Origin of the sequence: Microcoleus sp. B6-A1, from assembly GCF_036705085.1 — a bacterium.
Classification (GTDB): Bacteria; Cyanobacteriota; Cyanobacteriia; order Cyanobacteriales; family Microcoleaceae; genus Microcoleus.
In genome coordinates this window covers 1-57,671 of record NZ_JAUBTU010000041.1, presented here as the reverse complement: position 1 = coordinate 57,671, position 57,671 = coordinate 1, and the positions used below count along the sequence as shown (strand labels likewise).

Annotated in this window: 52 protein-coding genes, 1 tRNA gene and 3 pseudogenes; 26 read left to right on the top strand and 30 right to left on the bottom strand. The window is 45.8% G+C overall.

What is annotated here, in order from left to right:
* Nucleotides 1-146: 146 nt before the first annotated feature.
* The 4 genes from QUB11_RS16970 to QUB11_RS16955 all read right to left on the bottom strand — a co-directional run bounded on the left by QUB11_RS16970 (nt 147) and on the right by QUB11_RS16955 (nt 2,072).
* A complete protein-coding gene (locus tag QUB11_RS16970; RefSeq protein ID WP_333204747.1) occupies nt 147-659 on the bottom strand; it encodes a hypothetical protein in 513 nt (170 codons plus the stop codon).
* Between the two features lie 116 nt (nt 660-775).
* Entirely contained in the window at nt 776-1,219 is a 444-nt protein-coding gene (locus tag QUB11_RS16965; RefSeq protein ID WP_333204749.1) for a hypothetical protein, read from the bottom strand.
* 77 nt (nt 1,220-1,296) lie between these two features.
* Nucleotides 1,297-1,479: a CsbD family protein gene (locus QUB11_RS16960; protein ID WP_333204751.1), complete on the bottom strand. Its 183-nt coding sequence runs from the start codon at nt 1,477-1,479 to the stop codon at nt 1,297-1,299.
* A 386-nt stretch (nt 1,480-1,865) separates the two neighbouring features.
* Nucleotides 1,866-2,072 carry a hypothetical protein gene (locus tag QUB11_RS16955; protein ID WP_333204753.1) on the bottom strand — a complete coding sequence of 69 codons (207 nt, stop codon included), beginning with the start codon at nt 2,070-2,072 and terminating at the stop codon, nt 1,866-1,868.
* A gap of 551 nt (nt 2,073-2,623) precedes the next feature.
* Between QUB11_RS16955 and urtA the strand changes: the two genes are divergently transcribed.
* Nucleotides 2,624-5,551, top strand: coding sequence for an urea ABC transporter substrate-binding protein (urtA, locus tag QUB11_RS16950; protein ID WP_333204756.1), 2,928 nt, complete (start codon nt 2,624-2,626; stop codon nt 5,549-5,551).
* Nucleotides 5,552-5,649: 98 nt separating this feature from the next.
* On the opposite strand, the gene QUB11_RS16945 is transcribed toward urtA, so the two are convergent.
* Entirely contained in the window at nt 5,650-6,126 is a 477-nt protein-coding gene (locus QUB11_RS16945; protein ID WP_333204758.1) for a hypothetical protein, read from the bottom strand.
* A 180-nt stretch (nt 6,127-6,306) separates the two neighbouring features.
* Here QUB11_RS16945 and uvrB point away from each other — a divergent pair, with 180 nt between their 5' ends.
* Genes uvrB through QUB11_RS16925 form a run of 4 tightly spaced genes read left to right on the top strand, consistent with a single transcriptional unit; the run spans nt 6,307 to nt 9,245 of the window.
* The gene (uvrB, locus tag QUB11_RS16940) at nt 6,307-8,319 is read left to right on the top strand and encodes an excinuclease ABC subunit UvrB (protein ID WP_333204760.1); all 2,013 of its coding nucleotides are present in this window, start codon (nt 6,307-6,309) and stop codon (nt 8,317-8,319) included.
* A 16-nt stretch (nt 8,320-8,335) separates the two neighbouring features.
* Nucleotides 8,336-8,569, top strand: coding sequence for a DUF433 domain-containing protein (locus QUB11_RS16935; RefSeq protein ID WP_424405108.1), 234 nt, complete (start codon nt 8,336-8,338; stop codon nt 8,567-8,569).
* On the top strand, nt 8,566-8,928 hold the full coding sequence (locus tag QUB11_RS16930) for a DUF5615 family PIN-like protein (RefSeq protein WP_333141537.1): 363 nt from the start codon (nt 8,566-8,568) through the stop codon (nt 8,926-8,928). The genes QUB11_RS16935 and QUB11_RS16930 overlap by 4 nt, the downstream gene beginning before the upstream one ends.
* Before the next feature lie 56 nt (nt 8,929-8,984).
* Complete coding sequence (locus tag QUB11_RS16925; RefSeq protein ID WP_333056517.1) at nt 8,985-9,245, top strand: DUF4926 domain-containing protein; 261 nt, start codon at nt 8,985-8,987, stop codon at nt 9,243-9,245.
* Between the two features lie 208 nt (nt 9,246-9,453).
* Here QUB11_RS16925 and QUB11_RS16920 read toward each other — a convergent pair whose 3' ends face one another.
* The 3 genes from QUB11_RS16920 to QUB11_RS16910 form a co-directional block, all read right to left on the bottom strand.
* A complete protein-coding gene (locus QUB11_RS16920; protein ID WP_333056516.1) occupies nt 9,454-9,822 on the bottom strand; it encodes a type II toxin-antitoxin system PemK/MazF family toxin in 369 nt (122 codons plus the stop codon).
* Nucleotides 9,823-9,830: 8 nt separating this feature from the next.
* Nucleotides 9,831-10,232, bottom strand: coding sequence for a hypothetical protein (locus tag QUB11_RS16915; protein WP_333056515.1), 402 nt, complete (start codon nt 10,230-10,232; stop codon nt 9,831-9,833).
* Between the two features lie 103 nt (nt 10,233-10,335).
* Nucleotides 10,336-10,650 (bottom strand): hypothetical protein, encoded by a 315-nt coding sequence (locus QUB11_RS16910; protein ID WP_333204763.1) that lies wholly within the window; start codon nt 10,648-10,650, stop codon nt 10,336-10,338.
* Between the two features lie 709 nt (nt 10,651-11,359).
* Between QUB11_RS16910 and QUB11_RS16905 the strand changes: the two genes are divergently transcribed.
* Nucleotides 11,360-11,557 (top strand): hypothetical protein, encoded by a 198-nt coding sequence (locus QUB11_RS16905; RefSeq protein WP_333204765.1) that lies wholly within the window; start codon nt 11,360-11,362, stop codon nt 11,555-11,557.
* A gap of 69 nt (nt 11,558-11,626) precedes the next feature.
* Here the strand turns inward: QUB11_RS16905 and QUB11_RS16900 are convergent, their stop codons facing one another.
* Nucleotides 11,627-11,839: a hypothetical protein gene (locus QUB11_RS16900; RefSeq protein ID WP_333204767.1), complete on the bottom strand. Its 213-nt coding sequence runs from the start codon at nt 11,837-11,839 to the stop codon at nt 11,627-11,629.
* A 181-nt stretch (nt 11,840-12,020) separates the two neighbouring features.
* Nucleotides 12,021-13,058, bottom strand: coding sequence for an NADP(H)-dependent aldo-keto reductase (locus QUB11_RS16895; RefSeq protein WP_333204769.1), 1,038 nt, complete (start codon nt 13,056-13,058; stop codon nt 12,021-12,023).
* Between the two features lie 187 nt (nt 13,059-13,245).
* Between QUB11_RS16895 and QUB11_RS16890 the strand changes: the two genes are divergently transcribed.
* From QUB11_RS16890 to QUB11_RS16870, 5 genes are all read left to right on the top strand, one after another.
* Nucleotides 13,246-14,385, top strand: coding sequence for a DegT/DnrJ/EryC1/StrS family aminotransferase (locus tag QUB11_RS16890; RefSeq protein WP_333391205.1), 1,140 nt, complete (start codon nt 13,246-13,248; stop codon nt 14,383-14,385).
* Nucleotides 14,386-14,674: 289 nt separating this feature from the next.
* Nucleotides 14,675-15,550 (top strand): cyanoexosortase B, encoded by an 876-nt coding sequence (gene crtB / locus QUB11_RS16885; protein WP_333056500.1) that lies wholly within the window; start codon nt 14,675-14,677, stop codon nt 15,548-15,550.
* The gene (locus tag QUB11_RS16880) at nt 15,550-16,266 is read left to right on the top strand and encodes a cyanoexosortase B system-associated protein (protein ID WP_333056499.1); all 717 of its coding nucleotides are present in this window, start codon (nt 15,550-15,552) and stop codon (nt 16,264-16,266) included. The genes crtB and QUB11_RS16880 overlap by 1 nt, the downstream gene beginning before the upstream one ends.
* 131 nt (nt 16,267-16,397) lie before the next feature.
* Nucleotides 16,398-17,975 (top strand): polysaccharide biosynthesis/export family protein, encoded by a 1,578-nt coding sequence (locus tag QUB11_RS16875; protein WP_333391203.1) that lies wholly within the window; start codon nt 16,398-16,400, stop codon nt 17,973-17,975.
* A 305-nt stretch (nt 17,976-18,280) separates the two neighbouring features.
* Nucleotides 18,281-20,566: a lipopolysaccharide biosynthesis gene (locus tag QUB11_RS16870; RefSeq protein WP_333391201.1), complete on the top strand. Its 2,286-nt coding sequence runs from the start codon at nt 18,281-18,283 to the stop codon at nt 20,564-20,566.
* A gap of 257 nt (nt 20,567-20,823) precedes the next feature.
* Here QUB11_RS16870 and QUB11_RS16865 read toward each other — a convergent pair whose 3' ends face one another.
* Entirely contained in the window at nt 20,824-21,102 is a 279-nt protein-coding gene (locus QUB11_RS16865) for a hypothetical protein (protein ID WP_333204781.1), read from the bottom strand.
* A gap of 445 nt (nt 21,103-21,547) precedes the next feature.
* Here QUB11_RS16865 and lpdA point away from each other — a divergent pair, with 445 nt between their 5' ends.
* Together lpdA and QUB11_RS16855 are read left to right on the top strand one after the other, a co-directional pair.
* Entirely contained in the window at nt 21,548-22,984 is a 1,437-nt protein-coding gene (lpdA, locus tag QUB11_RS16860; RefSeq protein ID WP_333204783.1) for a dihydrolipoyl dehydrogenase, read from the top strand.
* A 149-nt stretch (nt 22,985-23,133) separates the two neighbouring features.
* Complete coding sequence (locus tag QUB11_RS16855) at nt 23,134-23,322, top strand: hypothetical protein (RefSeq protein WP_333204785.1); 189 nt, start codon at nt 23,134-23,136, stop codon at nt 23,320-23,322.
* Nucleotides 23,323-23,364: 42 nt separating this feature from the next.
* On the opposite strand, the gene QUB11_RS16850 is transcribed toward QUB11_RS16855, so the two are convergent.
* The 4 genes from QUB11_RS16850 to QUB11_RS16835 all read right to left on the bottom strand — a co-directional run bounded on the left by QUB11_RS16850 (nt 23,365) and on the right by QUB11_RS16835 (nt 25,924).
* Nucleotides 23,365-23,766: a hypothetical protein gene (locus QUB11_RS16850; RefSeq protein WP_333204787.1), complete on the bottom strand. Its 402-nt coding sequence runs from the start codon at nt 23,764-23,766 to the stop codon at nt 23,365-23,367.
* Nucleotides 23,767-23,889: 123 nt separating this feature from the next.
* Nucleotides 23,890-24,987: a hypothetical protein gene (locus QUB11_RS16845; RefSeq protein WP_333204789.1), complete on the bottom strand. Its 1,098-nt coding sequence runs from the start codon at nt 24,985-24,987 to the stop codon at nt 23,890-23,892.
* 162 nt (nt 24,988-25,149) lie between these two features.
* Entirely contained in the window at nt 25,150-25,548 is a 399-nt protein-coding gene (locus QUB11_RS16840; protein WP_333204791.1) for a hypothetical protein, read from the bottom strand.
* Between the two features lie 148 nt (nt 25,549-25,696).
* On the bottom strand, nt 25,697-25,924 hold the full coding sequence (locus tag QUB11_RS16835) for a hypothetical protein (protein WP_333204793.1): 228 nt from the start codon (nt 25,922-25,924) through the stop codon (nt 25,697-25,699).
* A 215-nt stretch (nt 25,925-26,139) separates the two neighbouring features.
* On the opposite strand from QUB11_RS16835, the gene QUB11_RS16830 reads away from it, so the two are divergent.
* Both QUB11_RS16830 and QUB11_RS16825 read left to right on the top strand, forming a co-directional pair.
* A complete protein-coding gene (locus QUB11_RS16830) occupies nt 26,140-27,603 on the top strand; it encodes an NB-ARC domain-containing protein (RefSeq protein ID WP_333204795.1) in 1,464 nt (487 codons plus the stop codon).
* Nucleotides 27,604-27,631: 28 nt separating this feature from the next.
* A complete protein-coding gene (locus QUB11_RS16825; protein WP_333204796.1) occupies nt 27,632-27,901 on the top strand; it encodes a type II toxin-antitoxin system prevent-host-death family antitoxin in 270 nt (89 codons plus the stop codon).
* A gap of 218 nt (nt 27,902-28,119) precedes the next feature.
* Here QUB11_RS16825 and QUB11_RS16820 read toward each other — a convergent pair whose 3' ends face one another.
* Both QUB11_RS16820 and QUB11_RS16815 read right to left on the bottom strand, forming a co-directional pair.
* Nucleotides 28,120-28,479, bottom strand: a complete 360-nt coding sequence (locus QUB11_RS16820; protein ID WP_333204798.1) for a DUF5615 family PIN-like protein — start codon at nt 28,477-28,479, stop codon at nt 28,120-28,122.
* Entirely contained in the window at nt 28,476-28,811 is a 336-nt protein-coding gene (locus QUB11_RS16815; protein WP_333090952.1) for a DUF433 domain-containing protein, read from the bottom strand. The genes QUB11_RS16820 and QUB11_RS16815 overlap by 4 nt, the downstream gene beginning before the upstream one ends.
* 106 nt (nt 28,812-28,917) lie before the next feature.
* Between QUB11_RS16815 and trpC the strand changes: the two genes are divergently transcribed.
* The 3 genes from trpC to QUB11_RS16800 all read left to right on the top strand — a co-directional run bounded on the left by trpC (nt 28,918) and on the right by QUB11_RS16800 (nt 31,653).
* On the top strand, nt 28,918-29,817 hold the full coding sequence (trpC, locus tag QUB11_RS16810; protein ID WP_333204801.1) for an indole-3-glycerol phosphate synthase TrpC: 900 nt from the start codon (nt 28,918-28,920) through the stop codon (nt 29,815-29,817).
* Nucleotides 29,818-30,166: 349 nt separating this feature from the next.
* The gene (locus QUB11_RS16805) at nt 30,167-30,412 is read left to right on the top strand and encodes a DUF5340 domain-containing protein (RefSeq protein ID WP_333055069.1); all 246 of its coding nucleotides are present in this window, start codon (nt 30,167-30,169) and stop codon (nt 30,410-30,412) included.
* 83 nt (nt 30,413-30,495) lie between these two features.
* On the top strand, nt 30,496-31,653 hold the full coding sequence (locus tag QUB11_RS16800) for an alanine--glyoxylate aminotransferase family protein (RefSeq protein WP_333204803.1): 1,158 nt from the start codon (nt 30,496-30,498) through the stop codon (nt 31,651-31,653).
* A 59-nt stretch (nt 31,654-31,712) separates the two neighbouring features.
* Here QUB11_RS16800 and QUB11_RS16795 read toward each other — a convergent pair whose 3' ends face one another.
* From QUB11_RS16795 to nblR, 4 genes are all read right to left on the bottom strand, one after another.
* Nucleotides 31,713-31,928, bottom strand: coding sequence for a DUF2949 domain-containing protein (locus QUB11_RS16795; protein WP_333204805.1), 216 nt, complete (start codon nt 31,926-31,928; stop codon nt 31,713-31,715).
* Nucleotides 31,929-32,040: 112 nt separating this feature from the next.
* A complete protein-coding gene (locus QUB11_RS16790) occupies nt 32,041-32,256 on the bottom strand; it encodes a hypothetical protein (protein ID WP_333204807.1) in 216 nt (71 codons plus the stop codon).
* A 497-nt stretch (nt 32,257-32,753) separates the two neighbouring features.
* Nucleotides 32,754-33,269 (bottom strand): DUF192 domain-containing protein, encoded by a 516-nt coding sequence (locus tag QUB11_RS16785; protein WP_333204809.1) that lies wholly within the window; start codon nt 33,267-33,269, stop codon nt 32,754-32,756.
* A gap of 131 nt (nt 33,270-33,400) precedes the next feature.
* A complete protein-coding gene (nblR, locus tag QUB11_RS16780; protein WP_333141600.1) occupies nt 33,401-34,096 on the bottom strand; it encodes a response regulator transcription factor NblR in 696 nt (231 codons plus the stop codon).
* A 258-nt stretch (nt 34,097-34,354) separates the two neighbouring features.
* Here nblR and rbsK point away from each other — a divergent pair, with 258 nt between their 5' ends.
* A complete protein-coding gene (rbsK, locus tag QUB11_RS16775; protein ID WP_333204811.1) occupies nt 34,355-35,269 on the top strand; it encodes a ribokinase in 915 nt (304 codons plus the stop codon).
* Nucleotides 35,270-35,467: 198 nt separating this feature from the next.
* On the opposite strand, the gene QUB11_RS16770 is transcribed toward rbsK, so the two are convergent.
* A complete protein-coding gene (locus QUB11_RS16770; RefSeq protein ID WP_333204813.1) occupies nt 35,468-36,742 on the bottom strand; it encodes a ribulose bisphosphate carboxylase small subunit in 1,275 nt (424 codons plus the stop codon).
* Nucleotides 36,743-36,870: 128 nt separating this feature from the next.
* Here QUB11_RS16770 and QUB11_RS16765 point away from each other — a divergent pair, with 128 nt between their 5' ends.
* The 3 genes from QUB11_RS16765 to QUB11_RS16755 all read left to right on the top strand — a co-directional run bounded on the left by QUB11_RS16765 (nt 36,871) and on the right by QUB11_RS16755 (nt 43,773).
* Nucleotides 36,871-38,142: an aspartate aminotransferase family protein gene (locus tag QUB11_RS16765; RefSeq protein ID WP_333204815.1), complete on the top strand. Its 1,272-nt coding sequence runs from the start codon at nt 36,871-36,873 to the stop codon at nt 38,140-38,142.
* Nucleotides 38,143-38,843: 701 nt separating this feature from the next.
* Nucleotides 38,844-40,052 carry an RNA-guided endonuclease TnpB family protein gene (locus QUB11_RS16760; RefSeq protein ID WP_333204817.1) on the top strand — a complete coding sequence of 403 codons (1,209 nt, stop codon included), beginning with the start codon at nt 38,844-38,846 and terminating at the stop codon, nt 40,050-40,052.
* A 40-nt stretch (nt 40,053-40,092) separates the two neighbouring features.
* The gene (locus tag QUB11_RS16755; protein ID WP_333204819.1) at nt 40,093-43,773 is read left to right on the top strand and encodes a CHAT domain-containing tetratricopeptide repeat protein; all 3,681 of its coding nucleotides are present in this window, start codon (nt 40,093-40,095) and stop codon (nt 43,771-43,773) included.
* A gap of 230 nt (nt 43,774-44,003) precedes the next feature.
* Here QUB11_RS16755 and QUB11_RS16750 read toward each other — a convergent pair whose 3' ends face one another.
* A complete protein-coding gene (locus QUB11_RS16750) occupies nt 44,004-44,438 on the bottom strand; it encodes a CAAD domain-containing protein (protein ID WP_333204838.1) in 435 nt (144 codons plus the stop codon).
* Between the two features lie 387 nt (nt 44,439-44,825).
* Nucleotides 44,826-46,268 (bottom strand): annotated as a pseudogene (gene gltX / locus QUB11_RS16745) (glutamate--tRNA ligase); the annotation flags it as partial.
* Nucleotides 46,269-47,084: 816 nt separating this feature from the next.
* Between gltX and QUB11_RS16740 the strand changes: the two are divergent.
* The gene (locus QUB11_RS16740; protein ID WP_333257145.1) at nt 47,085-47,633 is read left to right on the top strand and encodes a DUF393 domain-containing protein; all 549 of its coding nucleotides are present in this window, start codon (nt 47,085-47,087) and stop codon (nt 47,631-47,633) included.
* Nucleotides 47,634-48,000: 367 nt separating this feature from the next.
* Here the strand turns inward: QUB11_RS16740 and QUB11_RS16735 are convergent, their stop codons facing one another.
* The 4 genes from QUB11_RS16735 to QUB11_RS16720 all read right to left on the bottom strand — a co-directional run bounded on the left by QUB11_RS16735 (nt 48,001) and on the right by QUB11_RS16720 (nt 51,905).
* Nucleotides 48,001-48,663, bottom strand: coding sequence for a Uma2 family endonuclease (locus tag QUB11_RS16735; RefSeq protein WP_333204825.1), 663 nt, complete (start codon nt 48,661-48,663; stop codon nt 48,001-48,003).
* A 78-nt stretch (nt 48,664-48,741) separates the two neighbouring features.
* Nucleotides 48,742-48,815: transfer RNA gene (locus QUB11_RS16730), tRNA-Asp, on the bottom strand.
* A 56-nt stretch (nt 48,816-48,871) separates the two neighbouring features.
* On the bottom strand, nt 48,872-49,999 hold the full coding sequence (locus QUB11_RS16725) for an esterase-like activity of phytase family protein (RefSeq protein WP_333257142.1): 1,128 nt from the start codon (nt 49,997-49,999) through the stop codon (nt 48,872-48,874).
* A gap of 88 nt (nt 50,000-50,087) precedes the next feature.
* Complete coding sequence (locus QUB11_RS16720; protein WP_333204828.1) at nt 50,088-51,905, bottom strand: TM0106 family RecB-like putative nuclease; 1,818 nt, start codon at nt 51,903-51,905, stop codon at nt 50,088-50,090.
* A gap of 160 nt (nt 51,906-52,065) precedes the next feature.
* On the opposite strand from QUB11_RS16720, the gene QUB11_RS16715 reads away from it, so the two are divergent.
* Both QUB11_RS16715 and QUB11_RS16710 read left to right on the top strand, forming a co-directional pair.
* The gene (locus QUB11_RS16715; RefSeq protein WP_333204830.1) at nt 52,066-53,427 is read left to right on the top strand and encodes an aminotransferase class V-fold PLP-dependent enzyme; all 1,362 of its coding nucleotides are present in this window, start codon (nt 52,066-52,068) and stop codon (nt 53,425-53,427) included.
* 54 nt (nt 53,428-53,481) lie between these two features.
* A pseudogene (locus QUB11_RS16710) lies at nt 53,482-53,616 on the top strand (nucleotidyltransferase domain-containing protein); the annotation flags it as partial.
* 82 nt (nt 53,617-53,698) lie between these two features.
* On the opposite strand, the gene QUB11_RS16705 reads toward QUB11_RS16710, so the two are convergent.
* A complete protein-coding gene (locus QUB11_RS16705) occupies nt 53,699-54,304 on the bottom strand; it encodes a transposase (RefSeq protein WP_333204834.1) in 606 nt (201 codons plus the stop codon).
* A gap of 551 nt (nt 54,305-54,855) precedes the next feature.
* Entirely contained in the window at nt 54,856-56,058 is a 1,203-nt protein-coding gene (locus tag QUB11_RS16700) for a glycosyltransferase (protein WP_333204836.1), read from the bottom strand.
* Nucleotides 56,059-56,427: 369 nt separating this feature from the next.
* Between QUB11_RS16700 and QUB11_RS16695 the strand changes: the two are divergent.
* Nucleotides 56,428-57,604, top strand: a pseudogene (locus tag QUB11_RS16695) (IS5 family transposase); the annotation flags it as partial.
* Between the last annotated feature and the right edge of the window lie 67 nt (nt 57,605-57,671).

Below are 57,671 nucleotides of genomic sequence, written 5' to 3'. Positions count from 1 at the left end.
CAGAACACGGCAGTGCCGTTTCCCTACACCAGATTAATTGTAGGGAAAAGGCACTGCCGTGTCCTCGCTTGTCATTCCGGCGCAGCCGGAATTGATATAATTGTAATCAAAAAGATTTGCAGTCAATAGTGCAAGTGTTTGCTCGATTATTTGCGGTTGTTGAGCCATTTAGCCGCAACAATTCCCAAAATACCCGCAACGACTGGATTGCCCAAAAACTTCATCAAACTCGGCTGTTCGGCCAGCACTTCTCGGAAGATATCCGGGTGATTGTGATAGGTGAACGAGGCCAGCTTGGTAACATCGTCAGCATTCATGCGGCTGGCGTGGTGGGTAGAAAGTCCTAGCTGCTTTTCCAATTGGCGATCGTCCAATCCTCTCTTGCCCAAATGCTTGAAGAATTCGCGGGCCACGTCGTCGCGTTCATTGGGCTTAATTTGGGCGATCGCCTTTTGCAATTCCGGTTCCAACTGAGCCGGCGGGAGAGAGTCGTGATTCAGGGAACGCCCGAATAATTGTTTGCGCTGAGCCGGCGAAGTTCTCTGAGCAAAATCGTCAAAATTTTCGTAATCTTCACCCGTTGTCTCCGGCATCATTTCTCGATTTCCCTGGGCCAAATCCTTCATGATTTGACTCTTGTAATTATCGCTGCTACTCATGGTAAATCCCTTCCAATCTACAAAACATTTCCGTCTCTACTTGAGATTGTTTCGGCTTCAAAAAACTGCGGAATATTAAACCGTCGCGCGGCTATAATTTAAGCTTTCTAACCAGGTCAAGACTTGTATTCAATTTGATTTGATTGCTGGTCGTACTTAGCAGTCAAAATCAGTTTTTTGTCAGGAGCATAAACCAAAACACTTACATCCTGATTGGGGAAATTGCGGTGAAAACCTTGTGCTAGAGATTTCGCCAAATCTTTCACTTCAGTCGGGCGGACTTGCGGGGTAATTACAACTCCCAATTTGTTATTGTCGCGGACGTAAGCATCCTGAACCAAGCCCTTAGCCGTTTTTGTTACCCATTGACCAAAATCTTGACCTGCGGCGGTATTGCCACGTTCTAGCTGCGCGTAATAACCCTGACTGCCACCAATTGCTACAGGTACATCAGTCGGTTTTTGGGCTGAAACGCTGGGCGAGCAGGCAGTAGTAACTGCCAGCATTAATACCAAAAGTACGCCCGCAATTATTTTGCGACTCTGCTGCAATAAACTCACCTTTTTTCCTCCGTTCAGAAAACATTTGGGATAATTGAAAGAGTCAGGTTGCTCGACCCTCTCAATTAGTATTAGGCTTAGTCTAGTTTCTTTTTGAGCTCATCTTTTACATCTTCGATCGCGTGACCAGCTTCAGCTTTTGCCTGCTTGGCTTTGCCTTCTGCTTTATCCTTCGGATCGCCAGTAACATTGCCTAGGGCTTCTTGAGCTTTGCCTGCGATGTTGTCGCCAGTTGCATTTGCTCTATCTTTAGTGCTCATTGGTTTCTCCCTATCTGTATCTAATTTGACGTTTTTTACTTAATGAACTCATCATAGGTAACTAGGAGCTGCGTTGCACTCTACCTCTAGGAAGAAAGAATAAATAACAAATGGAATAGGGAATATGGAATATGGCATAGGGAACAGTTATTTGCAGTCTTGAACTAACTGCGACTTTCATACTTAATTATTGTTTTTTTACCGTTTCTGCTGGCTGCAATCAAGTATTTTTGTAAAAAACTGCTGGAGGGTCGCCCGTGCGTCCAAGACTATTTTTTCAAACCCAAATAATTTATAATTTAAAAATTATATTTAATTCGGCCTTAAAAAGGCGGGTGTGGGCAAGACCGCATCTTACCCACACCCGAACAAATTCCGTATTAGTTTTAATCTACCTTGTGATGACATTCTTCATCTATTTTCTGCTGAAGTTCTTCTTTCAACTGTTCCACAGCGCGCATAGTTTGAGCATTTTCTTGTTTTTGCTGACCGAGGGCTTTTTCTGTTTCCTCGCCGAGCAATGTTTCCTTTGATTTTGGTAGCGTTACTTGATTTTCGCTGCCAGTATGGGTCGCATTTTCTTCAATATTCATTAGTTTTTCCCCTATTGTTTGCAAAAATTATTTTTAACAAGGGTACTTAGAAGTTAACCTTATATCTATCTTAAGGGTAATCACGAAGACTTCCCTCTGCCTGAAGGGAGATAGGGACGGGTGAAGAGTTTTGAGTTTTATAGTTAAGATAAATCACGGAGACTTCCCTCTGCCAGAAAGGAGATAGGGGAAGGGGAATAGTGCGTGAGATTGCTTGGTGAGTCGCAAGGCGCGGGGCAGTGAATGAGTTGGGGAAAGGGGAGGAGGGGGGAGAATTTTTCTGCGGCGCGCGGGATGGCGTTAAGTGTCGAATGTTGTTGTATGAGGCTCTTTGGACATCGGTAAAAGATGAAGAGAGAAATGGGAGGCAGTTTTGTGCAGACTTAAGTCTATGCTGAGAGTTTGACCGTTAAAATCAACAGGGTGTACCGATTCCCCCGTTTGGTGGCGATCGGGTTAAATAATCTGCTAAACAAGAGTTAGCCTCAAGGCTAACTTCCAGCAGGATCGAACTAAAATTTCTGTTATTAGTAAAAATTATCTAAAACCCTATGGGAGCAAGGAGCAGTAACCCCCTCGAAGCAGCCGGCCCGACTCGTGAGCCGATCAAAATAGGCGTGTTGCATTCGCTGACGGGCACGATGTCCATCAGCGAAATTTCTGTTAAAGATGCGACGCTGTTGGCTGTTGAGGAAATTAATGCGGCGGGAGGGGTGCTTGGACGCCCCTTGGAAGCGGTTATAGAAGATGGAGCCAGCGATTTGCAAATTTTTGCTCAAAAAGCTAAGCAATTGCTCCTAGAAGCGCAGGTGGCGGTGGTATTTGGCTGTTGGACTTCGGCGAGCCGCAAGGCTGTACAGCCGGCTTTCGAGCACGGCAGCGGGTTGCTGTTCTATCCGGTGCAGTATGAAGGGCTAGAACAGTGTCGGAATATTTTCTACACTGGTGCTGCCCCCAACCAACAGATTGTGCCTGGGGTGAATTACTTGCTCGCACAGGGGAAGCGGAAAATTTTCCTGTTAGGTTCGGATTATATCTTTCCCCGCACGGCAAATCGGATTGTGAAAGCTCAACTGGCGGCACTGGGGGGAGAGTTGGCGGGGGAAGTTTATCTGCCGCTGGGTTCGAGGGAAGTGGGCGAGGCGATCGCACATATCTTAGCAGTGAAACCAGATGCGATTCTCAACACTCTCAACGGCGACACCAATGTGGCTTTTTTCCAAAAGTTGCGGGAAGCTGGCGTGAAACCCGAGGATTTGCCGGTGATGTCGGTTAGCGTAGCAGAAGAGGAAGTGCGGGCGATCGGGCCGTCCAATATTGCTGGACATTTGGTGGTTTGGAACTATTTTCAAACGGTGGATACACCGGAAAATCGGAAATTTGTCAAGGCTTATAAAGCCCGATACGGGGAAAATCGAGTCACCGATGACCCGATCGAAGCGGCTTATTTGGGTGTTTACCTCTGGAAGCAAGCAGTAGAAAAAGCTGGTTCGACAGATGTGGTTAAAGTCAGGGCGGCTGCTAAAAATATTGAGTTGGCAGCGCCTTCGGGCAAGGTAAAAATAGATGCCCAAACGCAGCATACCTGGAAAACTGTGCGGATTGGCCAGGTGAGGGTGGACGGTCAAATTGAGGAGATTTGGAATTCCGGCGCACCGGTTGCGCCAGATCCTTTTCTCAAAGCCTATCCTTGGGCGGCGGCATTTGCTCCGAGGCAGATTTCTTTGGGAACTCGGGCTTCTTTGAGCGGGCTGTTTGTCATCTTGGTACTGATAACTTGGATGGCGGTGGGAGTCGGGTGGATGGGTTCTGTGGAGATGAAGAACTATTTGCTGACAATAGAGGCTGCCTCACATCCGGCAGCGGCGGTTTCTGAGGCAGCAATGGCGGTGCTGGTGCAGCAAACTCTCTTGGTGGCGAGCCGCACTCAGCACTGGCTGATGGGGGCTTTGGTTTTGAGTTTGATCGGGGGGATAGTGGCTTTTGTGTCGGTGTCGGCAATTATTCGGAATCTGGGCTTGCTGCGGGAAACTGCCGAACAGATGGCCAGCGGTGATTTGACGGCTCGATCGCCTGTTGTTTCTAATGACGCGATCGGGGTGCTATCTTCTACTCTCAATACAATGGCTCAGCAAATTAGCAGTTTGCTCAACGGTTTGGAGGTGCGGCAGCGGCAGCTAGAGGAACGATCGGAGGAATTGGAAGTCGCTAAGAATGCTGCGGAAGCTGCCAACCGGGCGAAAAGCACTTTTTTAGCAAATATGACTCACGAGTTGCGGACGCCTTTGAATGCGATTATCGGCTACAGCGAGCTGCTGCAAGAAGAAGCTCAGGAACTCGGCGAAGAAGAGTTTGTGATGGATTTGGCAAGCATTAATATGGCAGGCAAGCAGTTGCTCAACATTATTAGTGACATCTTGGATATTTCTAAAATTGAAGCAGGAAAGATGACTCTTTTCTTGGAGACTTTTGAGGTGTTGGATTTGATCGAGCAGGTTGTCACTACTGTCCAACCGACGCTAGGGAAAAATGGCAATACTTTGATCGTCAATTGCGATCGCAATATTGGCACGATCTACTCCGATTCGTCGAAGCTGCGGCAAGCGCTGTTGAATTTGGTGAGTAATGCTGCTAAGTTTACGGATCAAGGCAAAATTAGGATTAATGTTTGGAAAGAAGAAGGGAAGGTTTTGCCGCGTGGCAATTCCGAAGAACTCTCGACAGATCCTTCTCGGTGTCAACAGCCTTCGATCGTGTTTCAAGTCACCGATACCGGCATCGGCATGACGGAGGATCAGGTGTCGAGGCTATTCGGAGCTTTCGCTCAAGCGGACGATTCTACTACCCGCAAATACGGCGGCACCGGTTTGGGGCTGACAATTAGCCGGAAATTTTGCCAGATGATGGGCGGAGACATTACGGTTGAGAGCGAGTTTGATTGCGGTTCTAGTTTTACGATCCGGTTGCCGATTGCGGTTAAAAGCCCGAAAGAAGCGCAGGAAGATCGAGAAATCGCAGAAATGCAGCCGAAGTATGGCGAGGAGTTAGAAACGAGTGTAGCGGCGACTGAAGAGAAGCAAAAAGCAGTGCGATCGCAACCGCTGGATTTGCCCGATGCTGCTACTGTGCTGGTGATTGACGACGATCCAGACGCGCGGGATTTGATGACTCGCTGCTTGTCGAAACAGGGATTTCGGGTGCGATCGTCGGCTAGCGGTCAAGGGGGGCTTTTGTTGGCTAAGGAGTTGCTGCCCGACGCGATTATTCTGGACGTGATGATGCCAAGTATGGACGGCTGGGCGGTGCTGTCGGCATTGAAAGCCGATCGAGATTTGGTTGATATTCCAGTGATTATGATAACTTTTTTGGACGACCAAAATCAGGGTTTGGAATTGGGAGCGGCGGAGTATGTGAGGAAGCCTGTGGATTACAAGCGCTTTGCTGCTTTATTGAGCAAATATCAGGGTATCGAGAAGTAGTTAGTTGACTGTTAGCAGTGGTTATTAGTTATTAGTTATTAGTTATTAGTTATTGGTAGCAGATGACAACTAACAACTAACAACTAACAACTGACTAATTAATCTAAGAAGCCCATTAATGCCGAGCTATCGTCAATTTCGTTTGAGGCAATTGGTCGATTTCCTCCCATTGTGGAGTAAACTTCATCAATGTGAAGAGTGCTGATGCCAATAGGGCGGGCACCGGACATACTGAACATTTCACTGACTTGCATGGCGCTGGAACCGATCGGGCGATTGCCGATGGTAGCAACCACTTCAAAGTCGCTGGATTCGACTGGGCGATTGCCTACAATGCCGTAGGTTTCGCTGAGGTGCAGGGTGCTAATGCCGATCGGGCGATTCCCCGACATCGAGACGGTCTCGCTGATGGTAAAATCGTCTGGGCCGACAGGGCGGTTGTCATGCATGAGTTGCGGCCGATAAAGTTGAATTCCTGTTGCTTTGGCATCCGTGGGTTCTGTCGGTTGGCTTTTGGAACTGCCTTTACCGCGACGGGCGATCGCATTGCCTTTATTTTTGGGGGTGAGACTCATAATTATTTTCCTCGCTTATTGCTGTTGACTGCTGGGTTCGGACAACTGCTTTGGTGGGCTTTCTGCTTTCTATTTCGGCCGATGATTAAAATAATATTACAAAGTTTAACTATTTTCTGAACGAAATTGCAGAATCTCTGCATTTTTGTTAAGATTTATGGGTAATAGCTACATTTTCCTATGGTAACTGCGGCAGCATCTTTTCAATTGCAAGCGCCCTTCCAGCCCACAGGCGACCAACCGCTAGCGATCAAGCAACTTGTCAAAGGCATCGAAGCGGGCGATCGATTTCAAACCTTACTCGGTGCCACAGGTACGGGTAAAACCTTCTCCATTGCCTCGGTGATTGAAAAAGTCGGCAGACCCACCTTAGTCCTAGCACACAACAAAACCCTAGCAGCTCAACTGTGCAACGAACTGCGAAATTTTTTCCCGAACAATGCAGTCGAATACTTTGTCAGTTATTACGACTACTACCAACCTGAAGCATACATCGCAGTCACCGATACTTTTATTGAGAAGACGGCAGCAATTAACGACGAGATCGATATGTTGCGACACTCAGCCACGCGATCGCTCTTTGAACGTCGTGACGTAATTGTAGTTGCTTCAATTAGCTGCATCTACGGTTTAGGAATGCCCGCAGAATACCTGAAAGCGGCTATTCCTTTGCGAGTAGGAATGGAAGTCAACCAGCGGCAAGTTTTGCGCGATTTAGTCAACGTTCAATACAGCCGCAACGATATAGATTTAGGCAGAGGCAAATTTCGCGTTAAAGGCGATGTTTTGGAAATCGGCCCTGCTTACGAAGATAGAATTATTCGCGTTGAATTCTTCGGCGACGAAATCGATGCCATTCGCTACGTTGACCCCGTAACAGGTAAAATCCTGCAAAGTTCAACGGCTTTAAATATCTATCCAGCGCGCCACTTTGTCACGGCGGAAGATAAATTAGAGGCAGCTTGCCAAGGAATAGAACTCGAATTAGAAGACCGACTGGCAGAATTTGAAAAAGAGGGTAAACTATTAGAAGCTCAGCGGTTGGAACAGCGCACTCGCTACGATTTGGAAATGCTGCGCGAGGTAGGTTACTGCAACGGAGTCGAGAATTATTCGAGGCATTTAGCAGGGAGAAATGCCGGGGAACCGCCGGAATGTTTGATTGATTATTTCCCGAAAGATTGGATGTTGGTGATAGATGAATCTCACGTCACAGTGCCGCAAATTCGGGGGATGTACAACGGCGACCAAGCACGGAAAAAAGTATTGATAGAACACGGTTTTCGCTTGCCCAGCGCTGCCGATAACCGCCCTTTAAAAGCAGAGGAATTCTGGGCAAAAGAGAATCAGTGCATCTTTGTTTCTGCTACGCCTGGGGATTGGGAAATGGAGATATCGGAAGGCAGAGTAGCAGAGCAAGTAATTCGCCCTACCGGAGTAATAGATCCGACTATTTTCGTGCGCCCGACGGAAGGACAAATTGATGATTTGTTGGGGGAAATTAAGGAGAGAGTAAGTCGGGACGAGCGAGTTTTGGTGACGACTTTAACGAAGCGGATGGCGGAAGATTTAACCGAATATTTGCAGGAAAGGGGAATTAGAGTGCGGTATTTGCACTCGGAAATTCAGTCGATTCAACGCATCGAAATTATCCAAGATTTGCAGGATGGTAAGTTTGATGTATTGATTGGTGTTAACTTGCTGCGGGAAGGTTTGGATTTGCCGGAAGTTTCGCTGGTGGTAATTTTGGATGCGGATAAAGAGGGGTTTTTGCGATCGGGACGTTCGTTGATTCAAACGATTGGAAGGGCGGCGCGGCACGTTCAGGGACAGGCTATTCTGTACGCGGATAATTTGACGGATAGTATGGTTAAGGCGATCGATGAAACGGATCGACGCCGGGGGATTCAGCTAGCGTACAATAAGATGCACGGGATTACGCCGCAGCCGATCGCGAAAAAGCGATCGAGTAATGCGATTTTGGCATTTTTGGATGTGTCGCGCAAGCTGAATTCTCAGCAGTTGGAGGAGGTTTACGAACAGGTAAACGAGTTATCTTTGGATGAGATTCCTCAGTTAATCGGGCGGTTGGAAGCGCAGATGAAGGCGGCGGCTAAGAAGTTGGAGTTTGAGGAGGCGGGTAAATTGCGCGATCGGATTAAGCATTTGCGGGATAAGCTATTGGGACATTAAGGAAGAGTGGGAGGATATGATGTTCGATCGCATTACCTTCGATCCAAAAATTATGGGAGGAAGAGCTTGCATTCGAGGAATGCGAATTACTGTTTCTTTGGTAGTGAGTTTAGTAGCAAATGGGATGAGTGTAGAGGAAATTTTGGCAGCTTATCCTTATTTGGAAGCTGAGGATATTAAAGCTAGTCTCCAGTATGCGGCATTTTTGACGAACGAGCAAATTCGTCCATTTAGCGGGACTCCAGCATGAAATTCTTGGCAGACATGGGTGTGTCTCCTGTAACGGTGCTTGCACTGCGCCAGCAGGGATATAATGCTGTACACTTAAATGAGCAAGGATTGGAGCGTTTGCCCGATTCTGAGATCCTGGAAAAAGCACGCCAAGAGCAACGAATTGTTTTAACTTTTGACCTGGATTTTGGCGAGCTTTTGGCTATCAGTTCTCAATCTCTTCCAAGTGTAATTATTTTTAGACTGCAAACCACTATTCCAGTGTTTGTTAGTGCTAGATTGCTGGCTGTTTTGTCAGAGTGCGGTGAAGATTTGGAAACAGGTGCGATTGTGACAGTGGAAGATAATCGTTATCGAGTACGGCGACTTCCTATTTAGAGTAGGAAAGTGCGATCGTATTCAGCATTTGTGCAATAAACGGTTGGGAGACAGCAATGAGCAAGTTTAAATTATTCGATGCAGTTAATTTAACCGAAGCAGTCGCCCTCGCTGATGGCGAGATTGCACCGCGAGAAACAGCCGGAGCAATTGTTGAGGTTTTCAAGAATGGTGAAGCTTATTTAGTAGAATTGTTTGGCGGATGGGTGAAAGCGGAAGTTGGCGGGGATTTTGTTCCTGAAACTCAGGATGAACCGGGCGCATTTATAGAAACGATTGGTGTTGAAACAGTTTATCCGCATCAGTTGCAATTATAAGACTTACGCATGAGGTTCAGAAACCGGGTTTTTTACGAAAATACTTCGCTGTAGCCCACAGATTCGCTAAAAACCCGGTTTCTTTGGGCCCAGCAAGTTTGCCGAATTTTTGCAGGAAAAACAGCAAAAAGTGCGTGAAGCGAAGCTATCCCGTAGGGAATCGTATTAAGCATCTGCGCGATAAACGTTTAGGTAATGAAGGGATAATTCAAAAGCCAAACATCGCTTTTAGTCCATTTGCGATCGGCTGATACTCTTCTGCGGTTAAACTGCCAAGATAGCGCAATACTCGCCGGATATCTACAGCGCGTACTTGATCCAGCAATACTATCGAGTCGGCCGTTAGATTTCCCATTCCTGCCTGAAGACTTGGGTATAAAATTGGATTTTGTGTAGTCCAATCTCCTGATTGTCTGGTAATCGGCACAACAATCACAAGCTCAAAACGGATCGTACCTGTGTTGCTTGACCTCCCCACTACTACAGCAGGGCGTATTCCTTGCTGTTCGTGCAGTGCAGGCGTTTGAGGAGGGAAATCAACCAGTAAAATATCGCGGATGGTGAATCTATTAGCCACGCTTATTGCTATACCCTTTCGTCTTCAAGAATAACAGCACCTACTCCCGGTATATAGCGCACGGGTTGACCAAGTTTCATCGGGTCTACATCTCCCCAATCATAGGGAGGAATTTCATTATCGACGAGGTAAAGTTGACGCCAAGACGATTTTGCCAATGCTTCCTCGGAAATGTCAGGAAAAAATATTAGCACTTCTGCGATGCTAACTGGAAAACCATTGAGTTTGCTCAAGCCATCTATAATGGCGGCGAGGACGGATAAGTCTAAATGGTTGAGCTTTTCTGCTTTTTCGATCAGTTGGTATACGGTTTCAGGATTGAGTGTTTCGCCCACAGCTTCGACTAAGTTTTCGGGGGTGAAACCTCGACATTTCAAGTATTCGGCTAGTTGTAAGCGAATTGTACTCATGGGTTTAGTTGAGAAAGATTCTAGGGTGAAGTGCGATCGCCTTTTTCCATTATCCTATTTTATGAATGGGAAGGGCGATCGAGGTTTCTATGAGATTCCTAGTCTATCCGTAACATATTCGCGATCGTGACATTGCGCAGTTTGATGAACCATCGTTTTCGCAGTAATTTGGCTGACAATCAAGTTTGCGATTCAAGTCATCTATTACCTGTTGCTGGTCTTTAATAGTTTCATCCTGTGCTTCCTTTTCCTCAAGCACACTGCGGTGCGACTCCGCCAAAGCGCGGTGCGACTCCGCCAAAGCGCAGTACAACTTCGCCAAAGCGCGGTTCGATTCCGCCAAAACAGAGAGGGTTTTCTGAGTCCGCCGAAGGTTGGTGTACAACGACTCGCATTGTGAAGTATAATTGTGGGACATATATTTCCATAGTTAGGTGAACTTGTGGTGGTCTGAAGTTGAGATGTCAACCACCGGGAGTTGTCTAGCTAAAGCAAGGCCTCTGTCTGAATCGTTACTTCAGGCGGGGCTTTTCCGTATCACACAGGATTCGGTATTGCCAAAAATCCAAGACTTTAGAGCAAAGATTTTCAAATTTCAAAGTTCAGGAGTCAAGGATTCAGTATTACGACAAATACAAGACATTAAAGGGTTATCGTTCTTACACTTGGGGTGAGGACTATTTCTTCTGTCTTGCACTCTCCCACTCTACACTAATAAACTTACATTGGCAACCCCAAAATAGGAAAATTTAGGATAATATTTAAAGGTTATAATCTCTCAATATATCCCGGTTGGCCAAGATAATATGAGAGATTAGAATGTGTATATGTGACTATCAAAAGCTTGATAATTAAATAATTCAGCCTAGCTGACTATTGTGAAAAAGGCTCAGAGCGATATTTGAAATATCCAATATTATAATTAATGTACTTACCCGGATACTTAGGTATTAATGGCTTAGCATTTAACTAATCCCGATCTTTTAACCACTGTCCTCGATCTTTGTCATAACTGACCAAACATTCCCAGGGATAGCAGCAATTGGCTGGGGCTTGGGGCGAAGGCGATCCAATCGGGAAAATTCCCAGCAATGGGATTTTTGACTTGAAAAATTGTTGAGTTTGGGATGCTATGGCCTCGATCGCCCCTCTCTCCCATTTCCTCTGCGTCAAGAACGATCGCCCAAAACATCCTCTTTCATTGTGGTACGGGCGAGACGCCCGTACATGATTTGTGGTACGGGCGTCTCGCCCGTACATCATCTGCGGTTGAAATATTCATTGACAACAAAAAGTGCGATCGCCAATCCCAGCGCTGGGATTAGATTTTAAACAAGGTTAAAATATTCATTAACCACAAAAAGGTCGATCGCCCAAAACACCACCAAAACCAACTACTTACTCAATACCACAGCATCCGTACTGCTAGCAAAAGCCGGACGAATAAATTCCTCCTTCTCTTCCAGCGTGATGTAACCTTTATCTACAGCTAGCTGCATCACTTCCTCAAGAAAACCTCTCAGCACATCTAATACTTGAGTGCGATCGCATTCAAAAACCTTTTCCCAACCAGAAGTTTCAAACTTCCTCAAATAGGAGTTACGCATGAGAACTCAGAAACCGGGTTTTTTGCGAGAAAACTTCGTTAGAGCCCGCAGATGCAGTAAAAAACCCGGTTTCTTTGGCGGAGTGCGTAAGTTCTGTTTATGTAATTTTCGCATATTAAAGTAGTAAGTTGGGCGAAGTGAAACGTAGGGTTCGTTAGCTCAACCCAACCTACTAATAAACTTACGGTGTCGGATTCGGATACTTAGCGTGCACCGCATTGATTTCCGCTATGATATCCTTATCCAAATTCACCTCCAAACTACCGATATTTTCCTCCAACTGTTCGAGGCTGGTTGCACCGATAATTGTGCTAGTTACAAACCAGCGCGATCGCACATACGCCAAAGCCATCTGCGCCGGACTTATCCCATGTTTCCCCGCAATCTCAACATACGCTTTCACCGCATCATTCAGATTAGTTTTATCGTAACGCTGACCAAATCCCGCAAATAAAGCCAACCTGGAATTTTCGGGAATTCCATTCAAGTATTTACCCGTTAACAGCCCAAACCCCAAAGGACTGTAAGCCATCAATCCCACATTCTTAAAACGGCAAGTTTCTGCTAAATTTAGGTGAAATGTCCGATTGCTCAAACTGAAAGCATTCTGAATCGAAACAACCTTCGGCAAACCGTGTTTTTCAGCCAACGTGCAAAACTCGCAAACTCCCCAAGGCGTCTCGTTACTCAAACCTAAATAGCGGATTTTGCCAGCTTTAATCAAGTCAGCAAATACCTCTAACTGTTCCAAAATCGGTACAGTTTCGTGTTCTTGGGCGATGTCGTAATCCGGCGCACCAAATAAGGGCACGTAGCGGTCTGGCCAGTGGATCTGATAGAGGTCGATGTAGTCAGTTTGCAAGCGCTTCAGGCTGTCATTCAGGGCTTTTTCGACATTTGGGCGATCGATCTGATTTTTCCCTTCCCGAATCCACTTTAAGCGAGTGCTTCTGCCCGCCACTTTAGTCGCTATAATGACTTTATCCCGCTGCTGCTTCGCCAACCACTCGCCGATATATTCCTCTGTTTTTCCCTGAGTTTCCGCCTTTCCAGGGACAGGATACATTTCCGCCGTATCGATAAAGTTGATTCCTCTATCGATCGCAAAATCGAGCTGTTGGGCCGCTTCCTCAACGGTATTCTGCTGGCCATAAGTCATCGTACCCAAACAGATTTCAGATACTGATAAATCGCTGTCGCCTAGTTTTTTGTATTCCATGAGTTTGATTGCGGGAAAAATATCTGATTCTATATTACAGAAAAACCTTGATTTAATTGAAAGCTCCAGAAAAGTGCGCGAGGCTTTCTCCTCTCTTCCTCTGCGCTCTCTGCGCCCTCTGCGGTTAAAAAAATCAAAGATATCCGAACTTAAATGTTAATATAAATAATTCGTATTCCTCTGATGTATGAGTAGTCGCCCGCCAAAAGTTCCATTTGTCAACCTCTCCCTGCAACACCAACCAATCCAATCTCAAATAACAGAAACAATTGGAAAAATTATCGAGCAAGGAGATTTTATTTTAGGCCAAGCCCTCGCCGAATTTGAAACAGCATTTGCTGCAGCTTCTGGAGTAAAATACGGCGTAGGAGTGGCTTGCGGAACAGATGCGATCGCTCTGGGACTCCAAGCTTGCGGCATTAATCCGGGCGACGAAATTATCATACCCGCTAACACTTTTATCGCCACCGCGATCGCCGTCCTCCAAGCCAAAGCTATACCTATTCTTGTAGATTGCGACCCGGAAACCGCCCTGATTGACCTCACAGCAGCCGAAACAGCAGTTACCTCAAAAACTAAAGCAATTATTCCCGTACACCTCTACGGTCAAATGGTATCGCCGGGACAGCTTTTAGATTTTGCGAACCGCCACGATTTAATCATATTTGAAGATGCCGCCCAAGCGCACTTAGCCCACAGAGAAGGATACCGCGCGGGTTCCATTGGAAAAGCAGCAGCATTCAGCTTTTATCCCAGCAAAAACCTCGGTTCTTTTGGCGACGGCGGGATGTTAATTACTAATGATGCAGAGCTCGCAGAAAAAATGCGAACTCTCCGCAATTACGGAGCACCCAGCAAATATTTGCACACAGAAATTGGCACCAATAGCCGCCTCGACAATTTGCAAGCCGCCGTGCTCAATGTTAAATTGCCTTACTTAGAAAAATGGAATCGCGATCGCGCCGCCGCCGCCCAACACTACAATAGTCTATTAGAACCCCTGAAACGCAAAGGCATTGTACCCATCGCCAACCACAGCAGCAGCGGTCACATTTATCACCTCTATGTTATCCAAATTACGGAGAAAAGCTCGCTCAACCGCAACACCCTTCAGGAAAAACTCGCCCAACACGGCATTCAAACAGGTATACACTATCCCGTACCTTGTCACCTGCAACCCGCCTACCAAAACTTAGGCAATCCGGGCGACTTCCCCCACGCAGAAACCCTGTGCCAACAAATTTTATCATTGCCAATGTATCCCGGATTGAGCAATACTCAGATCGAGCAAGTTGTTCGGGCGATCGTACTATCATTGAATTGCTAATTGTTCATAAAAGTTATGCGGAACCTGTTTCCAGCAGTAGAGTGCAGTTATAAAAGCATTTAAGTTCCGAATTAACTCACATCAGGCACCCATATCAAAAACCCGTAGGGGCGGGTTCACCAATAGCTTTAAAGGGTGCAGACAGGTTAAATAAACCCGCCCCCACCCTGCGCGAGAGTCCTTTATTGATATTGATGCCTGATGTCGGGAATTAACAAATCTTTAACTCACACTTTAAAACCCCAAAGCGTTGCGAATCCAGCGCGGCAATCTTAAAACTTCTCAAACCATGCAAATCCAGCGCAAAATTCGCATTGTTTTCAAGCGATACCTCCTGGGGGAAGGTATCACGGCGCTCCTAGTGCTGCTGTACGCCCCCTTGCTAGTACACTGGTACGACGGCTGGTTCAACAAAACCATCAGCCTCGAACACGAATATTTCAGCCACGGACTAATTGGTTTACCCTACGCAGCTTATATTGCTTGGATGAACCGAAAGTGCTGGCGCAACTTGCCCAATTCACCGCATCCTTTGGGAGGCTTTTTGCTGGTACTAGCCACGCTTTTTTATCTGAGTCGCTTGAGCGATTTAGTAAATTTATCCCTTCCCATAATGCTGGCCAGCATTTGCTTATCTTTAAAAGGAATTCCCGGCTTAAAATTGCAGGCGATGCCGCTTTTATTCGTATTTCTGGCCTCGCCAAACCACATTCCTTACCTCATAGAACCCTACGCCTTGCCCTTACAGCAATTCATTGCTGAAACATCAGGCTGGATATTAATTAAGGTTGGTATCAACGTGAGAGTGGAAGAAATTTATCTGTACGTGAACGATCGCATTGTAGAAGTTGCTCCACACTGTGCAGGCTTGAAAATGCTGTTTACCAGTCTTTACGTTAGCTTAATTCTGCTGGATTGGACGGGAGTTTGGAACTCGGGCAAAAAAAGTCTTTTGTTTTTAGTGATTACATCCATTATTAGCATCACTTCCAACATTTTTCGCAATACTTTGCTAACTTACTTTCACGGAACCGACAGAGAGGCGCTTTTTACTTGGCTGCACGCCGGATGGGGCGGAGATTTATATTCTGCTTGTATACTAGGGTTATTGGTACTTCTCCTCAACGGAATGGAAAAGTATTTCCCAAGTCAGTCTGGCAATTAATGAAACAGATGATTTCAGCACAGAAACTCCTGCGGCGGTATCAATTATCTAAAATTATGGTACTGGTGTTTTTGCTGGTATTAGTTGGGGCAGTAGCAATTCCCGGCTACGCGACGGGAAGGTGGCCTTGGACAAACCCGCCAACCCTTGCCAACCTCAAGCAATTAAGAAGTGTACGCCAAAACGGGATAAAAATTCCTGGGTGGCAGGTTATAGCCGTTCAGAATAACGTCCAAATTGGCACTCACAGATGGTTAGTTCAAGAAATTAAAAAGGATAAAACAATTGCCATTTTATTGCTGTTGCCTCAAAATTACCCCAAAAACCAGCCCCAAGTAGAATGGCTAGATATCGATGGATTTCACCGATGGCAAACCGATTCTCATCGCACTTTGAGGTTTACAGTTAAATTAGCACCAATACCCGGCCAGCCACCGCCTACTGTCGAGGCGAGGTTTTTCCGAAGCTGGACTCGCCAACAAACTTTTGCTGTCGTGCAGTGGTACGCTTGGCCTAACGGGGGTTCTCCAACAACCAGTCGCTGGTTTTGGGAAGACAGCATTGCTAGACTCTCGAACCGCCGCGCCTCTTGGGTTGCTATCAGTATCATCCTTCCCATTCAACCCCAGGGCGACATTAAGATAGCTCAACCATTGCTGGAATCTCTTGCCGAAAGTGTCCAGGCTAAATTAATTACAGAAACTTTTCGGTTTTAGTAAGCAGGTAGGTGCAAATAAATCAGCCTAGGGCGTGGGCGAGTTTTGCCAAAATCTACTGCTTCCTAGTCAATATTCTAGTTCAACCCGCACGAAAATATCTTATTGTTTTTTGTCGTCGCTATATTTAGATGAAACTTACAAATCAGGTCATTATTCAAAATATTACTTTTTTAAATCCTCTGAAAATGCGGCAAAAATCCACTATTAAAAATCGCCTCGCTTTTTACTTGGCAGGCCTGCATTCCACTGTTTGGACTCTATCTTTTGCTGCTGTATTCTGGGGTTTTAATAGCAAAAATTTTTCGGAAACGGCTTTAGCTCAATCTGTTGTTCCCAGAGACGAGCGACTCGTGGCGCCACCGCCACCGCCTGTACCGCCACCGCCGCCTGCCAATTTCAACCGGGATATTAACCCAGCTTTTCGGAATCGGCCCTACCGCCTGGGGCCGGGAGACCAGATTTCTGTTCAAGTTCAGCGCTTCCCTGAGCTAGGTTTTACAGGTGCAATCAGCCCTGAAGGGGTAATTGTACTGCCGCTAATCGGAACAGTAAATGTGCGCGGTCTTACTGTCGAAGAATCACAGCAGCGCCTCCGGGAGCGTTTTGGCCAATTTATCAAAAATCCTCAAGTCTCGGCTGCTTTGCTGGTTCAGCGCCCCGTAGTGGTGACGGTGACGGGGGAGGTGGCGAGACCGGGTTTTTATCCGCTGCAAACCCCCCAGCTTCCTGCGGCTCTGGCTGCTGCTGCTGGGACTACTCCTACGGCCCAACTGCGGGCGGTGCGGGTGCGGCGGACTCTGCCGTCCGGTGCAGTGGCGGAGCAAGTTGTTGATATTTTGACACCGCTGCAAACTGGTATTGCTCCACCGGATTTGCGTTTGGAAGATGGAGATGCGATCGTCGTACCGTATAAACAGGTTACGCCCGATCGTAAATCCGATCAAGATTTAGCATCCAGGTACAGCCTCGCTGCTGCTGCTGTCCCCGTCCAAATCACTGTCACCGGAGAAGTCAGCAAACCGGGTTTTTACACGCTTCCGGCGGGTTCTGGTCGTATTTCGGCTGCTTTGGTGACTGCGGGGGGAGTCACGGGAAAAGCCGATTTGCGGGAGGTGCGAGTGCGGCGGACGCTGATGGACGGCTCCTCGGTGGAGGAACCAATCGACCTCTACACTCCCCTAGCAAACGGTAACGATTTGTTCGATTTTCCTTTGGCATCGGGAGATGTGATTGTCATCCCGGAATTGGAAGCTAGTACCAAAAACCTAGACTACGACAAAGCTCTGGTTTCGCGGTCTACTTTGATTAAGCCCAGGATCTACGTTCGAGTTTTGAGTTACGCTAGTGGTGGTTTGACCTCGTTCTACGTTGAAAATGGCAGCAGGTTTTTGGATGCTCTCAACAACTTGCCTGTTAATCTTGCTGACTTGCGGAAAATAGCGCTGATTCGGTTCGACGAAAAGCAAGGTAGAACAATCAACCGTTCGATAGATGCTAAAGCTGCTTTGGAGGGCAATGTTTCTCAGAACCCGATGCTCGAAGATAATGATGTGATTGTTATTGGTAGGAATTTGGTAGAGCGCATTGGTTATGTAATCAATACTTTTACTCGACCATTTCGCGATACTTTGGGATTTATTCTGTTCTTTGAGCAGTTGAGAAATGGGGTAACAGATTTGTTCGGCCCGTCACGTAATGATAGGTAGTCATACCATTTTAGATTTTCGATTTTCGATTTTCGATTTGTGATTGGGAATTACTTATTCTATAATACTTGGCAACACGGGCGTACAGTTGTATAGCAATCCTTGCAGGAGCCGTAAACTTTTTACCCCACCCCAACCATCCCCTTATCAAGGGGAGAAAGTAAGAAATTCACAAATGAGGCGAGGATTGCTATATGGTTTTTTGTTAACTGGTATCAGTAGTTATCGGTCATTAATTAGGATTTATCGTTAGAAAATCTTCAAGTCTAAAATCTAAAATCTAAAATCTAAAATCTAAAATCGTCATGACTTTATCCGTTGTCAAACGTTATTTAATTGCTTTCGACCAATACAAGTGGGTGGGACTGGCTACTCTCGCGGTGACTGTGGGCGTGTCGGGAGTAGTAGCCCTGCAGCCAAAGCCTGCGCCAGTTTACGTTGCAATAGGTACGCTGGCCTACGACAGACCGAGCGTGATTTTTTCATCTACTACTACTAAAATTCAACAGGAAGGACAAGAAATAACTAAAGATATGCTGCTGGATACAAGGGTGGTTGAACCAGCAGCAGAAAAACTCATCAAACCCGAACAAAAATCAAACAAAGAAGAAGCGGCAGAAAAAGTACAAGCTTTGGCTAAAAAGCTGGCAAAAGATGTTCAAGTAAAGATGCCCAGTAAGAATAATGACCCCAGCGCTTTGATTCAAATATTGTACAAAAATGGCGATCGTAAACAAGCAGAAGCGGTAGTAAAGACGCTGATGTACGAAATGGTGGAACACAGCAAAAGTATTAATACTTCTAGACTGCGAGAAACGATCGCCCAAATTAACCAGCGTTTGCCAAAAGTAACTCAGGAACTCAGAGAGACGGAAGCAAAACTTGAAGCCTACGAAAAACGAGAAGGAACTTCAATTTTAGCAGCTCAGAGCGGTGCTTTGCCACTAGCGATTACCAGCATCCAACAGCAGCAGCGGCAACTCCGCGTGCAGTTGGGAGGAATTGAAGCTCAAATTAATAGTTTGCAGGATCGCTTGGGATTGAATGTGGAGCAAGCTTACGTCGCTCAAGCACTCTCTGCCGATCCAATTATTGCCCAACTGCGAGTGCAATTGTTTTCGATCGAATCTCAGCTCAAAATTCTCCGCAGCGACTTGCAGGAGGAACACCCGAAAATTGTAGAATTGCTCAAACAAAAACTTGCTTTTGAGCAGCAGTTGCAGCAGCGCCAGTCTGAGGTACTCGGCGGTAACGGGGTGGCTGCTCCGCTCAGAAGTGCCGATCGAATTCGGGTAGACTCTTCTTTAGATCCGGCCAGACAGCAGTTAGCTCAAACTTTGATTGCTTTGCAAACGCAGCGGGATACGGCGCAACAGCAACTCCAAGGAATCGAGAAAACTGAACAAGAATTGCGTCGGGAACACGCGACAATCCCCAATAAGCAGTTAGAACAAGCGCGGTTAGCCCAGCAAGTGGCTTTCAAAAAAGCTCTCTACGACAAGATGCTGTCGGCTTTGGTAGATGCTGAGGCGGCGGTAGCTGAGACAACGGGGAGTTTGAGAATCGCCCAATGGCCGCAAACTGATGACGTTGAGTCAAACAAGAGAGGTTTGCCCGTGATGCTGGCGGTGGGCGGATTTGTGGGATTGCTGCTGGGCGGGGGATTGATATTTTTGTTGGGGATGCTCAACGGCAAGTTTTATAGTTGGGAAGAAGTGCGGGCGGCATTGGTGGAAAAAGAAGTGCCGATACTGGGAGTTTTGCCTGAAGTGACGGTATTTGATTCCTACGGCGATGAAATAATGCCGCTCGCCTTGGAGGCAAATTCTCCCTATTTGGAATTTTACGAGCGGTTGCGTACTAATTTGCGCCGGATCGGGAACAAACCGGTGAAGGTGGTGTTGCTGACTTCGGCTGCGCCTTTGGAGGGGAAAAGTTTTAGTGCTTACAATTTGGCAATTGCATCGGCTCGATCGGGTAAACGGACTTTGCTAATTGAAGCAGATTTGCGATCGCCTTCTAACGTTGAATCTTTGAAAATTGCTGCTGATCCTTTGGCGACTGTGGAACCTTTGCACTATTACGGCAATATTAGCGAGTGCGTTCTTTTGGTTCCAGAGGTAGAGAACCTATACGTTGTGCCGAGTCCCGGCTTTTTGCGGCAAGCCTCCGCCGTACTAGAATCCAGCGAAATGCGGAGATTGTTTGAGGATGTTCGCAACCGCTTTGATTTTGTGGTTGTGGATTCTCCGGCTTTGAGCGAGTGCAACGACGCGCTGACGCTGGAACCGTACACGGATGGTATGATTTTGGTGGCGCGGCCTGGTTACACTTTGTCTAGTATGTTGTCTGAGGCTGCCGATCAGTTGCAGGAATCTGAGGAGGACGAGTCGCATAAATCTGGGCTGCGGCTGTTGGGAGCGATTATTAACGGTGCTGATATTCCGGTGAAGTTCCGCAATGATATTGATATTGATGAATTGGAGTTGCCTTTGAGTGCGATCGGCGATCGGGCGATCGAAGTGCGATCGAGGCAATTACCGCAGCACTCAAAGCCTAAAAACAAGGCTATTAATAGTAAATTGAGATAATTTATTTGGCTTGATTCTTGTAACTCAATCCTCAACGAAATATGAATATATTGTAGGCGGCGACATAAGCAGCTTAAGCTTAAAGCACCGTTAATAGCCAGTCGATTCTAGATTGTAGATTGTAGATTTTAGATTTAAAAATTGACTCCACAGATGAATCTGGGAGCTGGAACTTCGGTCTAAAATTTTTCGCTTGTCAACAGTCAACAGTCAACAGTCAACAGTCCACAGTCATTACTTGAAAATGTGTCATCGCACTATTGATTGGATTCCGGGCGTTTGGAGTGTTTTTTCTGGATAAACTGTTCCAAATCGGCGATCGCATCTTCAAAATCCGACAAATTAATTTTCGCAGGTCTAGTCTTCTTCGGCAAACTCGAAGACTGACTCGAAGACTTCGCCGGAGGCGGTGGAGATTTAGGTTGTGCAACTTGAGTGCTGTTCGATTCTATAGAATCGAACAATTCATCCAGGGACTCAAAAAATGATTGAGCCGAGGCCCGGCGTAAATCTTTCTGGTCATCGTCATCCGTCATAAGCCACTCCATAGGGTCTAAAATTTGCCAACAAACTCTGTCCGCCCCGGCGCGTGCAGATATTAGACATGAAAACCGACTAAAACAAGCAGGAGGACAGAATTTAACCGGGCGATGGGAATGCCTGTGGCTGAACTTGCTGCCCCATATAAAACCTGCTGCGGGCATTGTCAGCCTTCAAACTATATTTAACTCTACACCCGCCTACTGAGTGATTTGAGACTTGGTGCAGACCCAGCTCAAAATCATCGACCCTGAAAAAATCTCAGTTACGGCTCTTTCGTTGTCTAATTAACCCTAGTCTAGTCGAGAATAAGGAGACAGGACTTATGCAACTATTACCGCTGTTCAAGGGTTGCGATGGCAACGCGCCACCCCGAAAGGACCCAGAGACGGTGTTTTTTGCTTGAGTCCTAAGATTTCAAAGGCATTAGGAGATTTTAAGGTGACTCAGGGATTTGATTACGATTTAGCAATTATCGGCGCTGGCGTGGGCGGACACGGCGCGGCCATACACGCGGTTAGCTGCGGGCTGAAAGTGGCAATTATCGAAGCGGGCGATATGGGGGGGACTTGCGTCAACCGCGGCTGCATTCCCTCTAAGGCGCTGTTGGCAGCTTCCGGGCGAGTGCGAGATTTGCGGAATGCCCACCACCTGAAGACTTTGGGCATTCAGTTGGGGAGTGTGGATTTCGATCGCGGGGCGATCGCCAATCACGCTAATACTATTGTTAGCAAACTTCGTGGCGACTTGACCAACAGCCTCAAACGTTTGAACGTCGATGTCATCCAAGGTTGGGGCAAAATTGCCAGTGCTCAAAAAATTACCGTCGAAACCGATAAAGGCGAGAAAACTATTACCGCCAAGGATATTATTCTCGCTCCCGGTTCGGTTCCCTTCGTCCCCCCTGGGATAGAAATTGATGGCAAAACTGTATTTACCAGCGATGATGCTGTCAGGTTGGAATCCCTCCCGAAGTGGATTGCAATTATTGGCAGCGGTTATATCGGTTTGGAGTTTTCGGATATTTACACAGCCCTGGGCTGCGAAATTACGATGATTGAAGCTCTAGATCAGTTGATGCCGACTTTTGACCCGGATATTGCTAAGTTGGCAGAACGAGTGTTAATTGCACCCCGCGATATTGAAACAAAAGTTGGGTTGTTGGCTAAGAAGATTATTCCTGGTTCGCCGGTCATTATTGAATTAGCTGATTTCAAAACTAAGGAAGTTGTGGAAGTTTTGGAAGTTGATGCTTGTTTGGTAGCAACTGGTCGGGTTCCGGTGAGCAAGAATTTGGGGTTAGAAACTGTTGGCGTGGAAACGATGCGCGGTTATATCCCAGTTAACGATAAGATGCAGGTTTTGGCGGGGGGAGAACCGGTGCAAAATTTGTGGGCGATCGGCGATGTTAATGGCAAGATGATGTTAGCGCATTCTGCGTCTGCTCAGGGAATTGCTGCGGTGGAAAATATTTGCGGGCGAGCTCGCGAAGTTGACTATTTGAGTATCCCGGCGGCGGCGTTTACTCACCCGGAAATTAGCTATGTGGGGATGACTGAACCTGCGGCGAAGGAGTTAGGAAAAACTGAAGGGTTTGAGGTCGGTTCTGTCAAGAGTTATTTTAAGGGAAATTCTAAGGCTATTGCGGAGGGTGAAACCGACGGTATGGCTAAGGTGATTTACCGGAAAGATACTGGGGAGTTGTTGGGAGTTCACATTTTCGGTTTGCACGCTTCGGATTTGATTCAGGAAGCGGCAAATGCGATCGCCCAGCGCGATTCTGTGAACACTTTAGCATTCCGAGTTCACACTCACCCGACGCTTTCGGAAGTGTTGGATGAGGCGTTTAAACGGGCGGCTGGAGCGGGTAGTCATTAATTTGTAGGGGCTGTTTTCTTGTTTTATCTCCCCGACTTGTTGAATAAGTCGGGGATTTCGGTATTCTGTTTTAGGGCGGTGGTAGAGCAAGTTAAAGGAGATAAAAGTGCTCGCAATTGCATCTTTTAGCATTCTCCAGAACAGGCAAGATGCCTGTTCCACAAAGAGTAAGTTTTTTGTGGGTGGGCATCCGGCGCGCCCGTCAAAGGCTTATGGAGATGGGAACCGTAGAGTACCATTTGGGTGAGGCGATCGCCGTAGAGTTACTCGAAGTGCGATCGAAGTTGCATCAGTATGTTTTTAAGTTTATCGTTAATGCTCATATTTGTTATAAATGATGGGAGGGCGATCGCACTTTAGGCAGAATGCTCAAAATATGGCTAAATCTTAGCAACAACAAAAGGAGATTCGATATCAATCAGCCAGTTTTCATCAATCACTTTGAAGTTGGCATCTAAAATCAGAGTCACTTCGCCAATTTCATCATCGCCATCGCTAACCAAGTTATTTTCGCTATCAGATAAATCGGCTTTGAGTAAAAATTTAAGCTTAATCCAGTGAGAAGTGGGATGGTTGTTGATGATATTTGTGCCGATCGATCGCCCGATCAACTCAGCACAGATTGGATGAATGAAAGCTATCTCTTCATAAAACTTATTACTATCCCAATAACCGCGTATTTTGTAATTACAGGATTCTAAATGTTGGGTTGCGAGGAGACTTATATGAATAGGTTCTAAGATTTTAGCAAGTTCATCCCAATTATTGGGTAGAGATTCCATTGGGTTGTGTGCGATCGGGATTCTTTGATTATACCAAAGAGCAATCGCACTTCAATCCCTTTTAGCTCTTTTCAGCATTTCGTTTTCCATAAATTCTCTGATTGTGAGGCTGGGACGACCAGGTTACATGACTTGCCTATAATTTAATCTCTCTTGCCTTTCGGCTTTATTTATGGAATCATTTTCTGTCCACAATGGTTCTGGCTGTAAGTCGGGAATCTTATCAAACCGCCTAAAAACTGATTCGTCACCTGTAATTTCATAAATTATTTTAGCTATCACTTTGCAGCAACTTTCAGGATAAAGAAATACCTGTCTTTCGCTAAAACGAATTACATACCAGTCACGCTTTTGAAAAAAGTAGTTACGGTTATCGTCTTGACCTATACAATGAGTTGGTATCAACGGATAATTCCTAGGATATTGGCGTGGGGTGTATGGTTCATCTATTTCAATATCTATTGAAAACCAGTTGTTTTCAGGATCAACATAGGCAAAATCTGGTGTGTAAGACACTACCATTTTTAAGATGAATATTTTATCATCACCAAAATAGTTTCTGAGCAGGTTAGGAAATCGACAATTATCAGGGAATTCTGTGAATCCTCTTCTGTCTTCTGCTGGTTCTATGTCAAACTTTTGGGGTTTAAGTGATGAAAATTCTTTTTTGCAAGATTCCATCCTCCAATCACTGACTTTTTGGGGATTTCGTAAGTTTTCAACTTCCTGTTGGTAGATTCTTTCTAAGTCTTGCTTTTGACGTTCCCCTTCAGCAAGCAACTTCTTATGTTTAATTTTTTCTTGATGTATGGATTGTTCCCAGTCTTTAATAATTTTAGGATAACTCTTTCGTTTTTCCTGGTAAGCTGCTAGTTCTTCCCGATATTGGCTAAGTCTGATAGGATAGCTTTCAACCTGGGTATAACCAAACCCAAACACTCCTAATGTTAACATTATAAAAAAAGTCCATCCGGCTCCCATGCTATTACTAGCACTACCAACTAAGGCACTGATTATAGATACTCCTAGTTCAGAAAGAAATAATGGAATTAATTTTATCCTGACAGGAGGTGATTCAATAAAAACTTCTGGTTCTTCTGGCTTAGGTAGTAGTTGAAGTATTGGCGGAGGAAAAACTTTAGGTGGTTCTGGTACTGGAGGTAAGCTTGCCAAAGCTTTCTCAATAGAAAGTGGATACAAAATCACTGGGTAAGTATTCATAAATGTTAGAAATTTAACTAAATTAGAGCGATAGCAATCATCTGTATAAAGATTATTTTTGTTGAAATAATCTGTATCCCAGTCGAATAAGGTAGGCTAATATCGAGAATAAGCCAGCTTTTAAGGACATATAAACGTTCAATTAAGTATTAAAAGTGATGGTTATTCTTGATTGCTATCATTTGTAGGGTTTTTACCTTTAACTTTAGAACAATAGAAGATCCAGCCACCACTACTAGCGATAGCTAGAAACATAAATAGCACATCTAACTTTTCTATTAAATTGTCGTTTTGCTCGTAAGCATACATTTGAGCATTTATATTGTTTGCCCATTGCTGCCGATTTGACTCAAGCTGTCGCTGGTAAATCATATCTTTTTCCAAAGAATGATCGAACGGGTTGTACCCTGATGGGGGACGCAACTGCTCCTGAGAATTGAAGTTTATAGGAGGAAGGTTTAGCTGCGCCCTAACATATCCTCTGATGTTAATAACGAGAAAAACAATAGTAATTACTCCCGAAATTACTTTGATTTTAGGGGTGGTTGTTTTTTTTACCATGTTAGCTTTTTACTTCTATTTTCTAAGGAGAAACTTCTCCAAACCTTGACTGTAAATGAAAAATAATTAGAACTAATAGCGAAGGTTTAAGTAGACAGGATTTACCGCCTTAGCTATTACTACCTATTGACAACCCTATAGGTGTTGCTTATGGTTTTTTAAGAGCAGCGCTTATAATACCTCCTACTATTCCTATTCCCATCAAGAATAACCCGCTATTTTGACGTTCTTGATTATTATTAGCTGTTATATATTGACCCGCACCCTTGCCACCAATTCGATTCCAGCCAGCTTTCGATGGCTTGACGTTACACAACAACACCATACCAATCGTTACTGGTAGGCAAAGCCCCAAAATTAATAGCCTTACTTTCATGTTATTTATGTTGAAATAAACTTAATGAATGCCTAATTTAAATATTATTTAAACGTAACTTTTCCGTTTTGTACAGTCGGGAAAAGTCGGAACAAGTAGGGAATTTTAATTTTCTTTTAGCTTATTAAGTCGGATAAAGCCGGATAAAGTAGGTCAGGCTAGAAAAAGTCGGATAAAGTAGGACATAATAGGTAAAACTCCTACACCACCGACCTATGGACGTTCAAGAAATATTAAAAATTGCAGACGACCTAGTTTTTGTCAATACGGGAAAACACTTAGACAATCTGCAAGAGGTGATACTGCGGGGAACTTTACAAGGTCAGAAATACTCAAAAATAGCAGATCAATTTCACTGTAGTGAAGGTCACATTAAAGATATTGCCTCTGAATTATGGAAGCTACTATCAGAAGTATTAGGCGAAGAAGTCAATAAATCCAATTTTAGAGTCAGATTGGAGCAAGTAAAATTCTCAAATGTGTGGAACTTCAATAAAAAAGATTTTGTACACATTGGTAACGTCAACTTCTGTGAAAATAATTCACATTCCCCAAAATTACCCAACTCACCAATTGATGAAGAACCTCTAAACAAAGGCAACACTGAACCAAACTTGCGTCAATTCTTAGCTGAAATGCCTAAGTCTGGCATTTTCTACGATCGCACATCCGAACTCACCACCCTCAAACAGTGGATTTTACACGAAAACTGTCGCCTACTCGCCATACACGGCATAGTCGGCATTGGCAAAACCGCGATCGCCGCCCAACTTGTCCAACAAATCAAACATGAATTTGATTTCATCATCTGGCGAAGTCTCGCCACATCTCCACCCCTGTCAATACTTCAAACAAATATAATTCAATTCTTTAGTAGGGGCGGTGCCCCCGTGCCCGCCCCAAATGCCGACGGCGTGGTTGTCCCAGAGAATGGGGCAACCACGGGGGGTTTGCCCCTACTGGACTACTTGCAAAAATACCGCTGTCTGCTGATACTCGATGACGTACAAATGGTAAATAGCAGCGGACAACTCGCTGGCAATTATAAACCTGGATATGAAGATTACGGCACACTCTTCAGACAGGTAGGAGAATTATCTCACAATAGTTGTTTAATCCTGATAGGTTCCGAAAAACCCAGAGAAATCGCCGCATTAGAAGGCAAAAACCAGCCGATTCGCTCATTACAACTGAATGGTTTAGGTGCAGCAGCGGGGGAAATTATTAGAGAAAAAGGTTTAACTGAAGATGCCAAATTGTCTGAACTAATTGAACAATACAGAGGCAATCCCTTGTGGTTAAAAATAGTTGCTACAATGATTCAAGATTTGTTTAACGGCAGCCTATCGGAATTTTTGTCGGATGATACACTATTTTTAGGTGATTTAGAATCTTTACTGCATCAGCCATTTAATCGCTTATCCGAGTCGGAGAAACAGGTAATGTCATGGCTAGCGAGTGAAACCGCGCCAGTTTCAATCGCAAAAGTGCCAGAGAATCTGCAATTATCTCGATCGCAATTTTTGAAAGTGATGCAATCCTTGGGACGGCGTTCATTAATTGAAAAAATCCCGGAGGGCGATCGCACATTTTTCACCCTTTGCCCGATACTAAAAGAGTATGTCAAAACTAACTATTCCCGCCCCAACATAGAAAAAGAGGCCCGATCGCCCTTATAATATCCTTAGTATTGGGAAGCCAAAAACCATGTCACTCACACAAACCCAAGTAACCTATACTGAAGCTCAAGCCAATCTAGCTGAACTGTGCGAACAAGTCATCAGCGATCGCGATGCCATCATCATCACCCGCTCTGACGGCGAAAACGTAGCCTTAATTGCCGCTGACGAGTTGGCAAGCTTATTGGAGACAGTATACCTACTGCGCTCGCCCAAAAACGCCGATCGCTTGTTAAGTGCCCTGAAACACGCAAAAGATAGAACAGTCAAACCTCAGACTGTCAGCGAATTATTTTGAACTTAGAAATGTGCGATCGACCTTTTGGTAAAATTTGGGAATGCGCGATCGACCTTTGTTTATTGAATTGGCTTTTCAGTCCTCTTTTAGAGGACTTTAGCTATGAGACGGGGGTTTTCAACCCCCGGCGGACTTGCGGGTTAGCGAAGGGATTTTAGCCGCAAAATGTGCGATTCCCTACAGGATAGCTACGCTTCACGCACTTTATCAACAATTTTTTATAATGGAATCCAATCCAATTTATCAATCCATTCTTCAGCTTCCGAAGTCTCCCAAACTATCACAATTTCTTCTGCCCATCTGCCTAAACTTGCACTTGGACGCACCCAAAACAGTCCCCAAATTTGTCCTCCCGTCGCCCAATATTCCTCCAAATGTCCGGGAATACTTTTGCGGTTATCCGTTACCAATAACCTTTGCGATGATTCCAAATAGCTGATGATTTCTGGATCGAGGGTTCCTAATGGCGGTGCATTGGCGTCGCCCACTCGCAAAATATCTATCTCCGGCTGGAGTTTTAAAACAGCACTTTTAAGCTTAGGCGGCAAATTTTCATCGAGTAAAAAACGAATTTTCACTTGAGTAGAAGTAACTCCTGTTCTCGCTGTGCTTTGATTGCTCTTACACGCTTTACTACATCAGAAGGTTCCTTAGCCAACCATTCCTGATAGCGTTCTTCCCGCCACTTCGCCAGCCGCAACATATAAGCATCCATCTGCCTCCGATTTTGCAGATAATAAGTTAGCGTCGCGTAAATTTTCTCTAAATTCAAACTTGGTAATTCTTCCAGAATTTGGTCGGGCGAATATCCATCCAAGTAATATTTAATTACATCGTCAATGCCGATCCGATGTCCTTTGATGCGGATGTCATCGGGGTCGAGAAATTCAAAATAGTCTTCTAATTGCATCGGTTTATCTCCGAATACTTAGTTAATCGCATTTTATCATAAATTGAAAAGGGCGATCGACCTTATATAATAGAAACTTGTTACGATCGCCCTTTATCCCCCTATCATGCTTCAAATCCGCCGTCGTCCCCCCAGCACATCCGTCTCCGTACTCTACCTCAGCTACCAAATCGCCGTACCCGACGCCGAACCCCAGCACATCCTCGAAGAAATCGTCTGGGAAAAAGAAGCTGAAGTCGCCCAAAAACGCGATCGCACCCCATTAGCCGATCTTCACAAAAAACTCCCGTTTGCACCGCCCATCCGCGACTTTCTTGCCGCCCTTAAAAACGGCAAAACCACACCCGCTATCATTGCCGAAGTTAAAAAAGCTTCTCCCAGCAAAGGCGTAATTCGCGAAGATTTCGACCCGGTGGCGATCGCCCTAGCTTACCAACAAAACGGCGCTAGTTGCATCTCCGTACTCACCGATGAAAAGTTCTTTCAAGGCAGCTTCGACAACCTCGCTAAAATCCGTGCCGCCGTCGATTTACCCTTACTTTGCAAAGAGTTTATTATCTATCCCTACCAAATCTATCTCGCCCGGATTCACGGCGCGGATGCTGTATTGTTAATCGCAGCCATTCTGTCTGACAAAGACTTACAATATTTCGTGAAAATTGTCAAGACTTTGGGCATGACAGCTTTAATAGAAGTTCACACTCTCGAAGAACTCGATCGAGTATTAACCCTAGAAGGCGTTACCCTGATCGGTATCAACAACCGCAACCTAGCAGACTTTTCCGTCAGCCTAGAAACTACGGGTCAACTATTAGCCTCCCGCCAAACCGAAATCCAAGCAAAAGGCATCCTCATCGTCAGCGAGTCAGGAATCCACACTCCCGACGACCTAACTCAAGTTGCCAGCGCCGGAGCCGAAGCCGTCCTCATCGGCGAATCTCTGGTCAAGCAGCCCGATCCAGGCGCAGCTTTAGCCTCCCTTGCCGATCGCCCTCCCAGCCTCTGAAAGGCGAGACCGCTTGACAAAGCACCCTTAATTCTGATAAAAAATGATTAAGTAGGTAAATAATGAGAATTTCTAGCCTGCATCGACTCAAGCGCTACTGTAAAAAAGAAATAGCACTGAAAGCTATATTGCATAGAAATATTTTGCCAGAAAGCAATTAAATCTATTCTGTAAGCCTGTCGATCGCAAGATTTAGCGTGTCCAACGCCCCCAGCCCCGAATATTCGATCGGCAAAGCAGGGGTTATTGGACGGTTAGAAAACAAATAAAAAATCGGGCATCTAATGTTCACCGTGATGCCTCATGCAATGGCAATGGGGTATCGGTTCGCTGAGGTATGTTAGCTTTCATGGAGCCAATCCCCCTTCCTTCGTACATTCATTATGAATTGCTACTCCAATTGTTAGAGCGCAAAACGATGTTTGCTGTCAGTCCACAATCGCCGCAGCAGCAACAAGTTCACCAACTTATTATTACACTGCGTAAAGCCCTTGCCATTCAAAAGCAATTAGAACAAAGCTGCGAGCGATCGAACTTAGCGGTAGAACATCGCTGGGCTCTAAATGAAATTAACCACAAGGGAGTTAAAAGTTAAAAAACTTAGAGTATCGACGCGACGTATCGTATCGTATTTGATTTATTCTATATAACTCCCACAGGAAAACTTAGGACAATATCATGGACAACAAATTAATGCTGATGATTCCCGGCCCGACGCCGGTGCCTGAAGCGGCCTTGTTAGCGATGGCAAAACACCCGATGGGCCACCGCAGCAAGGAATTTGACGGGATTTTTGCAGAATGTACCGAAAACCTCAAATGGCTGCACCAAACTAAAAGTGACGTGCTGAGTTTAACGGTTTCTGGTACCGGCGCGATGGAAGCTGGGATAATTAATTTCTTGAGTGCGGGCGATCGAGTTTTAGTCGGCACCAACGGCAAATTTGGTGAACGCTGGGCTGAAGTCGCCGAAGCTTACGGTTTAAACGCCGAAATTATTAAAGCCGAGTGGGGCCAACCTTTAGACCCCGAAAACTTCCGCGAAAAACTCGAAGCAGATACAGAGAAGCAAATCAAAGCTGTCATCATCACCCACTCGGAAACCTCCACCGGCGTCCTCAACGACCTCGAAACCATCAACCGCCACGTTAAAGCCCACGGTGAAGCTTTAATTATGGTCGATGCTGTTACTAGCTTAGGCGCAGTCAATATTCCGATGGACGCTTGGGGAATCGATGTCATTGCTTCGGGTTCTCAGAAAGCTTACATGATTCCTCCAGGTTTGGGTTTTGTGGCAGTCAGTCCCAAAGCTTGGGAAGCTTACAAAACTGCGAAACTGCCCCGCTATTATTTGGATTTGGGCAAATATAGCAAAGACGCTGCCAAAAATACCACTCCTTTTACTCCCCCTGTCAATATGTTTTTTGCCCTGCAAGCATCGCTGCAGATGATGAAAACAGAAGGGTTGGAAAATGTTTTCGCGCGGCACAAACGGTTGATGACAACTACTCGCGCTGCTGTAAAAGCTTTAGGTTTGCCGTTGTTTGCTGCTGACGATGCCGCCAGCCCTGCGATTACTTCGGTTATGCCGCCAGCATCCGTAGATGCTCAAAAAGTGCGGACTTTGATGAGAAAGAGATTTGACATTGCTCTCGCCGACGGACAAGACCATTTGAAAGGTAAAATCTTCCGAATCGGTCATTTGGGCTTTGTGTGCGATCGCGATATTCTAGCAGCAATTTCCTCTTTAGAAGTCGTGTTGCGAGAATTGGGTCATGAAGGCTACACTCCTGGTGCCGGCGTTGCCGCTGCTGCCAAATTCTTGGCTGAATCCTAATCTCAGTTGTTAAAGGATTTTGGATTTTGGATTATTTATATCTAAAATCTAAAATCCTTTTAATATGCTTCGGATAACCAATCAAAGATTTTATCCAACTGTTCGAGAGTGACTAAACCGTATTGCCACAGAACCATCGGCAAGGAATTCGGGTCTTTATCACGCTGCCGCTGTTTGTTATCGCCGACACGTTCGGCGACAGCAATTGACGCGGGCGAAATTGCCAAATCTTCTTGTAAAAATCGAATTAATCTAGTGTATGTAGCGGGTGCCATGTGATTTCACCTCTAAGTATAGGACACCATTTTCTGATGTGAACCTGATGTTTTTGATGAGTAATAAGCCAGTTTTAAATTTGTCTTGTTACCGTCGATAGCTTTTAAAACGCTATTTGCGGTTGAACTGCCAAACGTAATGCTGAGTGCGAGCGCACAAGCTAACCTTTCCCAAAAAGTGAAAGGTTTTGCAATTTTGCTGATGTCGGCCCGATCGAGTTGCGATCGCGATCGAACCTAAGCTGAATACCTCGGCATCTTTGCAGCGCGAATCAGAATAAATTCTGCTACCTAAAACTACTAAACCAGGTTCAGAGTTTAACTTCATCTGCCGAAATGCAGAATCCGCAAATCTACTTCGGCAAAATTAGTTAGATATTTCGCTCAAACCCGAAACTGCTACCAGAAGTTAAGTTTGCCAATTACCGCCAATTAACTTGGCTTGTAGCATATTACTTTAGATAGGTTTAGTAGATTTAGCTCGATCGCCAGAACTTCCAAAGAATTTCTTTTCGTGTTGCTACACCTTGAGGCTGAGTATCGTCTCTCAGGATTGGTAACGAGTCGCTGACTCGTCTCATACCTGCGACCAAGAATCTCCAGCTTCCGGAAACAAGCTCAAGTCCTGACTGACTGAGATCGACATCGTAGCAAATCTTTGGGTGTTTGTACTGAATCTTACATTAATATCTTAACAAATTTAATCAATTTTTGTAAAGTTTCTAAATTTTCGTCGGTATTCCGCAGGTAGGGGGAGCTCTGGGCGATGCAAACCGGGGGATTTTGTCTGTCTCCAGGTTTTACTTACTGAAACAGTCCGAAGTTTTACTGGAAAAACTCGATTTCAATACGATCGCCCTTTTTGACACCGAGTTCAGCAGCCCGCCCGCCCCGGAGTTCAATAACTTGATCGACAGCAGTATCGGGCCCATAGGTAGGACAAGGATCTTCAGTACAAGGAGGTGCAGAAACTTCGATCGCCTCAACCACCCCATCCCGGACAAAAATCATATCCAGAGAAATCTTGCAATTTTTCATCCAAAAATTGACCCGCCGCGCCGGTTTAAACTCAAACAGCATTCCTCTGTCATCCGGCAAAGAAGTTCTGTACATTAAACCCATAGCCTGCTGTTCCGGTGTTTTCGCCACTTCGAGTTCGATTGGGCGATCGCCTATCCGAGCTCTAGCAGAAACAGGCAGCACTTGACCCGATGTTGTCGCCGTAGGAGACTCAGCCGCCAAAATACCAGTAGCACCAGCATTCGCGATCGGTAAAGTCGGCGAACATCCCAGCAAAAATATAGTTACTCCAATACCGAGCAAATTAGTTAAATAACTCATAATGATTTTAGATTTTAGATTTTAGATTGGCAATTGGCAATTATTGACTGTTGACTGTTGACTGTTGACTGCGTTGAGTGATGACAACTGACAACTGACAACTGTCAACTGACAACTGTCAACAGACTGCTTCAAGCTTCCCGCATCACATAGCCAACACCGCGCACCGTCTGAATCAAGCGCTTTTCACCCTCATCTTCAATCTTGAGCCGCAGATAGCGGATGTAAACCTCAATCACATTCGACTCACCCAAAAAGTCGTAACCCCAAACATTTTCCAGAATTTGTTCCCGAGTCAAAACCTCGCGGGGATGCTCCATCAAATACTTTAGCAGCTCATATTCTTTCATCGTCAGGTCGATCGCCCGTCCATTGCGTAGGGCCCGCCTAGAGGCCAAATCCAAAACTAAATCGCCAAACCTCAATTGTTCGTTGCTGCTGTTATCCGGCTGCAAATACAAGCGCACCAACTGCAAAAACTCCTCAGTGCGGTAAGGTTTGAGAAAATAATCATCCGCCCCAGCTTCCAGACAAGCTACGCGATCGTCAACTGTATCACGACCGACCAGTAGCAGCACCGGCACCCGATTGCCAATACTTCTGAGGTGAGAACACAGTGACAGCCCCGACTCAGCGCCAAGTATGCGATCGATTACAATCAAAGCTGGCTGCAATTCATGAGCTAAATGTTGGCCTGTGGCGGTATTAGAAGCCACTACCGGTTCGTAGCCGGAGGATTTTAAGTCGAGACTCAAGTGTCCGGCGAGAACTTCGTCTGTTTCAACTAGCAGGACACAGGGATTGCGATCGAGAGTAATTGCAGCCATTGAATTGACCGATGTAGATCATAACTGTTCTAGCACGTCTTCAGGAAGAGAGGGAGAGTGGGAGAGAGGGAGAGGGGGAGAGGGGGAGAATGGGAGAGTGGGAGAATTACCAATTACCAATTACCAATTAAACTATTTGGCATTTAAATTGAAGCTCGATCGCCCCGGGTTCTCCTGCCCGCGCCACAATAGTTTAAGTAAAAAGTAGCTTACAAATTAAATGCGCTACAGCTTACCAATTACCAAATTGAATAATTTATGACCATCATCGTATTCGGTAGTATCAACATCGACCTAGCAGCAAAAACTCCCCGGTTGCCACAGCCAGGGGAAACTATCATCGGTAGCAATTTTTTCACGGCCGGTGGCGGCAAAGGAGCAAATCAAGCCGTCGCCGCCGCCCGTCTCGGCACTTCCACCCACATTATCGGTCGCGTCGGCAACGATAAATTTGCTGAAGAATTATTGACAAATTTACAATCTTATGGTTTAAGTACAGACAATGTATTAATAGACCAAAACACTCATTCAGGAGTGGCAATTATCGCGGTAGACGAGACAGGTCAAAATAATATTATTGTGATTCCGGGCGCGAACAATAATGTCGGTGAAGCAGATATAGAACGTCTCAAAAAACTCTTAACAGCAGCTACATCTTTGCTGTTACAGTTAGAAATTCCCCTGGAAGTTGTCCAAAAAGCTGCGAAAGCTGCTCGTCAAGCGGGGGTGCGAGTTATTCTCGATCCAGCACCGGCGAGGGCGGATTTGCCACGGGAACTTTATCCGCTAATTGATATTATCACGCCGAATGAAGTGGAAGCCAGCCAGTTAGTCGGTTTTCGGGTGAATGACACGGAAACAGCGATTGTAGCTGCCAAACACTTGCAGGAGCGTGGCGTCAAGAATGTTATTGTCAAATTGGGCGATCGCGGGGCTGTTGCGGTTACTGCCGATGAAACGTTTTTTGTACCGGCTTTTGCTGTGGAGGCGATCGACACTGTGGCTGCTGGCGATGCTTTTAACGGCGGGTTAGCCTCTGCATTAGATGCCGGTCTGTCCTTGTCAGAGGCGGTGCGGTGGGGCGCAGCAGCGGGCGCTCTGTGCACAACTAAAGTGGGTGCTCAAGGTGCTATGTGCGATCGGGCAACCTTTGATAAATTTTTGCATAATTGAGTGATTGGATAAATCTTTGATAGAGCCGGTTAACCGCTGATTTCAAGCAGATAAACACAGATGAACGCAGATAATTTCAAGAGATGAAAGTGAACGACCATAATCGGTCTATTTTATGTAAAAAAAATCAAAATCATGTGGGGTGGGCTTTGAGCATCACCCCCAATATGCAAGAATTTAAATGCGTAACAGCTTACCCTAATTCGGCCGCTGAATAATTGTTTCAACTACCCGCCGCTTGACTTTTGGATCGATACCAATCAGCCGCACGTATTCGCCGCCGTGTTCCGCCAAACAAGTTTCTAAAGATGCAACCACATCTTTTTCCTGTGCAGTTTGAATCGTCGCGCAACTTTGCCAAGAACCAGTTTTAAATCGGCGATTATCTGCATATTCCATGCCAATTTTGCAGCCTCTTGCTAATAACTGCTTTACTTGTTCCAATACCTCGGAACTCAGCCGCGCCGCATGACCGTTACCCGCTTCAGAACTTGGCTCAACGTAAGCCTTATAATATTTAGATGACGGGTCGTTTAATTCACTTTGCGTTGGCGCGGCAGCAGGGGCATTGGGGGTTCCTTGAACGTGAAACAGCCGCGATTGGTTGTATTCATCTACTAAGCGCATTTCCTTAATCCGCTTTTGTTGGCCCACCATCAAACTGCCCATTTCTAATAAATGAGCGAGACTGAAATTGGGGTTATGGAAATCTGGCGCTGCTTCCAAAGTGTTTACCAAACGCTTGGAAACTCGCTCGATTCCTACTTTGTGAATGAATTCGCGGATTTGTTCGTCATAAATGCGCGATCGCAAAGCACTAAAAAAGTCGATCGCCTGATCGGCAAAATTATCCACTAACGCGACAATATCGGTTTTTGACAATTTGTCAGACTCAAAAATTCCCCCAACAATGCCAATTTTATCATCCCGGCTCGGTTCCCAATAAAACTTCTCCATCCGCCCGTCGCGAATCAGCGGCGCGTACAGCGTAGAAAAATCATTTCCGGTGACAATAATCGGCACTCGGTGCAGCGGCGTACTGTCATAACTTCCCGGTAACTGCACATTAGTTGGATTATCAGCAATATTCATCAGAGTCGCATTGACCATCTGAGTATTGACAGTATATTGAGTAGTAGTATCGAACCTGCCAGCACCGGCATCCAAATCGTTAATAAAGATGGCGCACATCTCGCCCCGCACCCTAATTTGCTCCGCAGCTTCCCGGTAGCGCAAGCGAATTAAACGCGCCGGATCTCCCGCATCCGGGCTTTCTAATTCCCCACCAGATATCATCACCGGTTCAAAGCCCATCCGCCGAAAAACCAGTTCGGTTTGAAAAGTTTTGCCTTCTCCTTTGCGGCCGTGAATTCCTAAAATTAGGGGGACTCTTACTCCGGGCAAATTTAAAAAGTTTTTAGTGACGTGCACCGCAACTTTATCGAGAAAGTTAGGAGAAATGTAATAACTCATCAGTAGATTTGTGAGGGATTAATTGTTGTTACTGTTATGATTTTATGACAAAACTAACAGCCTGCACCGCTAACCTGGATTTTTACCGTACAATCGAGGTCTACATATTATGTGTTAAGGAGCGATTCGTGAGTCCAGAAACCTTATTAAAAGAACCAAGCGTGCAAGCCGAAGCCAGTCTCTTCAGTTCTGAGAGCTTCGACAGCTATGTAATGACGACTTACGGGCGTTTTGCGATCGCCCTAGAACGGGGCCTCGGCTGCCGCGTTTGGGATACCGAGGGCCGCGAATATCTCGATTTTGTGGCCGGTATTGCTACCTGCACTCTGGGACACGCCCACCCGGCAATGGTTGCAGCGGTAACTAAGCAAATTCAGACCCTGCACCACGTTTCTAACCTTTATTACATCCCCGTACAGGGGGAGCTGGCGAAGTGGCTTGTAGACCATTCTTGCGCTGACAGAGCCTTCTTTTGCAACTCCGGCGCGGAAGCTAATGAAGCGGCAATTAAACTCGCTCGCAAGTACGCCCACGAAAAGTTAAATATCTCGAATCCGACAATCATTACCGCCGTTGCGAGTTTCCACGGGCGGACTTTGGCGACAATTACGGCCACGGGACAGCCTAAATACCAGAAGGGTTTTAGCCCTTTGGTGCCGGGATTTCACTATGTGCCATACAACGATATTAGTGCGATCGAAACGGCGATCGAGCAACTCGACAAAGACGAACGCCAAGTAGCTGCAATTATGCTGGAAGCGCTGCAAGGCGAAGGCGGAGTTCGCCCCGGAGATATCGCCTACTTCCAGCGCATTCGGGAAATTTGCGACGAAAAAGGCATTTTGCTGATTCTCGACGAAGTGCAAGTCGGGATGGGACGCAGCGGCAAATACTGGGGCTATGAAAACCTCGGCATTGAACCGGATATCTTTACGTCTGCCAAAGGGTTAGGTGGCGGTATCCCGATCGGCGCTATGCTGTGCAAATCTTCCTGCGATGTATTTGAACCGGGAAGCCACGCCAGCACTTTCGGCGGCAATCCTTTTGCTTGCGCTGTTGCTTTGTGTGTGTGCCAAACTTTAGAACGGGAAAACCTTCTGGAAAACGTGCAGCAGCGCGGGGAACAGTTGAAAGCAGGGCTCAACAAGTTGGCGGCCGCATATCCGCATTTAATTGCTGAGGTGCGCGGCTGGGGTTTGATTGTCGGGATGGAATTGCAAGCTGACATCGAACTTACATCCGCTGATATCGTCAAATCTGCCATCGCTGCAGGAGTTTTGTTGGTTCCTGCAGGGCCGAAAGTGCTGAGATTTGTCCCGCCACTGATTGTCACTGCCGCTGAAGTCGATCGAGCTCTGCTGGCAGTGGAGTCTGCCTTGCGTTCTCAAGCGGTACAGTAAAATCTACGGAGTTGATTTTTGTTAGCTGTAGTGCTGAAGCTCGCGCAATATCCTAGATAACTCACTTATATCATGTCCGATCGATTGACCATAATATCCCGGCCGGGCGGGTTTTTGAGATTGTCAATTATTGGCAGATATTGTTGGTGAACCCGCCCCTACCTGATGAATGGTAATCGACCGGATAGGATTTTACTCCCGGACACACTCTTCCTCAGAAACCGGGTTTCTTTCGAGATTTCTCGTTACCAAACCCCATAGTTTCCCAGAAACCGGGTTTCTTAGCCTAAGTCCGATCGGGGTAAAAGTAAACCCGTCCCGCTGCAAGTCTGTCGGGGCGGGTTTGTCAATTTTAGAAAGGCCTGTGAAACCCGCCCCCACAGGGTGACAGCGCCTTTAACCGCGATTTTACTCAAGAGCCACGCGCAAAATCATACTATTAGCGATCGTAGGTGCTAGTTTCGCTATCTGCGTATCTGTTGGGACTGGTGAATCCTGGTTTAACTATTTCGCCCCCTTCCCACTAAACCGAGTACCGTTATAGTGGGAAGGGCAGGTGAGGGCGATTGCATCCTCAAGTAATTTTGCTTATCGCTTTCTAGAGATAAAATATGTAATCTTCGTCACAAAATTTTTTCGTAATGCTTTGATAATCAACTGTATATTGTGAGAGAATAGAAGAACCAAGGAGGTGATGTTGATTGCTATACAAGGCTATCCAAGTTCGTTTGTATCCTACCCAAAATAAACAAATACAAGTAGCTTCAACTTTTGGGGGTGCGCGTTGGTGGTCTAATTATGCTCTAAATAAATCAATTGAAGTTTATAAAAAAACTGGTAAAGCACGTGGCTGCTCCGGGTTCAACACACTTTTACTGACTCTCAATAAAATCGAGGAAAGTGGAGGGTTAGGTGAGTTATACAGCCAATTTTTGCAATTTACTACGCTCAATTTAACCACTGCCTACAAATTTTTTTTTGATAGATTGGCTGGCTTTTATAAGTTCCCATCTCAAGAGAAAAAACAGTCATTTCAGTATCCTCAAACCGTCACATTGGTAGCGGATACTAGAATTTTCCGGTATAGCGAAATAACTAAGCCCCAAATAAATAGATATAGATTAAGTGAGGGTAAAATTCCTAATTCAATTATTAGTAAAAAATATTCAGGGAAATATCTGGCATCTATACTGACTGAAATTCAAGCTGAGAACCAGACAACAAAAAAAGGTAGGATTGCGGGCATTGATTTAGGATTGAAATACTTTGCTATTGTCCCCGATGATGAAAAAAAATCTAAATATGACTTTAATGCTAAGCATTTGGCAAAGCAGGAGAAGAACTTGAAGCGCCAGCAGAAAAGAAGTAATTCTGAATACAAATATAGAAAAGCTGTGACCAAGGTATGCGAACGGTTGAGGAATTCGTGGCAAGATTTTCTACATAAACTTAGTTATAAGTGGGTCAGCGATCGCCTCGCGGTCATAGTAGAAAAATTTCATTTCTGGGACATGATTCGCAATTCCAATTGGGCGAAAGCAATATCAGATGAGGTTTGGGAAACTTTTACCAACTTCTTAGCCTACAAGTGGGAACGCAAAAGCGGAAACTTAGTCGAGATTGATAGAGGGGTTTCCAGTTCCAAACTTTGTTCTAATTGTTTCGATCAAATGACCGAGATGCCATTAGATATGAGGGAATGGACTTGTCCTCACTGTGCTACCGATCGCGATCGGGAGGGGAACGCAGCGATAAAGATGAAAGCAGAAGGTATCAAAATACTAAAGGCGGAAGGTTCAGCCGTTTCGGCTTTAGGAGGCGAGGTAAGACCAAAGCTGGGACGAAAGTCTCCGCTAAGGCACTCGCCTATGAGTACAGAAGCCCCTACTATATTCGGTACTACGATTTAGGGGTGGGTAGTTCACTTGGTTGCAGGGAAGCAGCGCTCCTATGGTTAATAGTTTGGCGGAATGCACGATGGACGAACAGCGTCGCAAAACTGATGTTAATATGCTCCAAGCGCTGCTGGAAAATCCTGGGGACTCAGGAATAGATTTGATTTTGAGGACGAACCCAAAGTCGATCGACTTTGGGTTCGTGCAAACGCTTTATTTGGAAGAAGTGGCACTGACGCGAGAAAGCTTGCTGAAAGCTGCAAAATTTTTCCAAAGGGCGATCGCACCCTTAGAATCTGCAAAAGGGAATTATAAATTGCCCGCAACCGGGGCAGCCTATCTGGCTTTTTTAGCAGAAGTATTGCAGGCAGTGGCGCGCGGCGCTGATTCGCAGCACCTGTACTCGCTGCTGAGAAACAATTTAGACAAACTCGACCAGAATTTCGCACAACTGCTGCGCCACTGGGCAAATTTGGTGTTTTCTGCAGCCACAGAATCGGAGACTAGGCGCATTGCAGCGTTAATCGGCAATCTGAGCAACAAAATTGGGCGGTTTCCCCTCGGCAGCAAGGCTCATAACTTGGAAATCGAAATTGCCGGTTACGAAACAGTTGCCAAGGTGTTTACCCGCAAAGACTTTCCCCAAGAATGGGCGGTGATGCAAAACAATCTGGGCAACGCTTATAGCGATCGTCCCAAAGGTGATAAGGCTCAAAATATCGAACAGGCGATCGCTTGCTTTGAAAATGCCCTACAAGTACGCACTCCCGAACAGTACCCGGAACAGTGGGCGACGCTGCAAAACAATCTGGGCAACGCTTACAGCGAGCGTCTCAGGGGAGATCCTGCAGACAATCTAGAACAGGCGATCGCTTGCTATCAAAACGCGCTGCAAGTTCGCAGCCGCGAGGCTTTCGGGGAAGAGTGGGCGAGCACTCAAAACAATCTCGGCCGTGCTTACAGCCGCCGACTGCGGGGCAACCGAGCCCAAAATCTGGAACTGGCAGTCGCTTGCTACCAGAATGCTTTGCAAGTCTACAACCGCAAGGTGTTTCCCCGGCGTTGGGCTACAACTCAAAATAATTTGGCAAATGCTTACTGCGAGTTGCTGCGGGGCAACCGCGCTGAAAATCTCGAATACGCGGTTACGTGCTATCAGAGAGCTTTGCAGGTGCGGACTCGGGAAGCTTTTCCGCAGCAGTGGGCGACGACTCAAAGGAATTTGGGCCGGGTGTTTGTCGATCGCATCAAAGGCGATCCGGTGGAAAATTTGGAAATGGCGATCGCCTGCTATCAAAATGCTTTACAAGTCTACACCCGCATCAAATTTCCCGAAGTCTGGGCTTCGATCCAAACTTACCTCGGTAGGATATACAGTCGGCGGGTGAAAGGGGAAAAAGCCGAAAATATGGAAATGGCGATCGCCTGCTATCAAAATGCTTTGCTATTTTGCAACCGCCAAAAAACTCCCGAACGCTGGGCAATGCTGTGTGCCTACCTCGGCCGCGCTTTCTGCGAACACCTGAAAGGGGAAAAAAACCGCAATCTCAAAAGCGCGATCGCCTGCTATCAAAATGCGGGCGAAGTCTACACCAGGCAGGCATATCCCAACCGCTGGGCAATGCTGCAAATTTATCTCGGCAGGGCTTATTCGCAACTGACAGAGACGGAAAACTTGTCGCACATGGAAAGCGCGATCGGCTGCTATCACAGTGCCTGTCAAGTCTACACTCGCGAAACCTATCCTCACCGCTGGGCTGAAATTTTATTTTATTTGGGTCAAGCTTACCGAGTTCGAGGCGACTTGCTTCGCGCTTACGGGGTTTTTACTGCTGCTGTCGATACTGTGGAATTTTTGCGTTGCGAAGTTGGGGTTGATACAGTTGATTTTGGCGATTCCCTACGGGATAGCTACGCTTCACGGACGAGTACCGCAAAAGTCAAATTAACCCGGACTTGGGCTGGGCTCTATAAATGCCTGGTGCAAGTTTGCTTGGAACTCGGCGCTAGCGAACCTGAATATTACGCTAAGGCTCTGGAATACGCCGAACGCCACAAAAATCGGAATTTGGTAGAACTGCTGGTTAAATGCCACTTGACTCCGAAAGCCGAAATTCCAGCAGCAGTGCGAAGCGAGTTGGAGTCGCTGCAACTGGAAATAGCGGGGGAACAGCGGCACCAAGAACAGGGAGAACCTGAGCCGAACACGACCTTGATTTCTGAGGGCGATAGCCAAGGTTTGAGCAGCGGTTCTCTGCTGCCGAACTCGGACTTCATGCACTTAAATCAATTGTGGAAGCAGTTTGATAGGTTGATTGCGCGGGAGGTGCAGGCAAATGACCCTTTCTTCAGCCTAGCTCACAAAGTTGAACCGATCGCTTTCGAGCAAATTCGCCAATTGTTGCCTGATGCCAATTGCGCTGCTGTGGTGTGGGCGAGTTTGGGGGAGTTGCTGGTTGCTTTTGTGGTGGTAAAGAGTGAACAATATCCCGCCGTTCACCTGTGTTCGCCGGAAAATGCTTTGGCTGCCGAAAGTTGGGGCCAGGAGTACCTCACCGCTTATTCTGAACAAAAAGGTCGCTGGATCAATCATCTCCAGACTCGCCTCAAACGCTTGGCTACGATGCTGGAAATCGATCGAGTGGTGGCGCTGATTCCCGATAATTGCGATCGGCTGATTTTTGTGCCGCACCGATTTTTGCACGCTTTGCCACTCCACGCTTTGCCTCTGGCGGGGAGAGACGGGTTTGAGGATGGTGGGGGAATTTTTAGGTCTGGGTGGAGCGATCGCAGCGGTTTTGATGTGGAAACCTACAGCCTTTCGGATTTTTCTCAAAGTTCGTCTTTTGGCGACGTTGCAGCGCCTGCTGCTTATTTGATCGATCGATTTGCCGGAGGAATTCGCTATGCTCCTAGCTGTCAGCTATTGCTGTTGAGACAAAGTGCACACGGAGCGGCTATTGGTCGGTACAAACCCGGTTTGCAGCAGCTTTTGGCAATTCCCACTTTCACCAGAGATGCGTTCTACAGCAACATTGAAATCGGCACTATTTCCCAGTATTTTGCCAGTACAGAAGTTGTGCGCCATAAGCCGGCAATTAAAGAGGCTTTTTCCCCAGAAATGTCTGCTAATAATGGGAATTTGTCCCAACAAATAGGGCAGTTGCAGCATAAAAAATGCGCTCACTTTGCTTGTTTGAGTTTGCTTAATTTGGCTTGGCCGCTGAAATCCGCCGTGTTTTTGAGGAATGATTCTCTGAGTTTGGAGGAAATTTTTAATCTGGATTTTAGGCAATATTTTTTAGTTACTTTATCGGGTTGCGAAATTGCCGCTGGCGGAGTTAGCGGTGCTGGAGGAGATTTTGTGGGTTTGTCGGCGGGTTTGTTGTATGCTGGCACGTCTAGTGTGGTTAGCAGTCTTTGGAAGGTGAACGATGTTTCTACGCTGCTGCTGACGAGCAAGTTTTATGAAAATCTGGGACGGTTTTCTCGGTTGCAGGTGGGAGATGTGGCGATCGCGCTGGGGGACGCTCAAAGGTGGCTGCGGGATTTGACTAGCGAGGAATTGGAGGTGTTGCTGGCGGATTTTCAACCTCAAATTTCGCAAATGTTCGATCGGCTTTCTCAAAGTTCTCGCCTGATTGCGGAGGCTTCTTTGCAGCAAATTCGCAACCGCAAACCCTATCCTTTTGCTAATCCTTATTATTGGGCGGCTTTTACGGCTGCTGGGGTTTAGTGATTAGTCATATCATGTCCGGTCAATTAACCATGATTCCTGTAGGGGCCCGTGAGCCAAGATATTGAATAGAAACGGGAAAATCTGTAAACCCGCCCCGGCCTTTAATCGCGGTCAATCGATCATCGGACATGATATCATTAGTGATTAGTCATTTTAAAACCCGACACTAACAACTTATTTAAAGTTATCAATGTCGGGCACAAATTCAACAAACTACCCGCAAAAGTTTAGGACTTTTTGCCGAAAACTTGTTCTTTCAATGCTTGAATTTCTTGACCTAATTGTTGCCGATTGGACGATCGCAGCAAATAGCGGTAGACAAACCACACGGTGTATCCGATACCAATTAGCTCGAATGTGGGTGCTAGCAGGGGGATGTCGTTGAGTTCGTCTATTACGCCCAAAAGCACTTTCAAAGAGACAATCGAGGCTAAAATTACACCGACAACAGTCAGGGGACTTTTGTACTGTTCGTAAAAGCTGCCGATGTAAGCGGGAAACTCGGACAAAATTGCGATAATTTGTTCTTTGATCTGCTGGGTCTGACTTGGCGGTTCTTCGGTAATTATGACTTTTGTTGTACCGCTGGAACTGTCTGCTTCATTTCCGGCAGGAATTTCGGTGATGATAACGGTTGTTTCTGGTTCGTTTGATGAAGTCATTTCTCCACTCGCAATAGTTTTTTGCTGGTTGGCTGCAGGTATTTCAACTGCTGCTGCGGCTGTTTCCACAGGCGATATTTCGACTGCTGAAACCTCGGTGCCGGCTGTTTCCACAGGCGATATTTCGACTGCTGAAGCCTCGGTGCCGGCTGTTTCCACAGGCGATATTTCGACTGCTGAAGCCTCGGTTCCGGGTGTTTCGGTAGCCGATATTTCGACTGTTTCCACAGGCGATATTTCGACTGCTGTCACCTCTGCCGCTGCTGTTTCCACAGTCGGTGTTTCGACTGCTGGCTGTTCTGTAGCAGGAGTTTCGGCGACTGTTTCTGCGTTTGGTTGTTCTGGGGTTGGAGTTTCGGCCGCCACACCAACACCAGGCAAATTCAAGTTGCTAATGGCATCAAGCAAACGGGTTTTAGCCGTTCCTCGCTGGTGAAGGATTACCCAAGATTCTATCAGGTCGGGGCCGTGCATTGCACCTGTCAGAGCGGCTCTGAGCGATCGCATAATTAGCCCTTTGTTAAGATTTTTCTCTTTACTGAGCTTTTTAGTGATTTTCTGAGCTTCCGCTGATGTCAGGGAGGAATGACTTTCCATCGCTTCTACAACTGCTTGTAAAGCCTGTGCAGCCCCTGTTTGCTGCAATTGTGCGAGTGCTTCTTCTTCGTATTCCACGGTGGTGGAGAAGAATACCTTACACATATCCACAGCATCGGTTAAGCGAACGAGACTCGGGCCGATTAAAGCAGCTATTTGTTCGAGCCAGGGGCGATCGGCCTCCAAGTCAAACTCATAACCGCCTTTCTGCCACCAATAAGGTATCAGCAAATCTGTCAATTGCGGCACTGGCATTTTGTGCAGGTATTGACTGTTTAGCCAATTGAGTTTATCCCAATCAAATTTTGCACCAGCTTTGTTGACTCGATAGAATGTAAATAATTCTGCTGCTTCCGACAGTGTAAATATTTCCTGCGTGGAATCCGGCGGAGTCCAACCGAGCAAAGTCATGTAATTAACTAAAGCTTCGGGCAGGTAGCCCATATCTTTGAAGTCAGAAATCGAGGTTACGCCGTCGCGTTTAGAAAGCTTTTGTCCTTGGGAGTTTAAAATCAGCGGCGTGTGGGCAAATTCTGGGATTGTCGCGCCCAAAGCTTCGTAGAGCAATATTTGTTTGGGAGTATTGCCGATGTGATCTTCGCCGCGGATGACGTGGGTGATGCCCATGTCGATGTCATCGACAACTACGGCGAGGTTGTAGAGTGGTTGGCCGATGACGCCGCCGCTGGATGCACGGGCAATTACCATATCACCGCCGAGGTCGCTACCTTTCCAGGTTACGGTGTCGCGCACCATGTCGTTCCAAGCGATCGTGCGATCGTCGTCGATGATAAACCGAATCACAGCTTGTCGCCCTTCGCCTTCAAAAGCTGCGCGCTGTTGGCTTGTCAAGTTGCGGTGCCGGTTGTCGTAGCGGGGGGCTTGTTTGTTGGCTTTTTGTGCTTCCCGCATTTCGTCGAGTTCTTCCGACGTGGTGTAGCAGCGGTAGGCGAGTCCATTGTCGAGAAGGGTTTGGACTGCTTGGCGGTATATTTCCAGACGCTGCGACTGAAAACTGGGGCCTTCGTCCCACTCCATACCCAGCCAGGTGAGTCCTTCGAGGATGTTATCGGTGTATTCGCTTTTAGAACGTTCTACGTCTGTGTCTTCTACCCGCAGGATGAATTTGCCGCCTTGGTTGCGGGCAAACAGCCAGTTGAATACGGCGGTTCTGGCGGTACCGATGTGTAGGTTTCCGGTGGGACTGGGGGCTAGACGGACTCTGACATTCATGTAGATTTTTGCTTTTAGATTGGGGGCGATTTGCTGGTTGGGCGAATAGCTGATGTGTGAAATACCTAGCACTGACCTTCGGTGAGCGTTTAGGCTTCGTGTATCATCTGCCGTTGCTCTGTTGGGTATCTCATTACCGAGATTCGTCACTGAAGACGATCCGAGTCTGACACTGCATCTCTAGCTTTGCAGCCTTTATCCCTTCGTAGGGAACCCACGCAGAAGTCCTGTTTCCCAAGACCAAAAACTGTTTTCGTACAACAAACATGGTTTATATTTTACGGTAGGGCGTTACCTTGCCAACCAGCGGTCTGTTTTTTCCCCTTTTCTCTCGCAGTTATCCTTGGTAAGCATACTACTGCTACTGTGACCTGTTGTTTGCAGTCGAGTGGGTGGGTCGCAACCACTTATATCTTACAGGTTTTTTTGCTAGAGAAACAGTAAATTGTCGCTCTTTTTCATAGACCTTGCGAAAGCTTATATCCCAACGCCCAATTGAGTACAATTACAGCGTGGGACTTACGCCAATTGAGTTAAGACTTCAAATTTTATTATATTTTTTTGTTGCCGACTTAATAGTTGTGCTTGGCAGGTGCTTTGCCTCTAATTGCTTGATAATACGCGATCCTGTTCGAGGGCTTTCCTTCGGATCGCGAAAGCGGGCGGGCGATCGGGCGAAAGTCTCCGGCAAGGCAGGAGAGGGCATCTTGATGATATTAGCTTGCGGGTGGCCAAGACGGGATTCACCTTTGGGACTATTTTTCACAGCACAAATAACTGCTTTAGGAGTACCCAAGGCGCACCTGATAACTATTGATGCTTGTAAAATGTTTGTGTGCGATCGACGAAATTAAAATATATTTCCCTATGTCTGCTGCTAAAACCGAGTTTTCCGAATCTGTTGCGCCCTCACCCAACTCTGTTGCGCCTGCTTGGCAGATTGAGTTGCTGTACGACGGTGAATGTCCTCTGTGCGTGCGGGAGGTTAATTTCTTAAAAAAACGCGATGCGGGACGAGGTTTAGTGTCGTTTGTGGATATCGCGGATGATGGCTACAACCCGAAGGCCCACGGCGGAATCGACTACGAAACGGCGATGGGTCGGATTCACGCGATATTACCCGACGGTACGGCAATTAAAAATGTGGAGGTTTTTCGCCGCACCTACGAGATTTTAGGGATGGGATGGATTTATGCAGTTACTAAGTTACCAGTGATCGGGGCGATCGCCAATTGGCTGTACGGAATTTGGGCCCACTGGCGACTGAAGTTGACGGGAAGGCCGGATTTAGCAATAATTATGAGCGATCGAACTCAGCGCATCAAGTGCGAAAGTCAGGGCCGCTGCCGGCCAAACTCGAAATGAGTCATATTTAGTAAGTGCGATCGGTCTATCAGAAGATGTCAGCAGAAACAGACTGCACCTAACATTAAAGATTGACTACTATTAAAAGCGGGAAAGAAAATGCAAGATGCAGGTTATACAGTTTTCATGGGCTTCGGTGGTCTCTGGATACTTATGGGAATTGCCGCTGTGATTTTCCTGTTCAAATCGGACGGTCAAAAACTTAGGTTTGGCAAATGGGGACTGCTAGTTGCTATTCCGATTCTCGTGCCCATCGTCCTGGTTTTGACATATCAGATAGCCCGACCCTTTATTTCCTCGCACCTTTGAGCGCTGCTGGGAGTCGATCGTCCGTGGGAGAAAGGAATTAGTTCTATTAAGTTTAGTATTATTGCTCATTTTCGGGCGATCGCAACTGCTCGTTCGCCCATTGACGCAAAGACCGAATTATGGCATTGTCATCTTGAGTTTCTGCCATCTGCAAGAATTGATTGAGCATTGCTACAGAAAGGATGGGAAATGTCGGACTGCGATCGCAGGTAATATATTCCCGATTTTGCAATTGATAAATTTGTACATTTTGTCCCCGATACCGCCAAACTTCAGGGATTTCTAGCTGTGTGTAAACTACAAATCGATTAGAAGAAGGACTGGTAATATCAACTTCAATTACCAAGTCTGGGGGAGGAGCGGTTGAGATGTCAAGCCTTCTCCCTAGAATGCGATCAACATTTTGGATATAAAAACAGGAATCTGGTTCTGCACCTTGTTCTAAATCTTCACGGTTGAGAGTCGTCGAACCAAATCCCTTAATCTTCAAGTCCAACTCCTCAGTCAAAGCTGTAACAATCCGTTTAAGCAAACAGTTAATAGTTTCATGCAAGTCGGATGGCATGAGAATTTCTAAGACTCCTTGAGAGTATGAAAATCGCGAGGCTCTCTTGTCTCCTGCTTCTGCTAATAAGCTTTCGTAAGTCTGCCAACTGATATTAGATAATACTACCCGTTGTGTAGTTTTTTCCGGTGAGAGGTTAATGAGCGTAACGGTCATATTTCGCTCCTCCTTACTCAATTAATAAAATACCAAAAGCTTAAACTTTGTATTTTAAACTTTCTATTTACGAGAGAACGGGACAGACGGGGCTCGAACCCGCAACTTCCGCCGTGACAGGGCGGTGCTCTAACCAATTGAACTACTGTCCCTCGTTTTGCCGTTTTTTCAGGCACAATTTCTATTATGCCTATAACTTCACCTTTTGTCAAGAGGTTTTTTGAACTTTTATTTGGAAGCCCAAAATTTGAGTCTCTTGCAACGGGCTGAAGTTGTTGTCGCTCACCAAAATCAGACCTCTGCTAGCATCCGCCAGGACGGGGCCAAATGTCAACCCCTCAATGTTGTCTAGGGGAATTTTCAGCGTGTCCAAATCCAGCAGCAGGCGTTTTTGAGCGGTAGAAACCTCGCCCAGACGGCTTTTGAGGCTTTCGAGTGCTTCAATACGATCGCCCTTTTCCAGAGAAATCTCAAAAATTCTGATAGTTGTGCCGGTTTCCAGGGAGAAAGCACGCTCTAAACTCAGCAAGCGGTTATCGTGGATCGCCAACAAATCCACTAAACCGTTGCTAGTTAATTTTCCCACAGGATTCGCACCAGCGGGTAGCGGTTCGGTGATGTAGAGAAACGATGCTTCTGGATTGCCGCTCACCGCATCGTAGCGCAAAATCCGGCACGGGCTCCCAGTTTCCAGGGAAGCTACGGCGCCATCTTGAACTATAGCGTTTTCGGTAGCGGTGAATAGATATTTGCGATCGGGCGTTAAAGTTAAACTTTCAAAAGCGAGATTGTTGCGGATTCCTTTAGTGCCTTTGTCATCCGGCAAAAACAGTTCAGGAATTGCCAGCGTTTTCAGGAGTTTACCATCGAGGGAGAACTCTTTGATAAAAGGATTTATTTGGCGATCGACATCTCCCTCAGAAGAAACAAAAACGCTATTGCCAGTAAAAGCTATCCCTTCGGGATCTAAACTTAATTCAGGAAAACCTTTGCCGTTTTCATCTAATAAAGTAGTGACACCAGTAAAAGTAATTTGCTCTTTTTCCAGTTTACCAGATTGCAAGTTGATTTTGAGAGTATAGAAACGCGCCGGAGCCTTGCTGCTGCGGTCATCAGAAATGGCATAATAAACTTGTTTCTCGGCATCATAAGTAATGCCCGAAAGTCCGCCAATCTCCGTCCCCTGAAACGGAGAACCTGTCGGAAATATTGCTCTACCGATAAAATCTATTTTCGTAACAGCGAAAGATTGAGCTGATTGGTTTACCCAAATAGCAACACTTGCTGCCATCAAAAAACAGACAATAAATATAGTTGCTTTTCCTAGCTTTCGCATTTTACCAATAAATACATTATTACCTATCTTCCTCTTCCCTTTCTTCCTTCGCACGCTTGGCGTCTTCGCGGTTCATTACATCTAAAAATCACGGCTCATGATTCAGCAAAAAATTGGTCAACCAATCTTTAACTATGTATGTAGCACGACAGTCGTCCTCATTGTACCGGACGATCGCCTCTAGGAGCGATCGATCGCCAGTTTTAAGCCAATCGTCGTACCAGCAGACGCACTGAGCACCATTAGCCTTAGCATCTCGCCAGTCAAAACCCAGCCAGCGGGCCATTGGTTTGAGTGCGTAACTTTCCACCGGCATAATCGCTTTTTGCGTCACTTGTTTGTGAATATCTACAAACCGTTTCAGCACGGGTTTCCACAAATAAGCTGGAGTATTGTAAAGTTTAGCCAGCCGCTTAAAAGTCTTGACTTCGTAGTCGCAAAAATGGAAAATCGGAGCAATAGGATAAGCCCACATTAATTCTAAAAATTGCTCCCAGATTGCACCTTCCTCTGCTGCTGATTCTGCTAAAAAACCGTGGAATTTTTCCGTATTGTTGTACCTGTCAACAACTAAGACTCCGTGGAGGTAATCCAAGTTTAACTCTGGTTCGGCTTCAATATCAAAGTAGAGTTCGATTGGGGCGATCGGCAAAAACACAGATTGGGAATAGGGAATTGGTTTCTTGCGGAGAATTGGCGCAGGTATAGAAGATGTCGCAGGTTGATTTTCTGTAGTTTTGACGACCTCACTTTTACCTATTACTAAACTCTTTACTGCCATTTCTGGCATGATAAATTGATTAACTTCTGCCTCTTCCCTTCTTCCTTCTTTCCTCACACCTACATCCGTTAAACTTGTTAAATTCCGTACAGTGTTCGCTGCCGAAATTCTATCCGTTACATCCGTTACAAAATCCGTTGCCAAACTTCCTTCTTCCCGCAACAGCGGTTGATTTAGCAAGTGAGATCGAGCTTGCTGCACCACATCAAAAGCAACTCTGTCAGGGAATTCTGGATACTCAGCCAGCAGTGCGGAACTAGCATTAGCGAGAGCTTCTACATCAGTAATTCCGAGAGTTTTTAGTCTAGCATAGCGGCTGGCAGTAACTCCCGGCAATAAGGAAAGATGTTTAATAGATTCTGCTTCGGCGTGACAGATAGTATACCAACCGCAAAGATTGCACTTTTGCCGGGAAATGAACACCTCTGGTTTATCCCGATTTTCTATCATCCGAATGCAATCATCTAAAATCTCGAACATCTGAGGAGTTCGCTGGTCGAGATTCACGGAGTATAGCCCTTTTTTTCGCAGCATCAGCCACGCAGTCTCTGGCATTGTTTCCTGTACGGAAGCTAAAACTTGGGCGTGAAAAGCTGCGATAATTTGATACTCTTGTTTTGGTCGCTTGCTAAGCCAAATATCCGCAGTAATATAACTCCAATTGCCAAATTTTGATTGTCCCGGCTGTTTGATTAATAAATGGGGGCGGCTGATCAGGGTAATGTTTGAAGAGTGAAGATTGGAGGATGAAAGATGAACGGGAGTTTCGGGGATTTCGCCAAATTCTGGGAAATATTGACTGTCAATTCCTACCAGAGAAGTTGTTGCGCCGTTGGTTTGGCCGAATTCGCCCTGGATCAGAACTCCTCGGTAAATGCGATCGACCCCTTGCTGCATTAAACTCAATGTAGCGGCCGCGCCGGCTTCCCAATCCCCTCTAGGATAATATGGTTGTTGGTAAGTCTCGTGTTCCAAAGCTTGCTGCTGGTATGCCGCGCTGTCGCGCATCAGTTTCAGCAAAAAGTCGCTGGGGGGATCTAGTTGTTTCCAGTCTCTGCAGGTGTCTAAAAATGCTCGGAGATTGCATCGTTGATAGGAAAGTAGCAGTTTGTCAGTTATTAACATTTAGTATTCGCAAGGCATAGAATAATTAGAAGGAAAGCACTACAGGGATTTTGACAGGGATACACGGATTGATTATTTAGCTTGAGGCCAAAGTCAAAGGATAGAAAGTTCACACCATCAGTTATTCAATATTAACGCTATCAATAATTCGCCAGAAAAAATGACAAAGGACAATCACCGGCAACAATTCCCAGCTTTGGCCAATAAAGCTTATTTTAACTACGGCGGACAAGGGCCGCTGCCTGAGCCTGCTTTAGAGGCGATTTATGAGGCTTACAAACGGGTGCAGCTTGGGGGGCCGTTTTCGGGGGAGGTGGGGGCTTGGGTGGTTCAGGAGGCGATGCTGACGCGACGTGCGATCGCATCTGAGTTGACCGTACCTCCTGAAACCATCGCCCTGACTGAAGATGTCACCGTCGGCTGCAATATTGCGCTGTGGGGCATTGACTGGAAAGCAGGCGACCATTTGCTGCTTTCTGACTGCGAACACCCCGGCATTGTAGCTAGTGTAATGGAACTTCAGCGCCGTTTCAACATTGAGGTTTCGGTTTGTCCGTTGGCGGCTACTTTGAATGAAGGCGATCCGGTGGCGGTGATTGCTGATAGTTTGCGGCCAAATACTCGGTTGTTGGTTATCAGTCACATTTTGTGGAATACTGGCCAAGTTTTGCCTCTGGCTGAGATTGTGAAAGTGTGTCATGAACCCCCCCTAACCCCCCCTTGGCAAGGGGGGGGACAAGAGAAGTTTTCCCTGGTTCAATCCGAGGGGCAAACAGATATAAAACCCCCCCTAACCCCCCCTTGGCAAGGGGGGGGACAAGAGGAGTTTTCTCTGGTTCAAGGGGATGGGCAAGAGGATTTGTCCCTGATTCAAGGGGGAGGACAAGAGGAATTGCCTGCAAAGAATCACAAAGTTAGAGTGTTAGTTGATGCGGCTCAATCTGTGGGGGTTTTGCCTTTAAATTTGATTGAATCTGGGGTTGACTTTTATGCTTTTACTGGTCATAAATGGTGGTGCGGCCCGGAAGGTTTGGGGGGGCTTTATGTGAGTGCTGAAGCTTTGGCAGATTTGCATCCGGTGTTTATCGGTTGGCGGGGAATTGTGACGGATGCTAATGCTAAAGTTATGGGGTGGAAGTCGGGAGCGCAGCGCTATGAAATTGCGACTTCGGCTTATCCTTTGTATGCGGGTTTGCGGAGTGCGATCGCCCTGCAACATGAATGGGGTACGATCGAGGAAAGGTATGCAGAAATCTGCCGTTTCAGTAAGTATCTCTGGCAGCGTTTGTCGGAACTTCCCGATGTGGAATGTTTGCGGACATCTGCGCCGGAAGCTGGTTTGGTTTCGTTTCTATTAACTAATGGGATGCCGCACAAAAAGCTGGTAGATTTGTTGGAGAAACAGGGGATTATGGTGCGGACTATTCTTAATCCTGATTGTGTGCGGGCTTGTGTTCACTATTTTACAACTGAGGCGGAGATTGATAAGTTGGTTGGAGAAATAGCCATTCAATTAGTATAGTCTCTAGCTTGAGGATTCTGCTAAAATTAAAACTAGATTTCGGAGGCGACTGAGATGTTAGTCAAGAATATCGAAATCCCGAAAACTCAAATAGTTGACTTTTGCCAGCCCTGGAAAACTACTGAATTTGCCTTATTGGGTTCGGTGCTGCGAGATGATTTTCGCCCAGACAGCGACATAGATGTTCTAGGATAGGCATACTTACTTTTCTTTAATCCCTCTACTACTTGCTCATGTTTTGCTTTCTCTTTTGGTGTCGTTGCTGTCTTAATTAAATCTTCTCTCTCTTCCTTTGGCTATCTAACTCCTTGTTAATTTGTGCCATTACCTGAAATCTATCGGCAACTACTTGAGCATTCGGCATTAGTTCTATTACTAAATTTTTATAACCTTTCCACAAATCTATACTTACTTCTTCTATTGACTCTAAGACCTCTGTACCCCATCCTCTCATGACTTGACTAATTTCTGATTGTGTCCTTCCGGCTAAAATGCCGATTAATTTAGACTTATCTAAGTCTATCAATACTGCACAGTAATTTCCTTTTCCTTTGATTATCGCTATTTCATCCATCCCTAGTCTCTTCAACTCGCTGGGTTTTGATTCCGGCGTTGCTGAGGCTGCATCTTTTAAAATCCTTTCTATCTCTTCTGTTGTCACTACTCTTTTTTTCGCGACACTGTGGATATCGTTCTCTAGAACTTCCTGTAGGATTTGGCTGGCTAGCCGTTTTGTGTAAGTCCTTCTTTTTCTGATAAAATCTAAGTCTTCACTAAACAACTTGTGACATTTTTCACCTTTGAATTGCCGTCTATTAATCTCTAAAAATACTAGCTTTTCTCCCCAAGGTAAATCTTTAACTATAGCGGTTCTCAAAAAAGTGAGGTATGCCCACGGAGGCCACGGAGGCCACGGAGGCCACGGAGGCCAGTCGTACCTCATATGAGATCTCGAAAGGCTATATATATCGATGATTTTGATGGACTTTATGACTTTTTGTTCGACAACGAGGACAAATACTTTCTTTTCCGATTGGCTCAAGCTGTAAAATTATCCCAATCCCTTCAGGCTGACGCTGCGAAATTACGTTGATATCCTCTAGATTCAGAAGCTCTGTTAGAAGTTTGATTCCCTTTTTCTTAACCATGACTGTAAATGCATCTCAACCGCTCTTTTCTTCTGTCTACAGTCAATAATAAATGCGCCTCATGTGTCAATACTCGTGGGGATTTGCTCACTATTAGACACACTAAATTTATCTCTTGTTTTCTTGTTTCGCTATATATTTAGCATACTAGGTACTGAAGACCCATTATTATTACATATTATAGTTGGGGTAATTGTCAACAATAAAACCTGATCATTACTTCAACCTTACATAACTAATTAATCAATCAGTGGTGCTTCTCTGACTTATTCAGCAAACCCTACTTAGTAGTGGTTGGTAGGAATTGTATGAGGACAGATTTGAGTAATGTACCCCAACTCCTTTGAGTGTCATAAAATTGCGATTGTAGTCCTAGGCAACTCTGTCGTTTTTGTTCATAGAATTCGTGGTCGTCACACAATTTGAGCAGTGCGTCAGTGTAACCATTGATGTCATCCGGTGGAACTTCTACAATGGCATCCTGCATAGAGTAAATAGCTGGACAGACTGCTGAAGTGACGACAGGGCGACCTGACAAGATGCCTTCGGCGACAACTTTGTTGAACCCCTCTATAAAGTCACTCTTTGTTGGCACGATAACAACGTGCATTCGGTTGAGAATCTGACCCATTTTTTGCTTGTTGCAGTGACCGTGGCATACAAAGTTAGAATCAATCCCCTCAAGCTTTGCCGCCGCACGCACAGATTCTAGGGCAGACCCGTCTCCACAAAGCTCGAATGTGATGTCCTGTCTGCCAAGAGTCGCCAAACGCTTCGCAATTTCCAGAAGATCGAAAACGCCCTTATCTCGTTCAATTCGACTCGCGAATAGGACTCGAAATGGCTTTCGTTTTTGATCGGGAGTATCTATCCCTGCAAACTGCTCGCGGCGATATGTGGGGGAAAAATTCAAAATTTTCCCATGTTTATTAGCTGTAAGCTCTGCTACCTGCTTAGATATATCGTCGGAAATTGTCAATATGGCAGTGCAACTGCTAGCAAAAAAATAATGGCTGAGTTTTAAAATTAATTCTTCCACCTTGCGTTTCGGAATATATTTACGCCACAAAGTGCAATGTAGTGATGGGATGACAGCCACCCCAAACCAAGGAAGTAGCGACAAGATAAACCAGTGTGTTGTTCCATTGCTGACTACTGCAACGTCGGCTCGGAAACGAATAGCTGAGGCAATCAACCGCAGTCCATACCACAATTGACCTAAGTGATAAACTAGACCCGATGAAGAACCCAGTGGAATTGGGCGATGCTCAATCAGGAATCGACCATCATGCAAGGATTTCCTTTCCTCGCATGAAGAGATTACATAAGCCTCTGCATCCAAGTCTCGACACACATCGTAGAATTGACCGGAATAGGTGTTTGAAAGCTGTGAGGGATCGTCTTGACCCACAACCCAATGTTTATAGGTACCAATTACATTTCCACAACCAGCAGCATAAAGAATTCGCAGCTTTTGGGACATTGTTTTTCTATTTAATAGAGTATTTGCCAGTTACTTCCTTGCCAGAAGCTTTGTCATGAGCTACATATCTTAATTCATTGGCGCTAATTAATAATAGCTACTTTCGGGTCAGAAATGTTGAGTAGAGATACAAAACTTTACATAATTTGCGTTATGTAAGATCAATACTTCGGACAGTTTTAGATATAGTCGAGTCTCCAAAACCCTTGCTGGCTATATGCTGGACTATTTTTTCAAGGTTTAAGTAGGGCTTGCTGAATAATCGATCGCACTTGACGTGGCGAAAGGTTAAGAGATGGCACGATCGAGAGTAAAGTGCAAGATAAACAGGTAGAATAGGTCAAAACCCGTGCATCACCATCTGCGATCGTGTACAAAAAAGCTGAGCTTGCTCCCCTCCCACCCTTAGACTTTGAACTAGCTTTCCTGATGTAAATTGTCAGCCCTCAACCGTTGGGTAAAAATGGCCCAAATAATCCCGTGGGATGAATTTGAATCAGAATATGCGGCCAACTTCCCCGCAGAAAAGGGGGCGCCAGCCAAATCCTTTCGGATAGCATTGGGGCATTAATTATTAAAGAAAAATTAGGAATTAGCGATCGCCTCACAGTAGAACAGATTCGGGAAAACCCCTATCTACAATACTTTATTGGTCAATCAAGCTACAGTAACGAGCTACCCTTTGACCCATCTCTATTAGTTCATTTTCGGCAAAGAATTAGTCCGAACTTAATTAATAAAGTCAACGAACGAATGGTTGAAAAAATCCGCTCCATCACCCCAGTTAAACCAGAAAAAAAAAGGATTCGGACGCCAAAAATGACTCACTTAATCGCGGAAAATTAATCATAGATGCTACCTGTGCCCCAGCCGACATTAGTTATCCAACCGACTTAGGACTATTAAACGGGACCAGAGTTCATACAGAAAAAATCATAGACATCCTGTATAAACAAATCAAATAAAAAACCCATAAAAAACCAAGAACCTACCGTAATCTAGCAAGAAAAGACTACTTAGCAGTAGCTTTCGCAAAGACGAACCACCCGAAACAAAAGAAGACAGGCAATTAAAAAACAACTTCAATATATCAAAAGAAACCTCCCTCATATTGAACAGCTAATCGAGTCAGGTGCGACCTTATAAGGTCTGAACAAAAAGCAATATAAAACCAGGCTATTCCTCACAGAAATCTATCGCTAGCAGCAATGGTTATTTGACAACAATAAACAGAGTATTGAGGATAGAATAGTAAGTTTAAGTCAGCCCCACATTCGCCCGAGAGTCAGAGGAAAAGCCGGAAAAAGCGTAGAGAGGCGAGCCAAACTATCAGCCAGTTGTTTTGAAGGATATGTATTCTTAGACCGGATGAGCTGGGATAACTTTAATGAATCAGGAGACTTAAAAGCACTCTTTAGAAGCATATCATAGGTGCACAGGATATTATCCAGAATCCGTTCATGCAGATCGCATTTACCGAAATCGGGAAAACCGAGCATGGTGCAAAGAAAAAGGAATTAGAATCAGTGGACCGCCCCTAGGGCGTCGGTTCAGTATTAGGAGTTGACAAAAAAAGGACTTTATGAAATTAGCCAGTCCATGAGTTAGACTCT

Coding starts and splice junctions, on each gene's coding strand:
- QUB11_RS16970 (WP_333204747.1), bottom strand. CDS start 659: ATGAGTAGCAGCGATAATTACAAGAGTCAAATCATGAAGGATTTGGCC.
- QUB11_RS16960 (WP_333204751.1), bottom strand. CDS start 1,479: ATGAGCACTAAAGATAGAGCAAATGCAACTGGCGACAACATCGCAGGC.
- QUB11_RS16955 (WP_333204753.1), bottom strand. CDS start 2,072: ATGAATATTGAAGAAAATGCGACCCATACTGGCAGCGAAAATCAAGTA.
- urtA (WP_333204756.1), top strand. CDS start 2,624: ATGGGAGCAAGGAGCAGTAACCCCCTCGAAGCAGCCGGCCCGACTCGT.
- QUB11_RS16945 (WP_333204758.1), bottom strand. CDS start 6,126: ATGAGTCTCACCCCCAAAAATAAAGGCAATGCGATCGCCCGTCGCGGT.
- uvrB (WP_333204760.1), top strand. CDS start 6,307: ATGGTAACTGCGGCAGCATCTTTTCAATTGCAAGCGCCCTTCCAGCCC.
- QUB11_RS16935 (WP_424405108.1), top strand. CDS start 8,336: ATGATGTTCGATCGCATTACCTTCGATCCAAAAATTATGGGAGGAAGA.
- QUB11_RS16930 (WP_333141537.1), top strand. CDS start 8,566: ATGAAATTCTTGGCAGACATGGGTGTGTCTCCTGTAACGGTGCTTGCA.
- QUB11_RS16925 (WP_333056517.1), top strand. CDS start 8,985: ATGAGCAAGTTTAAATTATTCGATGCAGTTAATTTAACCGAAGCAGTC.
- QUB11_RS16915 (WP_333056515.1), bottom strand. CDS start 10,232: ATGAGTACAATTCGCTTACAACTAGCCGAATACTTGAAATGTCGAGGT.
- QUB11_RS16910 (WP_333204763.1), bottom strand. CDS start 10,650: ATGTCCCACAATTATACTTCACAATGCGAGTCGTTGTACACCAACCTT.
- QUB11_RS16905 (WP_333204765.1), top strand. CDS start 11,360: ATGCTATGGCCTCGATCGCCCCTCTCTCCCATTTCCTCTGCGTCAAGA.
- QUB11_RS16900 (WP_333204767.1), bottom strand. CDS start 11,839: ATGCGTAACTCCTATTTGAGGAAGTTTGAAACTTCTGGTTGGGAAAAG.
- QUB11_RS16895 (WP_333204769.1), bottom strand. CDS start 13,058: ATGGAATACAAAAAACTAGGCGACAGCGATTTATCAGTATCTGAAATC.
- QUB11_RS16890 (WP_333391205.1), top strand. CDS start 13,246: ATGAGTAGTCGCCCGCCAAAAGTTCCATTTGTCAACCTCTCCCTGCAA.
- crtB (WP_333056500.1), top strand. CDS start 14,675: ATGCAAATCCAGCGCAAAATTCGCATTGTTTTCAAGCGATACCTCCTG.
- QUB11_RS16880 (WP_333056499.1), top strand. CDS start 15,550: ATGAAACAGATGATTTCAGCACAGAAACTCCTGCGGCGGTATCAATTA.
- QUB11_RS16875 (WP_333391203.1), top strand. CDS start 16,398: ATGAAACTTACAAATCAGGTCATTATTCAAAATATTACTTTTTTAAAT.
- QUB11_RS16870 (WP_333391201.1), top strand. CDS start 18,281: ATGACTTTATCCGTTGTCAAACGTTATTTAATTGCTTTCGACCAATAC.
- QUB11_RS16865 (WP_333204781.1), bottom strand. CDS start 21,102: ATGACGGATGACGATGACCAGAAAGATTTACGCCGGGCCTCGGCTCAA.
- QUB11_RS16855 (WP_333204785.1), top strand. CDS start 23,134: ATGCCTGTTCCACAAAGAGTAAGTTTTTTGTGGGTGGGCATCCGGCGC.
- QUB11_RS16850 (WP_333204787.1), bottom strand. CDS start 23,766: ATGGAATCTCTACCCAATAATTGGGATGAACTTGCTAAAATCTTAGAA.
- QUB11_RS16845 (WP_333204789.1), bottom strand. CDS start 24,987: ATGAATACTTACCCAGTGATTTTGTATCCACTTTCTATTGAGAAAGCT.
- QUB11_RS16840 (WP_333204791.1), bottom strand. CDS start 25,548: ATGGTAAAAAAAACAACCACCCCTAAAATCAAAGTAATTTCGGGAGTA.
- QUB11_RS16835 (WP_333204793.1), bottom strand. CDS start 25,924: ATGAAAGTAAGGCTATTAATTTTGGGGCTTTGCCTACCAGTAACGATT.
- QUB11_RS16830 (WP_333204795.1), top strand. CDS start 26,140: ATGGACGTTCAAGAAATATTAAAAATTGCAGACGACCTAGTTTTTGTC.
- QUB11_RS16825 (WP_333204796.1), top strand. CDS start 27,632: ATGTCACTCACACAAACCCAAGTAACCTATACTGAAGCTCAAGCCAAT.
- QUB11_RS16815 (WP_333090952.1), bottom strand. CDS start 28,811: ATGCAATTAGAAGACTATTTTGAATTTCTCGACCCCGATGACATCCGC.
- trpC (WP_333204801.1), top strand. CDS start 28,918: ATGCTTCAAATCCGCCGTCGTCCCCCCAGCACATCCGTCTCCGTACTC.
- QUB11_RS16805 (WP_333055069.1), top strand. CDS start 30,167: ATGGAGCCAATCCCCCTTCCTTCGTACATTCATTATGAATTGCTACTC.
- QUB11_RS16800 (WP_333204803.1), top strand. CDS start 30,496: ATGGACAACAAATTAATGCTGATGATTCCCGGCCCGACGCCGGTGCCT.
- QUB11_RS16795 (WP_333204805.1), bottom strand. CDS start 31,928: ATGGCACCCGCTACATACACTAGATTAATTCGATTTTTACAAGAAGAT.
- QUB11_RS16790 (WP_333204807.1), bottom strand. CDS start 32,256: ATGAAGTTAAACTCTGAACCTGGTTTAGTAGTTTTAGGTAGCAGAATT.
- QUB11_RS16785 (WP_333204809.1), bottom strand. CDS start 33,269: ATGAGTTATTTAACTAATTTGCTCGGTATTGGAGTAACTATATTTTTG.
- nblR (WP_333141600.1), bottom strand. CDS start 34,096: ATGGCTGCAATTACTCTCGATCGCAATCCCTGTGTCCTGCTAGTTGAA.
- rbsK (WP_333204811.1), top strand. CDS start 34,355: ATGACCATCATCGTATTCGGTAGTATCAACATCGACCTAGCAGCAAAA.
- QUB11_RS16770 (WP_333204813.1), bottom strand. CDS start 36,742: ATGAGTTATTACATTTCTCCTAACTTTCTCGATAAAGTTGCGGTGCAC.
- QUB11_RS16755 (WP_333204819.1), top strand. CDS start 40,093: ATGGTTAATAGTTTGGCGGAATGCACGATGGACGAACAGCGTCGCAAA.
- QUB11_RS16750 (WP_333204838.1), bottom strand. CDS start 44,438: ATGACTTCATCAAACGAACCAGAAACAACCGTTATCATCACCGAAATT.
- QUB11_RS16740 (WP_333257145.1), top strand. CDS start 47,085: ATGCTTGTAAAATGTTTGTGTGCGATCGACGAAATTAAAATATATTTC.
- QUB11_RS16735 (WP_333204825.1), bottom strand. CDS start 48,663: ATGACCGTTACGCTCATTAACCTCTCACCGGAAAAAACTACACAACGG.
- QUB11_RS16725 (WP_333257142.1), bottom strand. CDS start 49,999: ATGCGAAAGCTAGGAAAAGCAACTATATTTATTGTCTGTTTTTTGATG.
- QUB11_RS16720 (WP_333204828.1), bottom strand. CDS start 51,905: ATGTTAATAACTGACAAACTGCTACTTTCCTATCAACGATGCAATCTC.
- QUB11_RS16715 (WP_333204830.1), top strand. CDS start 52,066: ATGACAAAGGACAATCACCGGCAACAATTCCCAGCTTTGGCCAATAAA.
- QUB11_RS16700 (WP_333204836.1), bottom strand. CDS start 56,058: ATGTCCCAAAAGCTGCGAATTCTTTATGCTGCTGGTTGTGGAAATGTA.